The sequence below is a fragment of the Rubellimicrobium mesophilum DSM 19309 genome, assembly GCF_000600335.2.
Lineage (GTDB): Bacteria > Pseudomonadota > Alphaproteobacteria > Rhodobacterales > Rhodobacteraceae > Rubellimicrobium > Rubellimicrobium mesophilum.
In genome coordinates, this window is sequence record NZ_KK088572.1 from 1 (window position 1) to 53,148 (window position 53,148).

Sequence of the window (53,148 nt, forward strand, 5' to 3'; positions counted from 1 at the left end):
GCCGCCGCGCGTCGAACACGCGCCCCCCACGCCGGCCGGGTTGGCCCCCGGCGGCGTGGGACCGGAGGCCGCTCCGCCCCGCCGTGCCAACCCGGCGGGCGGAGAACGCTCCGACTCGGGGTCCACGCCCCCTGTCCCTCCACGCCCGGACTCCGCCGGGCCAAGGGACAGGGGGTCTAGGCCCCCCGTTCCTTCGGTCCCCGATACCTTGGGGGAGCGAAGCGAGGGACGGACCCCTACTCCAGCCCCTCCTCCCCGAGGAGGTGCCGCCCCGCCCGGTCCTCGACCTCGATCACCCAGAGGTCCGGGTCGAAGCGCCGCTGCCGCTGCACGGCCTCGTCCACCTCGCGCTCCTCGCCCTCGGCCAGCACCATCCAGGTCCGCTGCCCCGTCATCGGGTCGAAGCTCCGCTGGAACGCCTTCGCGCTCCCATCGAGCGTCGCCACCTTCACCAGCACCGCCCCCGCCGTCTCGTCCCCCTTGCGGACGACGAAGGCCGGGATCGCCAGCGCCTGCAGCCGCGCGAGATAGGCCGCGACCCAGATCCCCGCCTTCAGCCTCAGCTCCGGCATCCGTCAGGCCCCGTCGCGGTCGCCCCAAAGGGGCGCGGGCTCAAGCCCCGTCACGGTCGCCCCAAAGGGGCGCGGGCGGTCACGCCCCGTCACGGTAATCGAGCCCCATCTCGCCGTAGCGCTCCGGGTCCTCCAGCCAGTTCTCCTTGACCTTCACGGTCAGGAACAGGTGCACCTTGCGCCCCATGAACTCCTCGAGCTCCGCCCGCGCCGCCTGGCCCACGGCCTTGATCGTCTCGCCGCCCTTGCCCAGCACGATCCCCCGGTGCCCCTCGCGCGCGACGTAGATGATCTGGTCCACCCGCGCCGAGCCGTCCTTGCGCTCCTCCCAGGCCTCCGTCTCCACGGTCAACTCGTAGGGCAGCTCCTGATGCAGCCGCAGGGTCAGCTTCTCGCGGGTCATCTCCGCCGCGATCATCCGCATCGGCAGGTCGGCGAGCTGGTCCTCCGGATAGAGCCACGGCCCCTCCGGCATCCTCTCGCCCAGCCACTCCTTCAGGTCCTTCGTCCCATGCCCCCGCTCGGCGGAGATCATGAAGGTCCGCTCGAACGGAAAGGCCTCGTTCATCTCCTTGGACAGCGCCAGCAGCGCCTCGGCCTTGACCCGGTCGATCTTGTTGATCGCCAGCGCCACCGGCCGCCCGCCCACCTTCTCGCGAAGCGAGTCGAGGATCGCCTTCACCCCCTCGGTCATCCCCCGATGCGCCTCGATCAGCAGCACCACGAGGTCCGCGTCCGCCGCGCCCCCCCAGGCCGCCGCCACCATCGCGCGATCCAGCCGGCGTCGAGGCCGGAACAGCCCCGGCGTATCGACGAAGACGATCTGGGAGCTGCCCTCCATCGCCACGCCCCGGATGCGCGCCCGCGTCGTCTGCACCTTGTGCGTCACGATGGACACCTTGGCGCCCACCATCCGGTTCAGCAGCGTCGACTTCCCCGCGTTCGGCTCCCCGATCAGCGCCACGAAGCCCGCGCGCGTCGGCCCCTCCCGGGTCTCGGTCTCGTCCGTCATTCCAGTCTCCCCAACAGGGCCGCCGCCGCCGCGTGCTCGGCCGCGCGCTTGGTCGCCCCTTCGGCCCTCTCGGCCTCGCCCGTCGAAAGCCGCGCCTCGATGACGAAGCGCGGCTGGTGGTCGGGCCCTTCCCGTCCGATCAAGACATAGTCGGGCGGCGTCAAGCCCCGCGCCTGCGCCCATTCCTGCAGCGCGCTCTTGGCGTCCCGCGCATCCTCCGGCGCCGCCGCGATCCGGTCCTGCCAAAGGCCCAGGATCACCGCCCGCGCCGCCTCCAGCCCGCCGTCCAGATACACCGCCGCGATCACCGCCTCCATGGCGTCCGCCAGCAGCGCCTCCTTCTTGCGCCCGCCGCCGATCATCTCGGACCGCCCGAGCTTCAGCCCCGCGCCGAGGTCCACCGAGCGCGCCACCTCCGCGCAGGTCTCCCGCCGCACGAGCGCGTTGAAGCGCGGCGCGATCCGCCCCTCGTCGGCCCCGGGATCGGCCTCCAGCAGCGCCTCGGCCACCACCAGCCCCAGCACCCGGTCCCCCAGGAACTCGAGCCGCTGGTTGTCGGCCTCGCCGCCCCGCGATCCATGCGTCAGCGCCCGCACCAGCAGCGACGGGTCGCGGAACTCGTGCCCCAGCCGCCCGGACAGGTCCCGCAGCGTCCCCGACAGCTTCATCGCACGATCCCCCCGATCCGCCCCGGGCGCCAGCCGCGCGGGTCCCACCAGTGCCGTCCTTCCGCCGAGGCGACGACCATGTCCACCCGCCCGATCACCTGCCCCTCGCTCACGAAGCCCGTCCCGCCCACGGCGGGCGAGAGCCGGCTGTCCCGCGCCGCGTCGCGGTGGTCGCCCAGCACGTAGAACCGGCCACGGGGCACCTCGACCTCCAAGCCCGCGTCGAGCGGACGCGTCCCGGCGTCCAGAACAGCATATGTCGTGCCCTCCGGCAGAGTCTCAAGGAAACGGTGCGTCAGGCAGTCGGCGCCGAGCCCCACGGGCCCGTTGCCGCAGACCGGCATCACCCCCGCCGGCCCCTGCGGCCCGAAGACCTCGGCGAAGAGCCCGTCCTCGGCCAGCGCCGCCCTCGCCCCGTCGATCACCGGCACCCCGCCTTCGACCGCCACCCTCTCGCCCCCGAGCGCCACGACCCGCGCGACCCGGGGCGCGGCCTCGCCCTCGACGCGGAACGCGATCACGTCGCCCCGCCCCACCGTCACCGGCGCCCGCCGCACCAGCACGCGGTCCCCCGGCACCAGCGCGGGCTTCATCCCCTGCTCCGCGACCTCGGCGGTCGTCCAGATCAGGCTCCCGGCCAGCACCAGCGCCGCCACCCCGGCGACGCCCAGCCCCAGGAGCCGCCAGCCGCTGTCGGTCCGCCGCCGCCGCTGCGAGCTCGGCGTGACCAGAAGCGCCAGCAGCAGGGCCCACCGGAGCCAGGGCACCAGCAGCGCCCAGGCCCACCAGCCCGGCCGCCCGCTGTCGTTGAGCCGCCTCAGCGCGTGCCCCGTTCCCGGCACCAGCAGCGCCGCGAGCGGGATCGCCGCCAGCGCCTCGTGCCACCGGCTCCACCCCTCGACCCAGACGGGCCCGAGCCGGCCCACGACCCACAGGGCGCCCATGACGAGCAGGAGCGCCGCGAAGCCCACCGGCGTCGTGCGCCCCGTGGGATCGAGCCCCCGTCCGAGGAAACCCGTGGGCGAGAAGGGTTCGGCCATCGGCCGGCGCGCCATGGAGCCGCCCCTAGCGCCGCGAGCCGGCGCTCAGCGGCGTCCGGGCCCGCGCGCCCCTCATGCCAGGAGAATCGTGCACGTCGGAGGAAAGGGTCAGTCGATCGCCTTCAGGAAGCGGTCCGGCCGCCAGGTCCAGAAGGCCAGCATCGACCGCCCCGCCGAGGAGAACATGACCCGGTCCGCCCGCCCCACGAGGTTCTCGAAGGGGACGAAGCCCACGCCCTGCGGCTGCGGGAACCGCGAATCGGTCGAGTTGTCGCGGTTGTCGCCCATGAAGAAGAAGTAGCCGTCGGGCACCGTGTAGACCCCGGTGTCATCCTGCCGGAGCATCCCGATGTCGAGGATGTCATGCTCCACCCCGTTGGGCAGGGTCTCGACGTAGCGGTCCGAGACGCAGTCGCCGCCCTCCACCGGCCGCTCGCCCTTGCAGGAGGGTGGCAGGCCCTGCGGTCCCTGCGGCGCATAGACCTCGTGGAACTCGCCCGCGGGCTCGACCTGCACCGGCTCGTCGTTGATGTAGAGCAGGCCGTCCTTCATCTGGATGCGGTCGCCCGGCAGGCCGATCAGCCGCTTGATGAAGTCGGTGCCCGTCACCGGATGGCGGAAGACCACGACGTCGCCCCGCTCGGGCATGGAGCCCAGGATGCGGGTGTTGTCGCCGTCGAGGAAGCCGCAGAGGTCCTGCGCGTCGATGCCGGTGAAGGGGATCGAGGGGCAGGAGGCGTAGGAATAGCCGTAGGCCATCTTGTTGACGAACAGGAAGTCGCCGATCAGCAGCGTGTCCTTCATGGAGCCCGAGGGGATCCAGAACGGCTGGAAGAAGATCGTGCGGAAGGCGCCCGCGATCAGCAGCGCCCAGACCACGGTCTTGACCGTCTCCCAGACGCCCGCGGCGAAGCCCTGGTTGGTCTGCTCCGCCTCGCGGCGGTCCCGTCCGAATGCCATCCACCGCCCCCGCCTCTGCGCGACCGCCTTTGCGCGACGGGGCCTACCTGACGCCCCGGGCCCCTCAAGTCAACCCGCGCCGCCCCGCCGTCCCATCACCATGGCGCCAGCGGCGACGCCTATCATCAGGAGGCCTCCGGCCAGGAAGGGCGCGCCCACCGACAGCCATTCCGCCAGCCAGGCCCCCAGGAACGGCGCCACCAGCAGCGCCGAGAGGCTCGCCGCCTCGACCAGCGCGGCCACCCGGCCCATCATCCCCGGGGGCGTGGCCTCCTGCACCATGGCGCGCAGCGGCACCCGCCCGACCGAGCTCAGGAAGCCCACGGCCCCGGACAGCGCCAGGAACGGCAGGAGGGCCGCCTCCGCGCCCCGCATCTCCTGCAGCCCCAGCGCCGCGATCAGCAGCCCCGACCCCACCCCGGTCGCCGCGACGATCCCCAGCGGCCCCGCCCTGAGCCCCAGGAGACCGAGGCTCCCCAGCAGCCCGCCGCCCCCTACGAAGGCGAGGCAGAGCCCGAAGGCCTCCTCCCCCAGGCCCAGCTCGCGCACCAGCGGGGCGATCTGCGTGTCGTAGACGAAGATCGCGAAGGTCGAGGCCACGATCAGCCCGATCGCCCCCCGCAGCACCCGCGACCGCGCCACCAGCCCAAGGCCCTCGCGAAGCTCCGCCCAGACCGCCCCCGCCCCGGTCCCCGGCCGCGGCGCGAGCGGCGGCAGCGTCAGCGCGATCGCCGCCGCGAGCCCCGACATCGCCGCGTTCACCGCGAACACGCCGCGCGGGTCCAACGCCAGCAGCGCCGCCGCCCCCAGCGCCGGGGCCGCCACCTTGGTCGCCTGGTTCACCGCCTGGCTCAGCCCGTTCGCCGCGATCAGCCGCTCCGGCGGCACAAGCGCCGGCAGCGCCGCCTGCTTGGCGGGCGAGAAGAACGAATCCGCCACCGCCCGCAGCGCCACCACCGCGACGAGCCACGGCCAGGACGGCACGGCGATCAGCAGGAGCGTCGCCCCCGCCCGACCGAGGTTCGACAGCACCATGGTCCGCCGCAGCGGCCAGCAGTCCACGTGGACCCCGGCCAGCAGGCCCAGCGTCATCGGCGGCACCGCCACCGCCACCGCCGCCCAGGCGAAGGCGACCGACGGCGCCCTCCACTCGAAGGCCATCAGCGCGCCGACCGCCACCATGTCCAGCCAGTCCGCGAGGTCCGCCGGCGCCTGCACCGCGAGGAGCCGTCCCAGGCCCGAGGGCCGCCTAGGCAATCGGCCGCGCCTCGATCACCACGAAGGCCTGCGCCCAGGGATGGTCGTCGGTCAGCGTGACGTGCAGGATCGCCTCGTGCCCCGGCGGCGTCATCTGCCGCAGCCGGTCCGCCGCCCAGCCGGTGACGCGCATCACGGGCTGCCCGGAGGGCAGGTTCGAGACGCCCATGTCCCTCCAGGCGATGCCCATCCGCAGCCCCGTCCCCAGCGCCTTGGAGCAGGCCTCCTTGGCCGCCCAGCGCTTGGCCAGCGTCGCCGCCTCGTGCGGGCGCGACCGGGCCTTGCGCAGCTCCACCTCGGTGAAGACGCGGTCGCGGAAGCGGTCGCCGAAACGCTGGAGCGTCCCCTCGATCCGCTCGATGTTGCACAGGTCCGTGCCGATGCCGAGGATCACCGGGGACCCTCGGGGCGGCGGCGCGGATCAGGCGGCGTAGGGGATGGCATCGGGCTCCTGCGGCAGCGGCTCGGATGCGCTTACCGCATCGGCCTCCGCGCCGCGAGAGGGATGTCGCGGAAAGGGCAGGTCCGCCAGCTCGAGGCGCGTCATGCCGGCAAAGGCCGGATGATCGATCAGGTCGGGCTCGAAGCCCTCGTCGGGATCGGCGAGCAGGCTGGCGAGGCGAGAAAGGAGAGAGCGCAGCATCGTGGTCCTCCGTTTCCAGTGACCCGACAATGCTCCGCTTCGGACCTAACCTCTGTCCCCCAGGGAACAGTCACCGACGATGCCCAAGAGGCCCCGGCGGGGCCGCCTCCGCGCTCGCCGGGGCGGCCCGGAAGGTCAGGCCGCCGGACGGACGGCCTTGCCCTGCATCTCGGCGACCTCCGGCCTCGGCAGCGGCAGGTCCGCCAGCTCCCGCGGCGACATCCGCCGCAGCGCCGGATGGTCGAGCGGCTCGGCGGCCGGCGCCTCGGCAGGTCCGAGGCGCCGGCGCAAGGCGTCGGTCATGAAATGCAGCACGGGAATGAGGTGGGTCATATCGCCTCCGTGTAACGGCAGTGTTTCAATGACCCGATCATGCGCCTCCCCGCGCCGCGCCGCATTGCCGGATCGGTGGACGGGGGTATAGCCTCGCTATATGCCCAACCCGCTGAACCGCGTGCCGCTCCAGTCCCTCCGCGCCGTGGAGGCGGTCGCCCGCCTCGGCACGCTGCGCGCCGCCGCCGAGGACCTGGGCGTGACCCCCGGCGCCGTGAGCCAGCAGGTCATCCGGGCCGAGCAGGTCCTGGGTCGCGCCCTCTTCGACCGCCAGCCGAGCGGCATGGTCCCCTCCGGCCCCTCCGCCGAGGTCCTGGCGCTCCTCCGGCGCGGCTTCGCGGACCTCACGGCCGCCGTCGCCCGCGCGGCCCCGCAGGGCGAGGACTGCCTCACCGTCTCGGTCGCGCCGATCCTCGCCTCGCGCTGGCTGATCTGGCGGCTTCCGAAGTTCCGCGCCGCCCATCCGGCGATCCGGGTCCGCATCGACGCCGACCTCGCCCTCACCGATCCAGGGGCGGAGATCGACCTCTGCGTCCGCGTCGGACGCGGCCACTGGCCCGGCGTCCGGGCCGAACGCCTCGCCCCCCAGGTCATCTTCCCCGTCTGCGCGCCCGACATGGCGGTGCGCCTGCGGGACCACGCCGACCTCGCCCGCGTCCCGATCATCCGCGAGACCCGTGCCAACTTCGGCTGGGAGGACTGGCTCGGCCCCGAGGGGCGGCTCGACGTCGTGCCGGGCGACGGCCCGCTCTTCTCGGACGCGCAGCTCTGCCTCGACGCCGCCATCTCGGGCGAGGGCGTGTTCCTGACCTTCGAGTCGCTGGCCGCCGACCCCCTCGCGATGGGCCGCCTGGCCGAGCCCTTCAAGGGCCGCCACGCGACGCCCAACGCCTACTGGATCGTCACGCCCGCCGACGGATCGGTCCGCCGCCCGGTCCGCGCCTTCATCGACTGGCTCCGGGCCGAGTTCGCGGGCGCGGGCCTCGGCGCCACCCGTCCGCCCGGCTGACCTCAGGCGGCGCGGCGCAGCGGGACCAGGGTCTCGATATAGCCCGGCCGGGGCGCCTCGGCCGGCGCGCGGCCGGACAGCTCCCGCAGCGCGGCGACGTCGATGGGGGGAAGCGGAACCTCCTCGGGAGGCGGGTCGAGGCGGAGGCGCATGGAATGGCGCAGCAACGCGCCCAGGACAGGATCGGAATACATGTCGGCACCTGAAAAGCGGGTGGTCTGAATGGTCCCACCCTACTCCTCGCGCGCCGGCCGCTCACGTCGGGTATTCCCGACCCTATGGGGCCTCGCCCTCGTCCGGCGCGGCCTCGTCCCCCTCCAGCGCCGCGACGAGGGAGTCGTCCCGGACCCCGAAGGTCAGGCTCAGCGTCAGCTCCTCCAGCTCGGTCGACTCGGGCACGAAGCGCAGCGCCGGCACCCGCGCCGTCAGCGTCGCGGCCTCCGGGTCCTCCTCGACCTCCGCCGCGCCCACGTCGAGCGAGGCGAAGCCCAAGCCGCCCTCGGTGACGATGCGGCAATGGCGCGGCGGCGCCGCCAGGGTCTCGGCGGGCGGGACCTCCTCCGCCGGCGCCTCCTCCACCGGCGGCAGCGTCAGCACGAGGAGCTTCACCCCCTCCTCCCCCGCGCCGTGCAGGAGCGCGAGCCGGATCGCGCCCTCGCCGAGCGGGCGGCTCGTCTCCTCCCAGGGCTCCACGAGGTCCGTCACCGCCGGCACGCCGTCGCAGTCGGCGACCTGCTGCGCCCAGGCCGGCGCGGCGAGAACAAGCAGGCTAAGCGTCCCCGTCCGCATAAAGGTCGATCGCCTCCTCCAGCACGCCGCCGACGGCGGTGAAGCCCGCCCCGGCCTTCTGGAAGTCAGATAGGCGCAGCCCGCCGAACTGGAAGTACTTGGGGTGCACCGCCTCCTGCCGCGCGGCGAAGACCACGCGCCCGATCCCCGCCCAGCGCATCGCCGCGAGGCACATCTCGCAGGGCTGCAGCGTCGTCACCAGCGTCGCCCCGGCCAGGTCCACCCGGCCCAGCGCCTCGCAGGCCGCCGCGATGGCGACGATCTCGGCATGGCGGCTCGGGTCGCGGGCCTCGCCCACCTCGTTCGCCCGCATCGCGATCACCCGGTCGCCCGACATCACCGCCGCGACGAAGGCGGCCTTGCCGTCATCCGCCAGAGCCCAGGCCCGCCGGACCGCCTCGCGCAGCGCCTCCCGTTCGGCCTCGGTGGCCGAAGGAGCGTCGGGCGGGGGGCCGAGCGGGTCGGGCATGGGTGCCTCCGGGGAGTCCGCCGGCCCAACGGCCCGTCGCCCGGCCCCGTTCCGTCAGATCCCCTCGCGGGCGGCGTCCATCCGCCGGCGCATCTCGGCGATGGCGGGCGCGAGGCCCTGCATGATCGCCTCGCCGATCAGGAAATGGCCGATGTTCAGCTCCCGCATCTCGGGGATCGCCGCGATGGGCGCCACCGTCTCGTAGGTGAGCCCATGCCCCCCATGGACCTCCAGGCCGAGGCCATGGGCCTGAGCCGCCGCCGCCCGGATGCGCCCAAGCTCCGCGTCCCGCTCCGCCTCGTGCCCCTCGTGGTGGGCGTCGCAGTAGGCGCCGGTGTGGATCTCGATCACCGCCGCGCCGACCCGCGCCGCCGCCTCCACCTGCCGGGGGTCCGCCCCGATGAACAGCGACACCCGCGCGCCCATCTCACGCAGCGGCGCGATGAAGCCCGCGATCCGCTCCTCCGCGCCCGCGACGTCGAGGCCCCCCTCGGTCGTCCGCTCCTCCCGCCGCTCCGGCACGACGCAGATCGCGTGGGGGCGGTGGCGCAGCGCGATGGCCTGCATCTCCCCAGTGGCGGCCATCTCGAAGTTCAGGGGCTTGGTCAGCGACCCCATCAGCCGCTCGATGTCGCGGTCGCCGATGTGGCGCCGGTCCTCGCGCAGGTGGGCGGTGATGCCGTCGGCGCCCGCGGCCTCGGCGATCAGCGCCGCGCGCACCGGGTCGGGGAAGGCCGTCCCCCGCGCGTTCCGCACCGTCGCCACATGGTCGATGTTGACCCCGAGCCTCAGCCGCTCCGCCATGCCGCTCCCTCCCTGTCCGGTCCGCCCAGCCTAGCGCCCCATCGGCCCGGCGCCAGGGGTCTTGCGGAGCTGCGAGAGCTTCTCCTCCAGCGCCTTCCGGCGCCCCGCCTGGTAGGCCCGCGCGAGCTGCACCGTGACCCAGTAGCAGGCGACCGCGATCAGGACCCCGGGACCGACCCCGCCCACGAAGTAGGGCACGAAGACCTCGCGGAAGAACACCCGCAGCCCCGCCCAGTCCATCGTCTCCGAGGTGAAGATGGCCCAGAAGTTGTGCCAGAGGTCCCAGCCCGCCTCGCTGAAGTAGCGGCCCAGGTCCTTGACCAGGTGCGCGTCGAGCTCCTTGCCCAGGATCCAGTAGCCCAGCGCCATGGCCATGGCGCTGATCGGCACCAGCGTGACGAAGTTGTTGATGAAGGTGCCGATCAGCGAGGCGATGAGGTTGCCCCGGATCAGCTTGGCGATCACCAGCCCGCCGATGAAATGGAGCCCGTAGAGTGGCGTGAAGCTGATGAAGACCCCCGCCGCCATGCCGCGCCCGATCTTCTCGGGGCTGTCGGGCAGGCGGCGGAGCCGGTGCTTGATGTAGTTCAGCGCCCGCATCCAGCCGCCGCGCGGATAGACCGCCTCGGCCGCCGCGCGCCACGGGGTCCGCCGATCCCGCCGCCGGAAGACCATCAGCGCCGGGGCGGCGTCAGGGTCGCCCGCGTCGGGTCCCGGAAGCGGGCCACCGCCGAGACGTTGGTCTCGGCCTCGAGCGCGGTCATGACGCGGTGCAGGTGCTCGACGTTGCGCAGGTCCACGTCGATCAGGAGGCGGTAGTAGTCGGGCTTGCGGTCGGTGAACTGGAGGTCCGAGATGTTCGCCCCCTGCTCCCCGATCAGGGTGCAGACGCGGCCCAGCACGCCCGGCCCGTTGGAGATGGTCAGCTCCAGCGTCACCGTGTTGACGGGCCGGTGGTTGCCCTCCTGCCAATGGAGGTCCACCCAGCGGTCCGACTGGTCCTCGTAGTCGGCGAGCGCCGGGCAGTCGATGGCGTGGACCACCACCCCCTGCCCCCGGTGGGTGATCCCCACGATCCGCTCGCCCGGCACCGGCTGGCAGCAGAGCGCGCGGCGGAAGGCCTGGTCGGGGCTCAGGCCCACGACGGCGCGCTTCTCGTCCACCTCCTCGCCGGGGCGGCGGGCGAGGTCGGGGTAGAGGATGTTCACCACCTGCCGCGCGGTGATCTCGGCGCTGCCGAGCCGCGCCAGCAGATCCTCCTCGTCGTCGAGGCCCAGCGCCTTGGCGGCGGTGCGCAGCGCCTTGTCGGTTGCCTTCTTGCCGACGTTCTCGAAGGCCACGCGGGCGAGCTCGGCCCCGAGCTTGATGAACCGCTCCCGGTCCTCCTCGCGCAGGGCCCGCCGGATCGCGCTCTTGGCCCGCCCCGTCACGGCGATGCCGATCCAGCTCGCCTGCGGGGTCTGGCCCTCGGCGGTGATGATCTCGACCATCTGCCCGTTCTTGAGCCGCGAGTAGAGCGGCACCCGCACCCCATCGACCTTGGCGCCCACGCAGGCATGGCCGATCCGCGTGTGGATCGCATAGGCGAAGTCGATGGGCGTGGCCCCCCTCGGCAAGGGGATCACGTGCCCCTTGGGCGTGAAGCAGAAGACCTGGTCCTGGTACATCTCCAGCTTCACGGCCTCGAGGAACTCCCCGTGGTCGTGGCCCTCGTCCAGGCGCTCGGTCATCTGGGCGATCCAGCGGACCGGATCGACCGCGAAGCGGTTCTCGCTGCGGATGCCGTCCTTGTAGGACCAGTGGGCGGCGACGCCCGACTCCGCGACCTCGTGCATCTCCTGGGTGCGGATCTGCACCTCGACCTGCTTGCCGTCCCGGCCCGAGACGGTGGTGTGGATGCTCCGGTAGCCGTTCGACTTGGGCTGGCTGATGTAGTCCTTGAACCGCCCCGGCACCGCGCGCCAGCGCTGGTGGATCAGCCCCAGGATGCGGTAGCAGTCGGCCTCGGTCTCGCAGATGATGCGGAAGCCGTAGATATCCGACAGCCGCGAGAAGGCCTGGTCCTTGGTCTGCAGCTTGCGCCAGATCGAATAGGGCTTCTTGGCCCGCCCCGTGACCGTGGCCTTGACCCACTCCCGCTCCAGGAGGTCGCGGATGTCCTCCACGATCTTCTTGATGACGGTGTCGGTCTCGTCCTGCAGCGTGATGAAGCGGCGGATGACGGAGGCCCGCGCCTCGGGCATCAGCACGCGGAAGCTCAGGTCCTCGAGCTCCTCGCGCATCCACTGCATCCCCATGCGCCCGGCCAGCGGCGCATAGATGTCCATCGTCTCCCGGGCCTTCTGGGCCTGCTTCTCCGGGGACATGGACTTGATCGTCCGCATGTTGTGCAGCCGGTCGGCGAGCTTGACCAGCGTCACGCGCAGGTCGCGGCTCGTCGCCATGAAGAGCTTGCGGAAGTTCTCGGCCTGGCGCGTCTCGTCCGACCGGATCTGCATCTTGGTCAGGTTGGTGACGCCCTCGACCAGCTCGGCGATCTCGGGGCCGAACTCGCGCTCGATCTGCGCGTGGGAGGCCTTGGTGTCCTCCAGGGTGTCATGGAGCAGCGCCGTGACGATGGTGGCGTCGTCCATCTGCTGCTCGGCCAGCAGGCGCGCCACCGCGACGGGATGGGTGAAGTAGGGCTCCCCGCTCTTGCGGAGCTGCCCGTCGTGCATCCTCTCGCCAAAGGCCCAGGCCTTGCGGATCAGCGTCTCGTTCGAGCGGGGGTTGTAGCCCTTGACGAGCGCGACCAGGTCGTCGGGCGTGACGGCTGCGCCTGCGCCCGTGGCCAATGCGATGGCTTGGTCCTGCATCCCGTCCCCCCTGGCGGACCGGGGTCCGCCGGATCAGCGCTGGCCCTGCGCCTCCATGAGGGCGCGGAGCATCCGCTCCTCGTCCATGTCGTTCTGCACCGGGCGGTCCATCTCGGCGCCCATGAGCAGCGCCATGGCGTCCTCCTCGGGCTCGTCCACCTCGATCTGGGTCTGGTTGGCGGCGATCATGCGCTCGCGCAGGTCCTCGGCCTGCTGGGTCTCGTCGGCGATCTCGCGCAGGGCCACGACGGGGTTCTTGTCGTTGTCGCGCTGCACGGTCAGCGGCGAGCCCGAGGCGAGCTCCCGCGCGCGGTGGGCGGCGAGCATGACGAGCTCGAAGCGGTTGGGAACCTTGTCGACGCAGTCTTCGACGGTCACGCGGGCCATGGGACACTCCCGGAAATAGCGGTGGGGCCGGGCGCGCGGATTCGTCCGGCGGTCCGGCCTCGGAAGCCTTCCAGCTAATGCCTCGGGTTCCGCTTGACAAGCCGCAATCCGCCCCTAGCCCGCTGACAAGGGCGCGATCCCCTCCCGCGCCTCGGGCGGCAGCGCCTCCAGCATCTCCCGCACGCTCCTCCCGATCAAGGGATGACGCCAGTCCGGGGCGACCTCGGCCAGCGGCATCAGCACGAAGCCCCGGTCCTGCATCCGGGGATGCGGCAGGATCAGCCGGTCGGGCGCCTCCCGCCCCTGCCGCTCCGAATCGAGCCCGCGCCAGGCCTCCTGCGTGGCCGCGTCCGGCCGCACCGCATCCCCCCAGGCCAGGAGGTCGAGGTCAAGCACCCGCGGGCCCCACCTCGCCTCCCGCGTGCGACCGAACGTCGCCTCGATGCCGTGCAGGCGGTCCAGCAGCGCCTCGGGCGGGAGCGTCGTCTCGATGGCGGCGGCGGCGTTCACATAGTCGGGCCCGCCCGGTGGCCAGGACGGGCTTTTCCAGAGCAGGCTTGAGGTTAGCCCCTGTCCCAGCCCGCTCAGGAGCTCCAGCGCGGCGGCCACCGTCTCGGCCGGAGTCCCCCGGGGCGAGGCGAGGTTGGACCCCAGCGCCACGAGGGCAACGGTCGCGTCTCCCATATCGTCCTCCACTTGCACGGCTTGCAGGCTCGCTTATGTTGTCGGCATTACCCCCGCTGCCACAGGCCATCGGGCCAGATGGCCGTTCACGAAAGGCATTTCATGTTCTACCGCGACGATCGCCTCGCACTCTTCATCGACGGCTCCAACCTTTACGCCGCCGCCAAGGCCCTGGGCTTCGACATCGACTACAAGCTCCTCCGGGCCGAGTTCATGCGCCGGGGCAAGCTCGTCCGCGCCTTCTACTACACCGCCCTTCTGGAAAACGACGAATACTCCCCCATCCGCCCGCTGGTCGACTGGCTGAACTACAACGGCTTCACCATGCGGACCAAGCCCGCCAAGGAGTACACGGACTCCCTCGGCCGCCGGAAGGTCAAGGGCAACATGGACGTGGAGCTCTGCGTCGACGCCATGGAGCTCGCCCCCCACGTGGACCATGTGGTGCTCTTCTCCGGCGACGGCGACTTCAAGCCGCTGGTCGAGGCGCTGCAGCGCAAGGGCGTGCGCGTCTCGGTCTGCTCGACCATCCGCAGCCAGCCGCCCATGATCTCCGACGACCTGCGCCGGCAGGCCGACAACTTCATCGACCTCGAGGACCTGCGCGACGTGGTCGGCCGCCCCCCGCGCGAGCCGCGCCCCGAGGGGAGCCGCCCCTGGCCGCGCGAGCAGCAGACGGCCGCCGAATCCCCGGCCTCGATCCCCGCCGAGGAATGACCCGTCCGCCCCTGACGCTGCACCTCGCGGCCCCGCGCGGATTCTGCGCCGGGGTGGACCGCGCCATCCGCATCGTGGAGCTGGCCCTGGAGAAATGGGGCGCCCCCGTCTACGTCCGCCACGAGATCGTCCACAACCGCACCGTGGTGGACAGCCTGCGCGCCAAGGGCGCCGTCTTCGTCGAGGAGGTCCACGAGGCCCCCGCCGACCGCCCCATTGTCTTCTCCGCCCACGGCGTCGCCAGGTCGGTCCCCGCCGAGGCCGCCGCGCGGAACATGATCCAGGTGGACGCCACCTGCCCGCTGGTGACCAAGGTCCACATCGAGGCCGCCCGCCACCACGAGAACGGCCTCCAGCTCGTGATGATCGGCCACGCCGGCCACCCCGAGACCGTCGGCACCATGGGCCAGCTCCCTCCCGGCGAGGTGCTGCTGGTGGAGGACGTGGAGGACGTGGCCAGCCTCCAGGTCCGCGACCCCGACCGCCTCGCCTTCGTGACGCAGACCACGCTCTCGGTGGACGACACCGCCGGCATCATCGCGGCGCTGCGCGACCGCTTCCCCTCCATCCTCGGCCCGGGGCGCGAGGACATCTGCTACGCCACGACGAACCGCCAGATGGCGGTCAAGGCCATGGCCCCCTCCTGCGAGGCGATCCTCGTCGTCGGCGCGCCCAACTCCTCGAACTCCCGCCGCCTCGTGGAGGTCGCGCGCAAGGCCGGCTGCCCGCACGCCCAGCTCATCGAGACCGCCGCCCAGATCGACTGGCGCGCGCTGGAGGGCGCCCGCTCCCTCGGCCTCACCGCCGGCGCCTCCGCCCCCGAGGAGCTGGTGAACGAGGTCATCGACGCCCTCCGCGCCCGCTGGGACGTCACCGTCCTCCCCGTGGTCGCCGCCGAGGAGGACGTGGAGTTCAAGGTCCCCCGCATCCTGCGCGAGCCCGCCTGACGCCGCGCGATGTGGCCCCCGCGCCACGGTCCGACCCCCTCCCACGGCCCGCTTGACCCAGGTCAAGGTCCGCCCGCGCGACCCGTGCGCGACTGGGGCATCAGCCACGGGGGACCCGAGATGAACCACAGCCACCGCAAGGTCCTGCACAGCCTCTTCGCCCACCCGATCCCGACGAACCTCCACCTCCACGAGGTCGAGAGCGTCCTGCGCGAGCTCGGGGCCGAGATCGGGCATTCGGGCCACGGCCGCTTCACCGCGACGCTCGCGGGCCATCACGTCAGCCTCCACGGCGGCGACCACGGCCTGACCCGGGACGAGGTCGCGCAGGTCCGCAAGGCGCTCGAGGCCGCCGGCATCGCCCCCGCCGACTTCCCGGCCTGACGGCTGGTTGCGCCCCCGACCGGGGCGGGCTAGGCCACGGGCCTCCGACTCGCGAGGTTCCCGCCATGCCCGCCCTCTTCGCCTACACCGACGGCGCCTGCTCCGGGAATCCGGGGCCCGGCGGCTGGGGCGCCCTCCTCCTCGCGCGCGAGGGTGACGCGGTCGTCAAGGAGCGCGAGCTCTCGGGCGGCGAGCCCATGACGACCAACAACCGCATGGAGCTCCTCGCCGCCATCAACGCGCTCGAGTCGCTCGACCGCCCCTCGGCGATCACGGTCGTCACCGACTCGGCCTACGTGAAGGGCGGGATCACCGAATGGCTCGCCAACTGGAAGCGGCGCGGCTGGCGCACCTCCACGAACGAGCCCGTCAAGAACGAGGATCTCTGGCGCCGCCTGGAGGAAGCCGCCTCGCGCCACAAGGTCACCTGGCGCTGGATCAAGGGCCACGCCGGCCACGAGGAGAACGAGCGCGCCGACGCCCTCGCCCGCGCCGGCATGGCGCCGTTCAAGCCGAAGAAGGCCGCGCGGCCCGCCGCCGCGTCCTAGCCGTCCGGTCCCGCCACCAAGCGACAGACCCATCGGAGAAGAGGTCCGGCCTGGAACACCATTCGGTTCAGACGAGCCGGACGCGCCCCGCCCAGTCCAACCCCCGCCGGCGCGGTTCCCGCCGCCTCGACGCCGCATCCGCAACAATATCCTTGGTGCCGTTAACGGCCCCTTAACCTGTCCCTGTCATGGTGGAGCCGTCCCGAGTCGCCAGCTCGCGGGGTAGGGGAAGCTGCGTCCTCCGCCCGGACGTGCCCCCAGAACACCCTAGCCCAGCCGTGCCCCCGGGTCCCACCCCCGCAGCGCCTCCGCCGCCGGCATCGCCCTAGCCCCCGCCCGCTGCACCTCCAGCACCTCGACCGCCCCCTCGCCACAGGCGACGGTCAGCCCCGAGAGCACCTGCCCCGGCTCCCCCGAGCCCTCCGCCAGCCGCGACCGCAGCAGCTTCACCCGCTCGCCCCCGGCCTCGCACCACGCCCCCGGAAACGGCGAGAGCCCCCGGATCAGCCGATCCACCTCCGCCGCCGGCCGCGTCCAGTCCACCCGCGCCTCGGCCTTGTCGATCTTCCTGGCATAGGTCACGCCGTCCTCGGCCTGCACCTCCGGCACCAGCCTTGGCAGCCGCCCCAGCGCCTCCACGATCAGCCGCGCCCCAAGGTCACTCAACCGGTCATGCAGGTCCCCGGTCGTGTCCGTCCCGCCGATCGCCATCGCCTCGCGCAACAGCACCGGCCCGGTGTCGAGCCCCGCCTCCATCCGCATGATGCAGACGCCCGTCTCCGCGTCCCCCGCCATCACCGCCCGATGGATCGGCGCCGCCCCCCGCCAGCGCGGCAACAGCGAGGCGTGGATGTTGAGGCACCCATGCGTCGGCGCATCCAGCACCGCCTGCGGCAGGATCAGCCCATAGGCCACCACCACCGCCACCTCGACGCCCAAGCCCGCGAACTCCGCCTGCGCCTCGGGCGTCCGCAGCGAGGTCGGATGCCGCACCGGAATCCCCCGCGCCTCCGCCTCGGCCTGCACCGGCGAGGGCCTCTCCTTCTGACCCCGCCCGGCCGGTCGCGGCGGCTGGCAATAGACGCAGGCGACCTCGTGCCCGGCCCCGATCAGCGCCCGCAAGGGCGCTACCGAGAACTCCGGCGTCCCCATGAAGGCGATCCTCACGCCTTCCGCGCCTTCCGCAGCAGCATGTCCCGCTTCACTCGGCTCAGCCGGTCGAAGTACATCCGGCCCGCCAGATGATCGATCTGGTGCTGCACGCTCGTCGCCCAGAGCCCCACGAAGTCCCGCTCCTCGACCTCGCCCGACTCGTTCAGGAACCTCACCGTCACCGCCCGGGGCCGCGAGATCACCGCCGACACCCCCGGCAGGCAGGGCGAGGCCTCCTCGTGCTCCCGCATCTGCACGCTCGCATGGAGCACCTCCGGGTTCGCCATCCTGACCGCCTGCCCCCGCGCCTCGGACGCATCGACCACGGCCAACGCCAGCCCCACCCCGATCTGCGGCGCGGCGAGACCCACCCCCGGCATCGCCTCCATGACCTCGACCATTCCGTCCCAGACGCCACGCACCTCGTCGGTGATCCCGTCCACGAGGTCCGCTGGGCGCCGTAGCACCGGATTCGGCCAGAGCAGGACGGGCCGCGTCACGCCCCCGTCTCCGGAGCGGGCTCCTCCCGGTCGATGCACAGGATCCCATCGAGGTGGTCCAACTCATGCTGCACGCAGGTCGCGGCGAAGCCCTCGAAGGTGTCCTCCTGCCACTCGCCCCCAAGGTCCTGCCAGCGCAGCGCCACCTCGGCCGGGCGGCTCACCCGCGACACCCGCTCGGGGATCGACAGGCACCCCTCCTCGCGCGTGACCATGTCGTGCGAGGTCCCGATGACCTCCGGGTTCACGAAGACCTGCGGATCAGGCTCCCCGTCCTTCCAGGCCACGTCCATGACGAAGAGCCGCACCGGCAGCCCCACCTGCGGCGCGGCGAGGCCCCGCCCGGGGGCGTCGTACATCGTCTCCAGCATATCGCGTGCGAGGTCCCGCAGCCCTTCGTCGAACGCCTCGACCGGCGCCGCCACCTCGCGCAGCACCGGATCGGGGATATGGACGATGGGCCGGATCAAAGCTGCGCGGCCTCGTGGCCCTTGGGATGCGGCTTCTCGCGCGCGAGGTCGCGCTTCAGCTTCTCCATCTTGCGGGTGATGACCCCGCGCTTGATGGTCCCCAGATAGTCGATGAACAGCTTGCCGTTCAGGTGGTCGATCTCGTGCTGCACGCAGACCGCCCAAAGCCCCTCGAACCGCTCCCGCTGGGCCTTCCCCTCAAGGTCGATCCAGGTCACCTCGACCGCCTTGGGCCGGACCACCTCGGCGAAGTGGTCCGGGATCGACAGGCACCCCTCCTCGTAGGGCCCGGTCTCCTCGGACCGCCAGGCGATCTCGGGGTTCGCCAGCGCGAGGGGTCGGCGCGGCTCATCGTCCCGCGAGCAGTCCATGACGATCAGGCGGCTCATCACCCCCACCTGCGGCGCGGCGAGGCCGATGCCCGGCGCCTCGTACATGGTCTCCAGCATGTCCTCGGCCAGCCGGCGGAGGCTTTCGTCGAAGGCGGTCACGGGCTTGGCCACGGCCTTGAGGCGCGGGTCGGGATGAAGGAGGATCGGTCGGATGCTCATGCCCCCGATGTAGGCGAGAGGCCGCATCCGCGCAACCGCACCCCTTGCGGGCGCGTTCCGAGGGTGGCACCCCCTCGGGGCCGCCCCAAGGGAGTAGACCTCATGAACCTCCGCACCGTCCCCGCCGCCCCCGACTTCGACGAGCCCATCGACCGCCGGGGCACGCATTGCGTGAAGTGGGACATGATGGAGAGGCTCTACGGCGTGGCCCCCTCGGACGGCCTCGCCATGTGGGTCGCGGACATGGAGTTCCGCCCGCCCCACTCCGTCCAGCACGCGGTGGAGCGCATGGCCGCCCACGGCGTCTACGGCTACTTCGGCGACGACCGGCCCTACCTCGCCGCGATCCGCTGGTGGATGCGCGAACGGCACGGCTGGGAGGTGGACCCCTCCTGGGTCTCCACCACCCATGGCCTCGTCAACGCCGTGGGCCTCGCGGTGGACGCCTGGACCAGGCCCGGCGACGCCGTGGTCCTCTTCACGCCCGTCTACCACGCCTTCGCGCGCGTGATCCGCGCGGCGGGCCGCACGGTGACCGAATGCCCCCTGACGCAGCAGGACGGCCGCTACGTCATGGACTTCTCGGCCTACGACGCCCTCCTGACGGGCCGCGAGCGTATGGTGATCCTCTGCTCGCCCCACAACCCCGGCGGCCGGGTCTGGTCGCGCGAGGAGCTGAGCCAAGTCGCCGACTTCGCCCGCCGCCACGACCTCGTCCTCGTCTCCGACGAGATCCACCACGACCTCGTCATGCCCGGCCACCGGCACACGCCCATGGCGCTGATCCCCGGCACCCTGGACCGGCTGGTGATGATGACCGCCACCACCAAGACCTTCAACATCGCGGGCTGCCACACCGGCAACGTCATCATCCCGGACGAACGGCTCCGCGCCGCCTTCGCCCAGCGCATCGCCGCCCTCGGCCTCTCGCCCAACAGCTTCGGGATGCACATGGTCCCCGCCGCCTACTCGCCCGAGGGGGCCTCCTGGCTGGATGCCCTTCTTCCCTACCTCGACGGCAACCGCCGCCTCTTCGATGAGGGCGTGAACGCCATCCCCGGCCTCCGCTCCATGCCGCTGGAGGCCACCTACCTCGCCTGGGTGGACTTCGGCGCCCTCGGCATGGGCCCCGAGGAGATCGCCCGCCGCCTCGCGAGCGACGCCCGCATCGCCGTCAACACCGGCCCGAGCTTCGGCCTGGGGGGCGAGGGCTTCATGCGCTTCAACATCGCCGCCCCCCGCGCGCAGGTGGCCGAGGCGGTCGAGCGCCTCCAGCGCGCCTTCCGGGACGTGCAATGACCGAGCGGGCCCTGGGCCTCGGCGGCGTCTTCTGGCGGTCCGAGACCCCCGACCGCCTGGCGGAGTGGTATCGGACCCGCCTCGGCATCGAGGGGCCGGGTTCCGACACCTGGCGGCAGGAGGCCGGCCCCACGGCCTTCGCGCCGTTCAAGGGCGACACGACCTACTTCGCCAGCGCCCGCCAGCAGGTGATGTTCAACTTCCGCGTCCGCGACCTCGACGCCATGGTCGCGCAGCTCCGCGCCCTGGGCGAGGACGTGACCGCCGACGCCGAGCCCAGCCCCTTCGGCCGCTTCGCCCGCCTCCACGACCCCGAGGGCAACGCGGTGGAGCTCTGGGAGCCGGGGCCGGAGGGCTGATGCCCGGCCTCCTCGCCATCCTCGCCGTCCTGGGCGCGCTCTGGCACCTGATCGCGCCCCCTCCCCCGCCGCCTCTCGACGGCCCCGTGGACCGCATCCTCGTGGACAAGTCCGACCGGCGGCTCTCCCTCATCCAGGACGGGCGCGTGGTGCGGGTCTACGCCGTGTCGCTCGGCTTCGCCCCCGAGGGCGACAAGGCGAGGCAGGGCGACGGCCGCACCCCCGAGGGCACCTTCCGCATCGACCGCCGCAACGACGCGAGCCGCTTCCACCTCTCGGTCGGCATCGACTACCCCCAGCCCGACGACCGGGAGAGGGCGGCCGAAGGCGGCTACTCCCCCGGCGGCGACATCTTCATCCACGGCCAGCCCGAAGGCATCGAGGGGCGCACCCGCCTCCTGGCCGACTGGACGGACGGCTGCATCGCCGTCACCAACGCCAACATGGACGAGATCTGGCGGGTGACGCCGCTGGGCACCGAGGTCGAGATCGTCCCCTGACCGCAGCGCCACCCCCGTAGGGCGGGCTTCAGCCCGCCACGTTCCATCGGCCGCCTGAGCCCTGCCGGCCGAAACTGCAGGGTGTGCTTCAGCGCACCGGGTCTCGCACGCCGCCGTGAAATGGTGCGCTGAAGCGCACCCTACAGGGCACCCCGTCCGAACCCTACCACCGGGCAGAGCCCTCGCGCCCCATCCCATCGGGACGAACCGGCGCGACCGGACGCCGCCCTCCGTCACGACTTTTCTCCCGGCCGTTAACGGTTTCTCAACCTTTCTCTGCCATGGTGACCCCGTCCCCGGGTCGCCGCCCGGCGGGGTAGGGGAAGCTGCGTCCTCCGCGATCCGGCCGGATGCCTCCCTAGAAGCTCCGTGGGATCAGCGCGGCCGGGCTCGACTCGGGCTGCTCGAAGTCCACCGCCGGACGGTCGGTCACCGGCATCCGGATCTTGAACTCGTAGGTCCGCTCGCCGCCCTCCTCCGCGCCCGTGGCGACGATCAGGCACGAGGCCAGGTGCCGAGGCCCATCGAAGAGGTCCACGTAGCCATGCAGCGGCGGGGTATCGGTCACGGCCAGCGTGAAGCCGTCCTCCCAGAGCCGCAGCACCTTGTGGACGGCCCCCCGGTCATGGATGCACAAACGGTTCGAGCGTTTGAGAGCGCGGCGCGAGCAGCCTCCAGCCCCTGGCGCACGGCTTCCGGCAGAAACTCGGTCATGGACACGGGACCCCCTTCCCCGAATCCAGCTTGAACGAAGCCAGCGGGAAATCAAGTTGCCGGTTCAGCAACATCCTGTCTCGCCGGCCCGTCCGCCACGGTCATGCCACGCCCCCCTTCACGCGCGGGCGCAGCACATGGGGCTTCGCGGGATCATAGAGCGCGCTGTCCGGGAACTCCGCCGACTCCCCCAGCGCGCGGCCCACCAGGATCAGCGCCGTCCGCGTCACCTTGGCCTCCCGCACCTTGGCGTGGATGTCCGCCAGCGTCCCGCGCAGGATCGCCTGGTCCGGCCAGCCCACGCGGATGCAGACCGCCACCGGGCAGTCCTCACCGTAGAGGGGCGAGAGCCGCCGCACGATGTCCCGCAGCGCCCGCACCCCCAGGTGGATCGCCAGCGTCGCCCCGGTCGCCGCGAAGTTCTCCAGCGTCTCGCCCTCGGGCATCGCCGTGCTCTGCATGGCGACGCGCGTCAGCACGATGCTCTGCGCCACCCGGGGCACCGTCAGCTCCTGCCCCAGCGCCGCCGCCGCCGCCGCGTAAGCCGGCACCCCCGGCGTGATGTCGAAGGGGATGCCGTCGCGCTTCAGGAGCCGGATCTGCTCCGCCGTCGCCCCATAGAGCGACGGGTCCCCTGAATGCACCCGCGCCACGTCCTTCCCCTGCGCGTGCGCCTCGACGATCAGCGCGTGCGTCTCCTCCAGCGTCATCGTCGCCGTGTCCCGCACCAGCGCCCCCTCCGGCGCCCCGGCGACCACCGCCTCCGGGACCAGGCTCCCGGCATACAGACAGACCGGGCAGGCCGCGATCAGCCGCTGCGCCTTGAGCGTCAGCAGCTCCGGGTCCCCCGGCCCCGCCCCGATGAAATGCACCGTCATGCCATCACCTTCCGCGCGTAGCCCCGGGGCGTATAGAGCCTCGGCCCCTCGCCCCGCTCCACGATCCGGCTCTGCGAGGAGCCGATCAGCACCACCGTCAGCATGTCCACCTCGTCCACCCGCAGGTCGGCGAGCCGCCGATACCGGATCGCCTCCTCCGGCCGCCCGAGGTTCGACGCCAGCAGCACCGGCGTATCCTCGGGCCGGTGCTTCAAGAGGATGTCCCGCGCCTCGGCCAGCAGCGTCCGCCGCGTCCGCGACACCGGGTTATAGAGCGCCATCACGAAGTCGCCCTCCGCCGCCGCCCTGAGCCGCCTTAGAATATCCTCGCGCGGGGTCAGCAGGTCCGACAGCGACACCGCGCAGAAGTCGTGCCCCAATGGCGCCCCCGCCCGCGCCGCCGCCGCCTGCAGCGCCGAGATGCCGGGCGTCACCACGACCTCCGCCCGCCGCGCGGCATCCGACACCCCGTTCTCGCGCCGGTCCAGAAGCTCGAACACCAGCGCCGCCATCGCATAGATGCCCGCGTCGCCCGAGCAGACCAGCGCCACGTTCCGCCCCTCGCCCGCCCGCTCGAGCGCGTAGCGGCAGCGGTCCTCCTCGCCCCCGAGCGGGAAGTCCACGCGCGCCTTGCCGGCCGCCAGCGGCCCCAGCAGGTCGATGTAGAGCCCGTAGCCCACCAGCTCCTCCGCCTCCGCGACCAGCCGCGAGGCCTCCGGAGTCCGCCACCCCGCCTGCCCCGGCCCGATCCCGACGACCGACAGCTTCCCCCTCGGCCGTCCGGCGAGCACCGTCACCGGACTAGCGGCCACTGCTAGGGCGCAGGTGGCGTTCCGCGACTTCCGCTTGGCCGTCAGCAGCCGCCCGCCCTCCCCCGCCAGCGCCAGCGCCGCGCCCTCGGAGACGCCATGGCACCCCACCTCGGAGAAGACGATCTCGGACGGCGTCGCCAGCCGTGGCGCCTCGAGCTCCAGTTGCTCCGCCCGGAACAGCCGCAGCGGCGCGCCCATGTCCCGCGCCAGCTCCAGGATCGCCCCCTCGTCGGCCTTGAGGTCCAGCGTCCCGACCGCCGCGACCGCCTCGGGCGCGATGCCCGCCTCCTCCAGCGCCTCGCGCACCAGCTCCGCCAGTTCCTCCGCCGGGCACCCGCGCGAGGCACCGACGCCCAGCACCACCTTGCGGGGCGCGAAGTGCAGGTCTGCCCCCGGCGTCGGCGCGACCGAGCAGGCGATCTCCAGATCGCCCTCCGGCAGCGCGCTCAGCCACCCGGCCTCCCCCGCCGCCTCGCCGGTGAGCCTGACGCCCTGCCCCGCAAGCAGCGCCGCCATCGCCGCGCCCGCCGTTTCCGGCACCGCGAGCCGCCACCCCTCCGGCGGCTCGTCCAGCGCGATCCCGAGCGCCACATCCCCCGCCGTCGTCACCGCCGCCGGCACCCCCAGCGCCTCGCCGATCCGCCGCGCGAGCGCGTTCGCCCCCCGGTGCCCCCCCAGCAGAGGCACCACCGCCGAGCCGTCCTCGGCCACCGCGACCACCGCCGGCTCTGCCCGCTTGTCCGACAGCAGCGGGGCCACCGCCCGGATCAGGATGCCCGCCGCGCAGACGCCCACCACCGGCACCCCGGCCGCGAACAGCGTCCGCACGTGCTCCAGCGTGTCCTCGAACGCCACGTCCGCGCCGTCCACGCGCGTCGCGCGGCCATGCAGCGGCACCCCAAGGGCATCGGCCACCCGGCGGGCCACGGGAGAGGAGGTCAGGGCGACCACCACGGGGGTCAGAGCCATGGGTCGGTGTCCTTCGCGATCAGAAGAAGTGAGAAATACGGCGCCTCCTCCGGCGCCTCCGAGAGCGGCACGACGGCCTCGCCGTCCAGCGTCGCCCGAACGACGAGCGTCGCGCGGTCCGTGAGACCCAGCGAGTCCACCAGCGCCCGCACCCGCCCGAAATGCCGCCCGAGCTTCATCACCGCGACCGTCTCGTGCGCCGCGATCCCGGCCCGCAGCGCCTCGTCCGGCAGCGTCCCCGGCAGCACCGCGATTCGCCCCTCGCGGGCGCCCAGCGGCAGCCGCGCCAGCGCCGCCGCCGCCGAGACCGAGGTCACGCCCGGCACGACCTCGACCGCGAAGCGATCCGCCAGCCGCGCCTGCAGATACATGAACGACCCGTAGAACATCGGGTCCCCCTCGCAGAGGCAGACCACGTCCCGCCCAGCGCTCAGGTGCCCGGCGATCCGTTCGGCCCCCTCGTCATAGGCCCTCTGCGCCGGCTCCCGGGCGGGCGTCATCGGCACGTCGATGGCGATCTCCTCCACGCCTGCGCCGACATGCGCCGCCGCGATCCCCCGCGCCATCGACGGCGCCCCCGCGAGCGTCGGATAGGCCAGCACCCGCGCCGCCTCGATCGCCCGCGCCGCGCGCAGCGTCAGCAGGTCCGGCGCCCCCGGCCCCACGCCTACGCCGATGAGCCGCCCCGCTACCATGGCTTCGACAGGCTCCACTGCATGACCTCCATCGAGGGCCGCCAGCCGGTCAGCCGCCCCACCGGCTCCGCCCGCGACACCGCGATCCGCACGAGGTCCCCCCCATGCGCCCGGTGCAGCGCCATCATCACCGCCTCGCCCTCCAGCGTCACCGCGTTCGCCACGAGCCGCCCGCCCGGCCTCAGCCGCCCCCAGGCGACCTCGAACGCCGCCTCGGACAGCCCGCCCCCCAGGAACACCGCGTCCGGCTCCGGCAGCCCGTCCAGCGCCCCCGGCGCCTCGCCCGCCACGATCTCCAGCTCCGGCACCCCCAGCGCCAGCGCGTTCGCCGCCGCCATCGCCCGCCGGTCCGCGCGCGTCTCCACGCCCACCGCCCGAGCCCCCCTCGCCGCCCGCATCCACTCGATCGCGACCGACCCCGACCCGAGCCCCACGTCCCACAGGAGCGCTCCCGGCAGCGGCATCAGCTTCGCCAGCGTCGCCGCCCGCACCTCGCGCTTGGTCATGGTCCCGTCCGACTGGAACACATCGTCCGGCAGCCCGGTCCTCGGCAGGACCGTGGCACCGGGGCCGGGAACGCACTCCACGGCCAGGGTGACGAAGGCCGGCGTCTCGCCGGCCCAGCCCTCCGCCGTCGCCCCGACGCGCCTCTCCTCCGACCCGCCCATATGCGAGAGCGCCACGATCCGGCTCGGCCCCCAGCCCCGCGCCGAAAGGAGCCGCGCGAGATCCCCCACCGTCCCGGACCCGTTCGCCAGCAGCAGGAGCCGCGCCCCGGGCGCCAGATGCGGGACCACCCGTTCGAGCGGGCGTCCATGGACCGACAGGCACTCGGTCTCCTCGACCCGCCACAGCATCCGCGCCGCCGCCAGGGTGAAGGCACCCGGATGGGGATGGATCACCGCCTCACCCGAAAAGGCCCGCGCCACCGTCACGCCGCCCGAGAACCAGGCGGGGTCCCCCGTCACCAGCACGACGACGCGGCGCCCCCTCAGTGCGCCCAGACGCTCCGCCATGGCGTTCCAGGGCGAGGGCCAGGCGATCCGCTCGGCGCCCCCCAGGGCCATGGCGAGGTGCCGCTCGCCCCCGACCACGACCTCGGCCGCCTCCACCAGCGCACGCGCCGCCGGGGGCAGCCCCCCGAGCCCGTCCTCCCCGATCCCCACGACATGAAGCCAGGGCGTCACGGCGCCGCCAGCGCGTTCACCGCCGCCGAGGCCATGGCCGACCCGCCGCGCCGCCCCTTGAGCGCCACGAAGGGCACCCCGCGCGGGTCCGCCGCGATCTCGGCCTTGGACTCCGCCGCCCCCACGAAGCCCACCGGGAAGGCTAGGATCAGCGCCGGCTTCGGCCAGCCCGCGTCCAGCTTCTCCAGCAGATGGAACAGCGCCGTCGGCGCGTTGCCGATGGCGACCACCGCCCCCTCGATCCGCCCTTCCCACAGCTCCGCCGCCGCCGCCGACCGCGTGGTCCCGAGGGCTCGCGCCAGTTCCGGCACGCCCTCGTGGTTCAGCGTCACGACGACCTCGTTGCCCGCCGACAGCCGCGACCGGATGATCCCCGCCGCAACCATCTCGCAGTCGCAGAGCACCGGCGCACCCGAGGCCAGGGCCTTCCGCCCCGCCTCCCCCGCGCCCGCCGAGAACGCCAGCCGGTCCGCGACCTCCACCATCCCGCAGGCGTGGATCACCCGGATGACCAGCGACCGCAGGTCGTCCGGAAAGCGGTCGAGCCGCGCCTCGCGCTCCACGGTGGCGAAGCTCTCGGCGTAGATCGCGGCGGGGTCCTTGAGATAGGGACGCATCGGATGCCTCGGCGCAAGCGGAGGCCGCGAAAGCCTCCGGCGGGAATATTTGGAGCCAGATAAAGGGCCTAGCGCGCCTTCAGCGTGGACAGCGCCGAGATCGGCCCCAGCGGGTGGTCCTCGTGCGGGTAGCGCGGATGCTCATGCCCGTGGTCGTGGCCGTGCCCATGGTGGTGATGATGCCCGCCCGGCCCATGCCAGTGGAGCTGCCCGTCGCCATGGTCGTGCAGGTGCCCGCCGCCCATGTGCGAGACGTGCCCCAAGGGCTCCGCCGCCGCGATCCCCAGCCGGCACAGCCCCGTGCAGAAGTCGTCGCAGAGCTTGCAGTCCGCCACGTTGGACCCGGGCGCGGACGCCCCCTGCCCCTCGACGTGGTGGTGATGGCTCTCCTGCGGGCTGCCCACCTCGGCCTCGAAGCCCAGGACCTGCGTGCGGTACTTGCACATCTGGCAGTTCGGGGGCGGCACCCCCTCGACCTGCTCCACAGCCCGCTCCGCGAAGGTCCGCAGCACCTCGGGATGCAGCCCAAGGTAGTCCGCCTTGACCCACTCGATCCCCGGCTGCGCGCTAGCGACCCGGTCGGTGAATCCGTAGATGCGGTCCACCAGCACGCCCGTGAACAGGAAGTAGGGGAACACCACGACCCGCCGGTAGCCCAGCCGCGCCACATGGGTCAGGCACGGCTCCACCAGCGGGAAGGTCACGCCCGAATAGCCGACCTCGCACCAGCCGAGCCCCAGCCCTTCCCAGAGCATCCGGGCGACCTTGGATACGTTGGCGTTGGCGTCCGGGTCCGAGGCCCCGCGCCCGATCACCACGAGGCAGGTCTCGTGCAGCGGCACCGGCCCGTTGGCCCGGTCCGCCCGCGCGATGGCCTCGCGCACGCGGTCGGCGGCGGCGGCGATCATCTTGGGGTCCACGCCCAGCTCGCGCCCGTAGGTCACGGGCACCCCGGACCGCGCGCCCCAGGTGGAGAGCACCGTCGGGATGTCGTTCTTGGCGTGCATCGCCGCGAACAGCATCCCCGGCACCGCGAGGATGCGCGTCGCGCCCTTGGCCTTCAGCGCCTCCAGCCCGTCGCGCAGGACGGGGTTCGCGAACTCCAGGTAGCCGTGCTCGACCAGCCAGTCCTCCGGCAGGTGCGCGGGCAGCCGGGCCGCCAGCTCCGCGAACTCCTCCACCGCCCCGGCATCGCGCGAGCCGTGGCCGCAGAGAAGGACCCCGATCCGCTCGCTCAAGCGCCGGCCCCGTCGTCCTTGGTCCGCTTGGGCTTCTCGTCCTTGGGCCGGGTCAGCTCGGTCCAGACCAGCCAGCCCGACCCCGCGATGGCGCCGAGCAGCGCCCAGGCCGCCACGTAGTGGTCGTGCCCGTCCAGCGCGCTCAGGTGCCCCGGATGGGCCAGGGCCGAGGTCGGCAGGAGAAGGAGGAGGGGAAGGATCTTGCGCATCGGTCTGGCTCCCGTGGCCGAGGTTGGGAGCGGGATGCCGGCCGCGCGAGGAGAACCCCCGTTCGACGATGCGCGCCGGGCATCCCCGGGACGGGTCGGTCCCCCTCGCACCACCTGTCCGGCCCCGCAGGGCTTCGTCTGGCGCCCCTCCTACCCTGCCCGGGGCCCCTTCGCCAAGAGTGGAAGCGGCACCCGACGCTCATGGGGCGACATGCCGCGCTCTCCCGGCCTCGCCCCTGTGCGCTCCTGCGCAGCCTTTGCGCCTTTCCTCGGCCTCCGCATCCTCTAGGTCCGTGCGGGCATTCCAAGGAGGCGCCCGATGGGTCAGCTCGAGAACGGAACCTGGGTGGCGAACGCGCCCCTCGCCCGCATCAAGGACGGCGCCTTCGACCGCCCGGCCTCGACCTTCCGCAACTGGGTCACGCCGGACGGGGCGCCGGGCCCCTCGGGCGAGGGCGGCTTCCCGGCGGAATCGGGCCGCTACCACCTCTACGTCAGCTACGCCTGCCCCTGGGCCCACCGGACCCTGGTCGTCCGCGCCCTCAAGGGGCTGGCGCCCCACATCGGCGTCTCGGTCGTCCACCCGGACATGCTCGAGGACGGCTGGACCTTCCGCACGGACTTCCCCGGCGCCACCGGCGACACTCTTCACGGCCTTCCCTTCCTCCGCGACATCTACCTGCGCAGCGCCCCCCCGGGCGACGACCAAGGTCACCGTCCCCGTCCTCTGGGACCGCGAGCGCGAGGTCATCGTCAGCAACGAATCCTCCGAGATCATCCGGATGCTGACCTCCGCCTGGGACGCGCTGGGGGCCGAGCCCCTGGACCTCTGGCCCGAAGCCCTGCGCGGCGACATCGAGGAGGTGAACGCCCGCGTCTACGACTGCGTCAACAACGGCGTCTACCGCGCGGGCTTCGCGCGCAGCCAGAGGGCCTACGAGGAGGCCGCCCACGCCCTCTTCGACACGCTCGACTGGCTGGAGGCGCGCCTGGCCCGCCAGCGCTGGCTCATGGGCGACCGCCTGACCGAGGCCGACATCCGCCTCTTCACCACGCTGATCCGCTTCGACACGGTCTACCACGGCCACTTCAAGTGCAACCGCCGCAAGCTCATCGAGTATCCCGCGCTCTGGGCCCACACGCGCGACCTCTACCAGACCCCTGGGGTCGCCGGGACCGTGCACCTCGACCATATCGCGCGGCACTACTACTACAGCCACGAGAGCATCAACCCGACGCGCATCGTCCCCATCGGCCCGCGCCTCGACCTCGGCGCGCCGCATGGGCGCGAAGGGCTGGGGTCGGGTTTCCCGGGCTTGAGGACAGCGGCCCGGGCGTGATCCCTGGGGCCGTCGCACCCCGGGAGACCGCCATGCTGCGCCACGCCCTTCTCACCCTCTTCCTCGCCACCGCGCCCGCGATGGCGCAGGACCTCGCCAGCCAGTACGCCGCCGCCGCCCGCGCCTTCACCCTGCCCGGCGCCCCGAGCCTCGGCCAGGCCGACCTCCTCGCGGACGCCGCCGTCATGGCGCTGCTGCCCGGCCTGCAGGGCGACTGGGCCCCCGCGGGCGTCCTCTTCACCGACCCCGCCGGCCTCGACCCGGCGATCCTGCGGCAGGCCTGCGAGCGCACGCCCTCGGCCCTCGTCCAGACCGCCCCCCGCAGCTTCGAGCTCCGCCGCACGAGCGGTCGGGACGGGCAGGCGGTCACCATGGCCATCCGTCACGACTGGATCATCGGCAACACCTTCGACCGCAGCGTCGACGAAAACGAGGCCATGGCCTACCTGGGCCTCGACGGGCTGGACGAGATCCGTCCCGGGATGCTGGCCCTGCCGGGTCTCCGGGGGCAGGTGTCGCTGTTCAACCCCTCGCCCGACATCCTGGTCCTCGTGGCCCCGGGCGGCCCGCCCGAGATCCTGGCCCGCTGCCCCGCCTGACCGGGGGCCCTTGCCCCTCGGGCCCGGATGCGCTTCAACCCCGGCCCATGCCCACCTGGATCACCGTCTGCGAGACCTGCAAGCGCCCGGATTGGCCCGGCCCCGCCGAGGGCGCCGAGCCGCCCGGCGCCCGCCTCGCCGCGCTGGTGGAGGCGGCCGCCCAGGGCACCTCCCTCCGCACCCGCCGCGTGTCCTGCCTGATGGGCTGCGATCACGGCTGCAACGTCGCCGTCCAGGCGTCCGGCAAGCTCTGCTACACGCTCGGCCGCTTCGAGCCCACGACCGAGGCGGCGGAGGCCATCGTCGCCTGGGCCGCGCTCCACGACGGGAGCGGCACGGGCCAGGTCCCCTACAAGCTCTGGCCCCAGCCCGTGAAGGGCCATTTCGTGACCCGCCATCCCCCGCTCCCGGAGGAGGCATGAGCATCGAGGCTCCGCTCGGGGCCCCCATCCCCCGCGACCACGGCGGCGGCCTCGACGCCGCGATGGCCCGCCACGGCGGCGCGCGCGGGGACTGGCTCGACCTCTCGACCGGCATCAACCCGGTCCCCTACCCGCTGCCGCCCATCCCGCCCCACGCCTGGACCGCGCTCCCCGACCGCGCCGCCACCGAGGCCCTCGTCGTCGCCGCCCGCACCTTCTGGCGAGTCCCCGACGCCGCCGAGGTCGTCCCCGCCCCCGGCCTTTCCGCCCTGATCGCGCGCCTGCCCCAGGCGCTCGGCGCGACCCGCATCCGCATCCCCGGCCCGACCTACAACGAATACGCCGCGAGCTTCTCGGCCGCCGGCATCCCTCTCACGGACGACTCCGACGCGCCCGCCGTCCTTGTCCATCCCAACAACCCCACCGGCCGCCTCTGGCCCGCCGAGGCGCTGCCAAGCCTCGCCGTCCTCGACGAGAGCTTCTGCGACGTGACGCCCGAGGCGACCCACGTCGCCCGCGCCGCCCATCCCGGCACCCTCGTCCTCAAGAGCTTCGGCAAGTTCTGGGGCCTCGCCGGCCTCCGCCTCGGCTTCGCCATCCTCGCCCCCGGCCCCATCGCCACCCGCCTCCACGACGCCCTCGGCCCCTGGCCCGTCTCCGGCCCCGCCTTGGCCATCGGCGCACGGGCCCTCTCCGACCCCGCCTGGGCCGAGGCCGCCCGGAGCCGCCTCGCCGCCGACGCCCACCGCCTCGACGCCCTCCTCACCGCCAGGGGCGCGAGCGTCGCCGGCGGCACCACTCTCTTCCGCCTCTACGAGGTGGACGACGCGCAAGCCTGGCACGACCGCCTCGCCCGCACCCACGTCCTCTCCCGCGTCTTCCCCTACTCCCGGACCTGGCTCCGCCTCGGCCTCCCGCACCCCGACCGCTGGGCGCACCTGGAGGCCGCGCTCTGAGCCTCGTCCTCGCCCTCCTCCTCGACGCGATCCTCGGCGAGCCCCGCGCCCTCTGGGACCGCTGGCCCCACCCCGCCGTCCTCATGGGCCGTGCCGTCGCCTGGGCCGACCGGACCTTCAACGACCGCACCCGCCTCAAGGGCGTCCTCGCCCTCGCGCTCCTCCTCCTCGGCGCCATCGCCCTGGGCCAAGTCCTCGCCGCCCTCCCCGGCCGCATCGCCGAGGTCCTCGTCGGCGCCATCCTCCTCGCCCAGCGCTCCCTGGTGGATCACGTCCAAGCCGTCGCCCGCGCCCTTCGCATCTCGCTGCCGGAAGGCCGCCACGCCGTCTCCATGATCGTCGGCCGCGACACCGCGACCCTGGACGAGCCCGCCGTCGCCCGCGCCGCCATCGAATCCGCCGCCGAGAACTTCTCCGACGGCCTCGTCGCCCCCGCCTTCTGGTTCGCCGTCGCGGGCCTGCCGGGCCTCCTCGCCTACAAGCTCACCAACACCGCCGACAGCATGATCGGCCACCGCACGCCCCGGCACGAGCAGTTCGGCTGGGCCGCCGCCCGCTTCGACGACCTCCTCAACCTGATCCCCGCGCGCCTCTCCGCGCTCCTCATCTGGCTCACCCGCCCGCGCGGCCACTGGCGCGACATCGTCGCCGACGCCCGCCTCCACCGCTCGCCCAACGCCGGCTGGCCCGAGGCCTCCATGGCCCGCGTCCTCGACGTGGCCCTCTCCGGCCCCCGCTCCTACCACGGCCAGATGCGCGACTTCCCCTGGGTGCACCCGCAGGGCCGCCGCACCATCGGCCCCCGCGAAATCGAGGCCTCCGTTCGCACCCTCTGGAGCGCCTGGGCGATCCTCCTGGCGCTGGCGGTGCTCTGGGCGGCGATCTAGGCCGCCGCCTTCAGCTCCTGCGCGGCCTCGGCCATGATCCGCAGCGACGCGAGCCGCGCCTCCAGATCAAAGATCATCCCCGCCAGGATGATCTCGTCCGGCCGATACTGCTCCACCACCTGCCCGAGCCGCCGCCGCACCGTCGCCGGACTCCCCACCGCCGCGAAGCCCAGCGCGTGGTTCACCCCCGCCATGGCCTCGCGCGGCACCGAGTCCAGCGGCCCCGGGGGCGGCAGCTTCCCCGCCTGCCCCGTCCGCAGCCGCGCGAAGGACAGCACCTGAGACGACCGGAGCCTCTCCGCCTCCTCGTCCGTCGCCGCCGCGACCGCGCCCATCGCGACCATCACCCGGGGCGCCTCCAGCCACCGCGACGGCCGGAACGTCGCCCGATACGCCTCCAGCGCCTCCTCAAGATGGCCCGGCGCGAAATGCGAGGCGAAGGCATAGGGCAGCCCCAGATAGGCCGCGAGCTGCGCCCCGTAGAGAGAGCTCCCCAGTATCCACACCGGCACCTCGGTCCCCACGCCCGGCACCGCCTTCACCGCCGCCTCCCCGCCTTCCTTCGACAGGTATCCGATCAACTCCACCACGTCCTGCGGGAAGCTGTCCTCCGACACCATGTGCCGCCGCAGCGCCCGCGCCGTCGCCATGTCCGTCCCCGGCGCGCGGCCGAGGCCGAGGTCGATCCGCCCCGGGAACAGCGTCGCCAGCGTCCCGAACTGCTCGGCCACCACCAGCGGCGCGTGGTTCGGCAGCATGATCCCGCCCGCCCCCACGCGGATCGTCGTCGTATGCGCCGCGACGTGCTGGATCGCCAGCGCCGTCGCCGCCGAGGCCACCCCCGGCATGTTGTGATGCTCCGCGAGCCAGAAGCGCTTGAACCCCAGCCGCTCCGCCTCCTGCGCGAGAGCCACGGACTCGCGGAACGCCCGCGCGGCGTCGCCGCCTTCCACGATGGGGCAGAGGTCGAGGACGGACAGGTCCATGAGCGGTCTCCCAGCTAACCGCTCCTTAGGTGGCGGCGCCCACCACCTTCGGCAACCCCGCGCCGCCTCAGCCCAGCCACCACCTCGGCGCATGGCCCGCCGCGACCACCCCCAGCGCGACCAGCGCCGACAGCACCGACCGCTCCTTCCGCAACCCGTAGCCCACCGCCGCCACCGCTCCGACCCCGGCCGCCAGATACCGCCACGCCTCCCCCGCCGGCAGCACCGCCACCGCGAGCCACGACGCCCCCAGCGCGTTCAGCATGAGCCACAGCGCGCTCCACCGCCCCAGGCTCACCTGGAAAGGCTCGGGCCAGTAGACCCGCCCGAAGCCGTGCGACGGCGACAGCAGGTCCGCCGCGAGGTGCACCGCCACGCCAAGCGACACCCCCGCCACCGCCGCCGGCCCCAGCTCCGGCAGGAACCACGACACCAGCAGCGGCAGCAGCACCGAATGCGTCAGGATCGAGCGGTGATGCAGCAGCCGGATCGCCCAGAGGTCCACGTCCGGCGCCGGCAGCGCGACGGCCACCGCCAGCACCAGCACGACCACCTCCCCCGGCGCCGAGAGCACGAGCCTCTGGACCACATCCAGCACCTCGCCGCTCACCCCGCCGCCCTCGGACCGGGGGACAGGTTCACCGCCTCGGCCTTGCGCCCGAGCCCTTGCCGCATCTCGCCTCCTGCGTGATTCGCCCCTCCGCACCGGCTCCCTTGCGGAAAACCGGGGCGCGGACCCCACATCTAGCGGTGTTGCGTCGCCCCAGCCACAACGTTCGTTGCTATCGGAATTCGTTAATCTCTCTCTGCGAATCTCTCCCCATCAGCCACCCGCCGCAGGAGAGAGCCATGCACGACCCGCACGCCGCCTGCCCGGCCCCGACGCAAAGGGGGCCGGGACAGCGCCCCGACCCCCTCACGACCATCGAGGACCCGACGTCACTCCGCCGCGATCTTCCGCGCCGGGTTGTTCGGATGCGTCGTCCAGTTGGCGTAGTCGCCCACGACCATCCCCGTGCGCGGATCGACGGCGCCCTTGGGCAGCTCCACCATCGTGATGCAGCTCTCCACCGGGCACACGTCCACGCAGAGGTTGCAGGCCACGCACTCCTCGTCCTTCACGCTGAACACGCGCCCCGGCCCCATGGCGATCGCCTGATGGCTGGTGTCCTCGCAAGCCGCGAAGCAGCGCCCGCACTTGATGCAGAGGTCCTGGTCGATATGCGCCTTGGTGACGTAGTTGAGGTTCAGGTACTGCCAGTCCGTGACGTTCGGAATCGCCCGTCCGACGAGCTCGTCCACGCTCGTGAACCCCTTCTCGTCCATGTAGGCCGAGAGCCCCGCCGCCATCTCCTGCACGATCTTGAAGCCGTAGGTCATGGCCGCCGTGCAGACCTGCACCGTCCCCGCGCCCAGCGCCAGGAACTCCGCCGCGTCGCGCCAGGTGGTCACGCCCCCGATGCCGCTGATGGGCAGCCCCCGCGTCTCGGCGCTCCGGGCGATCTCGGCCACCATGTTGAGAGCGATGGGCTTCACCGCCGGCCCGCAATAGCCGCCATGCGTGCCCTTGCCGTCGATCATCGGCTCGGGGCTGAAGCTGTCCAGGTCCACGCTGGTGATCGAGTTGATCGTGTTGATGAGGCTGACCGCATCGGCCCCGCCCCGCTTCGCCGCCTCGGCGGGCTTTCGGACGTCGGTGATGTTGGGCGTGAGCTTCACGATGCAGGGCATCCGCGAATACTGCTTCACCCAGCGCGTGACCATCTCGATGTATTCGGGCACCTGCCCGACGGCGGACCCCATGCCCCGCTCCGCCATCCCGTGCGGGCAGCCGAAGTTGAGCTCCACCCCGTCCGCGCCCGTGTCCTCGATGCGCGTCAGGATGTCCTTCCACGACTCCTCGTCGCAGGGGACCATGAGCGAGATGACCAGCGCCCGGTCCGGATAGTCGCGCTTGACCGACTTGATCTCGCGCAGGTTCACCTCGAGCGGCCGGTCGGTGATGAGCTCGATGTTGTTGATGCCCAGCACCCGGCGGTCGGCCCCGTAGACCACGCCGTAGCGCGGCCCGTTGACGTTGACGACCGGCGGCCCCTCGGACCCCAGCGTCTTCCAGACCACCCCGCCCCAGCCCGCCTCGAAGGCGCGGCGGACGTTGTATTCCTTGTCCGTGGGCGGCGCCGAGGCGAGCCAGAAGGGGTTCGGGCTCTTGATGCCGATGAAGTTGGTCGCAAGGTTCGCCATCGCTCAGGTCCTCCCCATCAGCGCCGCATGAATCGCCTCGGCCGCGTCGCGCCCCTGCGCGGCGGCCGTCACAGTCAGGTCCTGTCCGCCCGGCGAGCAGTCGCCGCCGATCCAGACCCCCGCCGGCAGGCTCCCCAGGTCGAGCTTTCCGCCCATAGCCGCGACCCCATCCGGCAGTGCCCCGAGCGTCTGCCCGATGGCCTTGAACACCATGTCGGCCTGCAGCCCGAAGCCGTCCTCGCGCAGCCGCAGGCCACCCTCGGGCGTGGCCTCGGTATAGGCGAAGGCGACCTCGCGCACGGCCCCGTTCCCGCGGAGCTCCACCGGAGCCGCCTCGTGGACGATCTTCACGCCCACGTGCTTCGCATGGTCCTGCTCGTAGTTCGAGGCGCTCATCTGCGCCTGGTCGCGGCGATAGACGATGGTGACGTTCTCCGCCCCCAGCGCCCTGGACTGCACCGCCGCGTCGATGGCCGTCATGCCGCCGCCGATCACCACCACGTTCCGCCCCATCGGCAGCACGCCCTTGTCCGGCGCCTGCCGCAGCGTCGCGATGAAGTCCACCGCGTCGTGCACCCCGCCCCGCTCCTCGCCCGGCACCCTGAGCCCGTTCACGCCCTGCAGCCCGATCCCGAGGAACACCGCGCCGAAATCCTGCCGCAACTGCTCCAGCGTCATGTCGCGCCCGAGCTCCACGCCCATCCGCAGTTCGATCCCGCCGATCCGCAGCAGCCAGTCCACCTCGCCCTGCGCGAAGTCGTTCGGCACCTTGTAGGCCGCGATCCCGTATTCGTTGAGCCCGCCCGGCTTGGGCCGCTTGTCGAACACCACGACGTCGTGCCCATGCATCGCCAGCCGGTGCGCGCAGGCCAGCCCCGCCGGCCCGGCGCCCACCACCGCGACGCGCTTCCCGGTCGAGGGCGCGCGGCTGTAGGGATGCGCGTTCCGTGCCATGCCGGCATCCGTCGCGTAGCGCTGGAGCCGCCCGATCTCCACGGGCTTGCCCTCCGCCGCCTCGCGCACGCAGGATCCCTCGCAAAGCTGCTCGGTCGGGCAGACCCGCGCGCAGGCGCCCCCGAAGATGTTCTGGTCCCAGATCGTCTTGGCCGCGACTTCGGGCTGTCCCGCCTGGATCTGCCGGATGAACAGGGGAATGTCGATCTCGGTCGGGCAGGCCGCGATGCAGGGCGCGTCGTAGCAGAAGTAGCAGCGGTCCGCCGCCACCCGCGCCTCGTGCGCGTCGAAGGGCAGTTGCGCGTCCGAGAAGTTGGCGGCGATCCGCTCCGGGTCGAGGCGGTGCGGGACGACGCCGGGCGTCTGCGGGCTGTTCATGCGGTCTCACCTCCCAAGGCGATGTTTTGCCGCAGCCTGCCACAGGCCCGAAATTTTACCAAACGGAAAAAAACGCCGTCAGCTCCCTGTCGCGAAGAGGTGAGCGATGCTGCCCGCGTAATAGGCGAGCAGGTCCTCCGCTCCCTCGGCCCGGCGCAGCCGCCCACCCTCCGCGACGATGGCGCCCCTCTCCAGAAGAAGCCCCAGCGCGTCCTCCACGATCTTGATGGGCCCGCGCCCCGGCATGTCGGCGCCCCGCGCCTCCAGGACATCGAGGTCGGCGCGGATCGCGTCCTCCAGCGCCGGGGGCGCCCAAGCCCGCCCGTCCAGCAGATGCCGCGCCACCAGCGGGACGGGGAGCGCCGGCATGGCCCGGGCGATCCGGTCCATCAGCTCGCGGCCGAGCGCCTCGGTCGGCTGGTCCGGCGCCCCGGCGAGGAACTCGCGCAGCGACAGCGGCGGCCCCAGCACCACCTTGGCCGTCCCGAGGCCCCGGAACCGCATCGTCACCCGCTCAGCAAGGTGGCGTCCGAGGCCCCCCAGCACCTCGCCCAGGGGGGGACGGAAGCGGCGCTCGCCCGTGACGCGGGCGCGGATCAGGAAGCGGTCCTCCAGCACCCGGTCGTAGTTCAGCGCCACCGGCACGAAGACGACGTCCCGCGTCCACTCCGGCGCCCCCTCCACGATGTAGCTCAGAAGCCCCAGCCTCGGCGCCCCGAGCCGCCCGTCGAGGCTCAGCCGCCCTTCCGGAAAGATCGCCTGCGTGACGCCCGCCGCCGTCGCCATCTGCACGTAGCGCTGCAGCACCCGCCGGTAGAGCGCCGAATGGTTCCGCCGCCGGATGAAGAAGGCCCCCATCATCCGGATCACGCCCGAGAGCGGCCAGACCCGCGCCCATTCCCCCACCGCGTAGCTCAGCGCCGCCGACGCGGACACGAGCCAGGTCACCAGCACGTAGTCCATGTTCGACCGGTGGTTCATCACGAAGACCACCGCCGCGTCGGGCGGCAGCCGGTCCAGCTCCGCCATGTCGATCTGCGGCAGCCTTATGCGGTAGAGCGACCGCGACAGCCACCGCGCCAATCGCGCGCCCCATCCGAAATAGAGCGTGGCGGAAAACGCCGGCACGATCTCCCGCGCGTAGTCCCGCGCCCTCTCGAAGGCGACGTTCTCGGGGATGCCCTCGGCACGGGCCTCCTCGGCGACGGCGCGGGTCACGGCGGGGTCGTAGATCAGCCGCTGGATCATGTCGTAGCGCCGCGCGAGCTTGAAGGGCTCGATCGGCCGCGCGAGGCGGGTGTTCAGCCGCGCGACCGCCCGCTCCATCCGCCGCCGGAAGAACCAGCGGACCGAGGGGAACAGGAAATGCGACGCGAAGGTCACCCCCGCGAAGAGCAGGATCAGGATCAGCAGCCAAAGCGGAATGGCGATGGTCCGGGTCATGGATCCGAGCCATGACAGGGAAGAGCGGCAGGAACAATCCCGGCCATGCGAGCCCCGAATGACGCGGGGCGAGCGGCAAGCGGAGAATGCGCGGAATTTCACCGAACCTCACTTTCGTGAGATTGAAATCCCCGTGGCAAACGCTATTAGGAGATATAATCGGTTGGGTGATAGCCGTGCCGTGTGCAATAAGAACCATCGAGGGATGAACGATGACCGAATACGAGAGCATGTCGCGGAAGGAGTTGATGACTCTCCGCGCGAATATCGACAAGGCAATCGCCGCAGTCGGGGATCGCGACCGCCGCAATGCCCTGAAGGCCGCCGAAGAGGCCGTACGTGAGCACGGGTTCACCCTGGCCGAGCTCACCCCCTTCGTCGCCCAGGTTCCCGGCCGGGGCCGTCGCCGGGGGGCCGCCGAAGGGGCCGCCAATGCCCCGCGCTACCGCAACCCCGAGAACCCCGAGCAGACCTGGTCCGGCCGTGGGCGTCGCCCTCGCTGGGTCCACGAGGCCGAGGCGGCGGGACGCTCGCTCGACGACCTCCGCATCGCCTGAGGCCGCAAGGGGCGCCTGCCGTCGCAGGCGCACCACCGGATCGTGGCAGGCGCGGGCCGGGACGATGTCGCCGGCCTGCGTCGCGCCGCGAACGGATTTACCCGCCGTCGTTCCCGACGGCGCCGCGCCGCACGCCAGGACCAGGAGCTTGGCGCGGCGACCCGTTCATTTGCGCCCGTGCTTCGCTCATGACCGGTGCCGTGGTTCCAGGATCGTTCGTCGCACCCGGGAAAACGCCGGTGCCGCGAACGTGACAACTTGCGATCCCTTCCTTGTCGCCCGGCTAATCAAGAGGACGGCAATCGCGATTGCCGGTCCGGGGCGGTGCCTCGTGGCCGCTCTTCGCTCCGGCTCCCAGGAAATCGCAATATTCGCGACGCTTATCGAAGGGGCGGATCTCAGGTCGCGTGAATAGCCCATCGCGACGCCGATCTCCCCGGGTGATTGCGCGAGATGCAGGACGAACCGGAACGGGCCCAGGGACTCCCGGAACGGTGATCGCATTCGGTTTCCCGACCGCCCCGAGGCCGGCGCGACCTCGGCTCGCGCGAATCCCTCCCCGCGCCGAATCGGGACCCGCCCGCCACGTTTGACTTCCCTCCCGCCCCGGGGCCACATGCGCCGGAGCAGTCCAAGGGGAATGAACGGCATGACCACCCATATCGGCGCGGCGCCCGGCGAGATCGCGGAGACGGTGCTCCTCCCCGGCGACCCCCTCCGCGCCCAGTGGGCGGCCGAGACCTTCCTCGACGGCGCCACCTGCGTGAACCGCGTGCGGGGGATGCTGGGCTTCACCGGCACCTGGCGGGGCCACCGCGTCACGATCCACGGCTCGGGCATGGGGATGCCGTCGCTGTCCATCTACGTGAACGAGCTCATCCGCGACTACGGGGCCCGGACCCTGATCCGCGTGGGCTCGGCCGGAGGCCTCCAGCCCCACACTGGCCTGCGCGACGTGATCCTCGCCCAGGCGGCCTCCTCCGTCTCCACCCCCTCCTCCGCCCTCCTGCGCGAGCTGAACCTGGCCCCCGTCGCCGACTGGGGCCTCCTCTCGGCCGCCCACCGCGCGGCGGAAGGCAGGGGCACGCGCAGCCATGTCGGCGTGATCCATTCCTCCGACACCTTCTACAGCGAGAGGGACGACCACACCGAGCAGCTCATCCGCCACGGCGTCCTCGGCATCGAGATGGAGGCGGCCGAGCTCTACCTGCTGGCCGCCCGCCACAAGGTCCGCGCCCTCGCGGTCCTCACGGTCAGCGACCATGTCGTCACCCACGAGGCGCTTCCCTCGGATCAGCGCGAGAGGAGCTTCGCCGACATGATCGAGATCGCCCTCGAGGCGGCCTTCGCGGCTCCCTGACGCGATCGGATCGACGCGGGTCGCGACGGCCGGAGCAAAGGTTGATCTTCATCAAACAGCCCTGTCCCTCGGGGGTCTAGTTCTCCCTCATCCTCAGGAGGACGCCCCCATGACCCTTTCCGAACGCCTCGACGCCTGGCGCGAGCGGCGCGAGCTCAGGCGCGAGTTCGCCCGCGTCACCTCGGACGAGATCGACGACTACGGCCTGAGCTACGGCGAGTTCCGCGCCTTGGCTCTCATGCCCACCGAGCAGTTGGCCCGCATGGACGAGATGGCGCGCATCAACGGCCTCGACCCCGCCCGGCTCGACCGCGACCGCGCGCTCCGCATCGCCGCCGCGCTCACCTGCACCCGTTGCCGCGAGCAGGGCCGCTGCCGCGAGGCCCTCGATGGCGGCGCCCTGGCCCCCGAGACCGGGTTCTGCCCGAACGTCGAGACCTACCGGATGCTCGCGGCCGAGTGAGCCCCGGGGCGGTCAATCCCCCTGGCGTGCGCGGAGCCGGCCCAGCACGTCCGGGTCGGCGATCCATCCCTCCGACAGGTCCAGCCCGGCGATCCTCTCCGGCTCTTCCTCCATGAGCCGGTGGGCCCAGGCCGCCTGCACCGCGCAGAGCAGTGCGTCGAGCGGGTCCCCCGTCGGATCGTCGGCGAGCCATCCCGGCGCCTCGACCCGCAGGCCGAAGCGCCGCTGGCCCTCCGCGCCCGTCAGGCATCCGAGCAACTCCCGCCGCGCGGCCGCCCGCTCGGGCGTCTGCCTGGCCTTCACGTCGCTCTTGTAGGGCACCCGCCCGATCAGCGCCCGCGCCGCGACGCCCGGATAGGCCTCCAGCGCCACCCGGCTCCGGTCGCCCTCCGCGAGCCCCGGGATATGCACCCCCGCCCGGCGCAGGCGGGGCACGGCCTCGAACTGCATCAGCGCCACCGGCACGCCGTAGAGCTTCTGCGGGCTCACGGCCCCCGTCCCGACCTCGTAGCCCCGGGCGTGCTCGCGGTCCCCTGGCGCGCGCCCGGCCTTGTAGCCCTCCAGCGCCGCCCGGAACCCGGCCCGCGTGAGACCTCCCAGGCGGTCCGCGAAGGCCGGCCAGTCGCGCGGCCAGCCGATGTTGTCGAGGAAGCGGCGCGACTGCGTGAAGGGCAGGTCGAAGCCCGCCACCCAGGGTCCGGGGGTCGCCAGGAACGCCTCGAAGCCCGGCAGCGAGGCGATCCCCTCCAGCCCCTCGAAGCTCAGACGGCCGCCGTCCAGCCGGCACTCCGCAACGCGGATGGGCTTCCTCCGGCTCGGTGCGCTGGTGAAGTCGATGCCGTGGACCCGCACCGCCGGGTCAGACGATCCGCTCCAGCATCAGCCGCCGGATATCCATGATCGCCTTGGCCGGGTTCAGCCCCTTGGGGCAGGTCTTGGCGCAGTTCATGATCGTGTGGCAGCGGTAGAGCTTGAACGGGTCCTCGAGGTCGTCGAGCCTCTCGCCCGTCGCCTCGTCGCGGCTGTCCACGATCCAGCGGTAGGCGTGCAGCAGCGCCGCCGGCCCCAGGTAGCGGTCGCCGTTCCACCAGTAGCTCGGGCAGGCGGTCGAGCAGCAGGCGCAGAGGATGCACTCGTAGAGCCCGTCGAGCTTGCGGCGGTCGTCGATCGACTGCCGCCACTCCTTCTCGGGCGGGCTGGTCTCGGTCTCCAGCCACGGCTTCACGCTCGCATGCTGGGCGAAGAAGTGCGACAGGTCCGGGATCAGGTCCCTGATGACCGGCATGTGCGGCAGCGGGTAGATGCGGACGTCGCCCTTCACCTCGTCGATGCCGGTGATGCAGGCCAGACCGTTCGCCCCGTCGATGTTCATCGAGCAGGAGCCGCAGATCCCCTCGCGGCAGGAGCGGCGGAAGGCCAGCGTCGGGTCGATCCGGTCCTTGATGTGGATGAGGGCGTCCAGGATCATCGGCCCGCAGTTGTCGAGGTCGACGAAGTAGGTGTCGACGCGCGGGTTCCCCCGTCCTCCGGGCTCCAGCGGTAGATGCGGAAGGTCTTGAGGTTGGTCGCCCCTTCGGGCTTGGGCCAGGTCTTGCCGACGCTCATGCGGCTGTTCTTGGGCAGGCGAAGCTGGACCATCTCTCGGGTTCCTCAAGGTCGCGGAGGGGGCCGGGCGGCGGTCCGCCCGGCGCCGGGGTGGGCTCTTACTGCTGGGCCAGGGTGGCCTTGATGCAGTCGATCGTCGCGGGCCGCGCCAGCACCGCGTTGACGACCGGCGCGATCTCGGCCGACGGCCCGGCGGCGGCGGCGAGCTGCGCCTTCTCCTCGGGCTGGGCCGAGGCGACGATGCAGGCGGTCACGACCTGCGCGTGGTAGCCCTGGACCTGCTCCTGGATCATGGGCAGCACCACGGCATTGGCGCGCGCGTCCTCCTCGGAGGTCTGGGCCAGGACGGGCGCGGCCAGCAGGCCGAGCGCCAGGGTCAGGATGGCTGTCTTCACGGGGTCTCTCCCTGTCACGAAAGGCGGGGCGGCCGGATCGGCAGCGCGCCGGTCTTCTGGATGACGCAGTCGTTGTAGACCTGCACGGGGTCGCGCCCCGCCAGGTAGTCGCCGGTGATCCCGATCGCGGTCCCGACGAAGGGGCCCTCGTCCGAGCTCGCGCCGATGGTGACCGAACCGGTCGGCCCCTGCGCGCCCCGGGCGCGCTGCTCGCACTGGAGCGCCGCGCGCTCGGGATCGACGGGAACGGGCTCGCAGGCGGCCAGCAGCGTGGCGCCGGCGGCCAGCGGCAGGAGGATTCGAAGCATCAGTAGACCCTCGCCTTGGGGGCGATCCGCTTCGGCTCGATGCCGCCCTCCTCGGGCGTGGTCAGCGGATCGATGTGGACGGGACGGTACGCCAGGCGCACCTCGGTCCCGTCAACATAGGCGAGCGTGTGCTTGCGCCAGTTCACATCGTCGCGCTCCGGGAAGTCCTCGTGGGCGTGGGCCCCCCGGCTCTCCTTCCTCGCCTCGGCCGAGACGATGGTGGCCAGCGCGCAGGGCATGAGGTTGGTGAGCTCCAGCGTCTCCACGAGGTCGGTGTTCCAGACGAGGCCCCGGTCGCTCACCCGCAGGTCGGCCAGCTTGCCGGCAACCTCGGTCATGCGCCGGACCCCCTGCGCGAGCGTATCGCTCGCCCGGAAGACGGCCGCGTCCTCCTGCATGGTCCGCTGCATCTCCTGCCGCAGCTCCGCCGTGGGGGTGCCGCCGCTCGCGTGGCGCAGGGCGTCGAAGCGCGACAGGGCGAAGTCCAGCGACTCCTTGGGGATGTCCGGGTTCGCCGTCCCGGGCGCCACCACCTCGGCGGCCCGGATCGCCGAGGCCCGCCCGAAGACCACGAGGTCGATGAGCGAGTTGGACCCGAGCCGGTTCGCCCCATGCACGGAGGCGCACCCCGCCTCGCCCACCGCCATCAGGCCCGGCGACACGCGGTCGGGGCTGCCGTCCGTCGGGTTCAGCACCTCGCCCCAGAAGTTCGTGGGGATGCCGCCCATGTTGTAGTGCACCGTCGGCAGGACCGGCACCGGCTCCTTGGTGAGGTCCACGCCGGCGAAGATTCGTGCCGACTCGGTGATCCCCGGCAGCCGCTCATGCAGGGTCTCGGGCGGCAGGTGGTTGAGGTGCAGGTGGATGTGGTCCTTGCGCTTGCCGACGCCCCGCCCCTCGCGGATCTCCAGCGTCATGCAGCGCGAGACCACGTCGCGCGAAGCGAGGTCCTTGTAGGTGGGCGCATAGCGCTCCATGAACCGCTCGCCCTCGGAGTTGGTCAGATACCCCCCCTCCCCGCGCGCGCCCTCGGTGATGAGGCAGCCCGAGCCGTAGATGCCCGTCGGGTGGAACTGCACGAACTCCATGTCCTGCAGCGGCAGCCCGGCGCGGGCCACCATGCCGTTGCCGTCGCCCGTGCAGGTGTGGGCCGAGGTCGCCGAGAAGTAGGCCCGTCCGTAGCCCCCCGTCGCCAGCACCACCATCTTCGCCGTGAAGACGTGCAGCGTGCCTTGCGCGAGGTCCCAGGCCACCACGCCCCGGCAGTCGCCCTCGGGCCCCATCAAGAGGTCGGTGGCGAAGTATTCGACGTAGAACTCGGCCTTCTGCTTCACGCTCTGGCCATAGAGCGTGTGCAGGATCGCGTGCCCCGTCCGGTCGGCGGCGGCGCAGGTGCGCTGCACGGGCGGCCCCTCGCCGAACTGGGTCGTATGCCCGCCGAAGGGCCGCTGGTAGATGCGCCCGTCCTCGGTGCGGCTGAACGGCACGCCGTAGTGCTCCAGCTCGTAGACCGCCTTGGGCGCCTCGCGGGCGAGGTATTCCATGGCGTCCATGTCGCCCAGCCAGTCCGACCCCTTGATGGTGTCGTACATGTGCCACTGCCAGCTATCGGGGCCCATGTTCCCGAGGCTCGCCGCGATCCCCCCTGCGCCGCCACGGTGTGCGAGCGGGTGGGGAAGACCTTGGTGATGCAGGCGGTCCTCAGGCCGCGCTCGACCATGCCCAGCGTCGCGCGCAGGCCCGCGCCCCCGGCGCCGACCACGACCACGTCGTAGGCATGGGTCTCGTAAGGATAGGCGGTCATGGCAGCGGGTCCGATTCAGATGGCGAGCCGCAGCACGGCCAGCAGGCCGAGCGCGAGGATGGCGTAGGTGACGCAGATCATGGCGACGATCATCACGCGCCGGGGCGTCCCGTGGGCATAGTCCTCCAGCACCACCTGGAAGCCGTTGCGGAAGTGGATCAGGCCCACGACGATGTAGAGCCCGAAGAGCACCGCCACCAAGGGGTTGTGCAGCGCCGCGACGACCTCCTCGTAGGGATGCCCGAGGATCGAGCCGAAGGTGAAGATGAAGAAGGGCGTCAGCACCGCGAGTGCGATGGAGCTGACGATCATGTGCCAGTGGTGATGGGTGCCGTCCCCGGAGGCCCCCCAGGTTCTCGGCGCGCTTGCGGGCGGTCGTGTAGGAGGCCATGGGATCACACCGTCCAGAGGATGAGCACGGTCAGCACCGTCAGCACGACGGAGAGCCCGACGATGACCTTGCCGAAGGTCTCGGCCACGTGGATCTCCATCATCCGGCCGGTGGACCAGACGAGGTGCCGGATGCCGGCCAGCATATGGTACCAGAGCGCCCAGAGGCTCCCGAACAGGACGAGGTCGCCGAACCAGCTCCGCAGCACGCCGTCGGCGGTGGCGAAGGCGTCCGGCCCGATCGAGGCGGCGACCAGCCACCAGACGAGCAGCGCCGCCCCCACGAGCAGCGCGCTGCCGGTGATCCGCGTCAGGATTGAGGTGACCGAGGTCCACTGGGGCCGGTAATACGGCCCGATCATGAAGGGAGAGAGCGGCCGGTTGCCGCGCGGGATGTCGGGCATTGTCCTGTCCCTGACCTTTGGCTCGAAGCTGACGCCCCTTTGCCCGGTTTTGAAGGCGCTGTCACGCGCCCGAAAGGTCGGAAACGTCCCGAATTCGCGACAACCGGCCGGAAAAGCAACGTTTGTGATCGCAGCTTTCGCGGCTGCGATCACAAGTCGTCAGCCCATCACCTTGGTCCCGAGCCCATGCCCCAGGCTGGCCTTCTTGCCCTTGGCCTCGCGCAACTCATCGACCGACCGCACGTCGAGCCGCGCCGCGCCCGCCCATTCCTTCGTCTTCACCTTCGGGTCCCTGAGCCGCTCCCGCGCCGCCGGGATGGCGTGGGCGTATTGCGGCAGCCACTTGGCCTGCGCCACCAGCATCTCGTCCACCATCTGCCAGACCTCCTCGGGGTTGAGGATCGCGCCCACCAGCGGGTCGTGCAGAACCGCCTGCTTGAGCAGGTCCACGTCCCCGGTGATCGCCGCCTCGACGCTCATGCGCTGGACGCTGACGCTCACGTTGCAGGTCGCCGCGCAGGCCAGCGGCAGGGTGATCCCCTCGACCATGTTGATCCCGAAGCGGTCCACGAAGCCGGGCGATTCGATGATGCAGTCCTCGGGCAGGTTCCGGATGATCCCGCCGTTCTTGACGTTGAAGTGCCCGCGATAGGTCCGCCCCGTCTCCAGCGCCTCCAGGATCCAGGACGCGTGCTCGTCCGTCCGCTTGTAGCCCGAGAGCGGCGCCTCGGCCTCCTTGAGGAACTGCGGGAAGTCCGTCTCGAACCAGTTCCGGTTCTCGGTCGTGTAGCGCAGGTAGCCGCCCGTCTCCCCATGAATCCAGTCGTTGAGGCTGATCCAGCGAGTGATCTCCTCCGGCCGCTTCCGGTACCAAGGCAGGTATTCCGACAGGTGCCCATTCGACTCGGTCGAGTAGAACCCGAACCGCTTCAGCACGTCGATGCGGACCTTCTCCTCCTCGCTGAACACCGGATGCCGCTCGAAGGCCGCGAGCAGCTCCTCCTTGCCGACTGTCCGCCCCTTGTGCCGGATGTCGACGTACCACGTCTGGTGGTTGATGCCCGAGCAGACGATGTCCACCTCCTCCATCGGCACCCGCAGCGCCGCCGCGATCTGCCGGTGGCCGTTCTGCACCCCGTGGCAGAGGCCCACCGTATTCACCTTCCCATGGTCGATGGCCGCCCAGGTCATCATCGCCATGGGGTTCGCGTAGTTCAGCAGCAAGGCCCCCGGCTCCGCCACCTCCCGGATGTCCTTGCAGAACTCCAGGATCGCCGGGATGCCCTCTGCCCGTAGAGGATGCCCCCCGCGCAGATCGTGTCGCCGACGCACTGGTCCACCCCGTATTTCAGCGGAATCCGGATATCGTCCGCGAAGGCCTCCAGCCCCCCGATCCGCACCACGTTCATGACGTAGCGCGCGCCCTCCAGCGCCTTCCGCCGGTCGGTCGTCGCCGTGACCTTGGCCGGGAGCCTGTTCACCTCGACGATGCGCCGGATGATCTGCGCGATCATGTCGAGGTTGTGCTCGTTGAGGTCGGTGAGCGCGAACTCCACCCCCTCGAACTCCGGAACCTTGAGGAGGTCCGAGACCAGCTTCTTCGTGAATCCGACGCTGCCCGCGCCGATGATCGCCACCTTGAACGTCATGCCACCGTTTCCTTGTGAAGGGACTCAAGCCAAGCGCGGTGCGGGAGGCATTTCTCGGCCGCCCGCGAGTATTCCGCCACCAGGCTCGCATGGGTTTCGCGCGCCCTCTGGCGCAGCTTCGGGTCGCGGGCCATCTCAGCCCGGGCGAGGTCTTGGCTGAGCAGCCCCAGCCCGTTCAGCACGGGCACGTAAAGCTGCTCCTGCACATGGGCGAGGCCGAGCGGGAAGGGCTCGAAGTCCTCGCGCGAGGGGAACTTGCGCGACCACTTCTCCAGCCGCTCCGTCACCACGGGCGGATGCGAGGCGGTCACGTCCCGCCAGTAGGCCGTGTCACGCCGCTCCGACACGTAATGCAGCCGCACGAAGTCCCGAAAGTCCTCCACTTGCCGAGCGGCGGTGGCGTTGTAGCGCTCCCCTGCCCCCAGCTGGTCCATCCACTCCGTCAGGCAGATGAGCTGCCCGATGGTCCCGTGGATCGAGGTCGCCTCCAGCGGCTCGAGGAAGGACGACGCAAGCCCCACCGCCACGACGTTCCCCACCCAGACGTCCCGGCTGCCGCCCCGGGTTGATGCGGATATCCCCGCGCGGCTCGATGGGATGCCCCAGCGCCCGCTCGATCTCGGCCTGCGCCTCCTCGATGGAGATGTAGGCGTCGCAGAAGACGTAGCCGCAGCCGAACCGGCCTTGCGTCGGGATCTTCCACATCCACCCATGCCCCTGCGCCCAGGCGCCGGTCACGGGGTCGATCTCCTCGCCGTCCTTGAGGTCCAGCCAGAACGGCAGCGCCCGGTTGTTGGGCAGCATCTCGGAGAAGCTCACCCACTCGAAGGGCAGCTCGCTTACCAGGCGCCGCCGGAACCCCGAGGCGTCGATGAAGAGGTCCCCATCCACCCGCTCGCCCGTATCGAGGTGCAGCGCCGCGACCCCGTCCCCGCCCGTCTCGACCCCCGTCACCTGCGCGTCGAGGTGCCGGATGCCCTTGGCCTTCTTCCGCAGCCACGCCCCGACCAGCGCCTGGTCGAAGTGGAAGGCGTAGTGGAACGGCCCCGCCGGCACCCGCTTCCCGTTCACCTCGGCGAAGGGCCCGCGCTTCTTCCAGATCAGGTGCTGGAAAAGGTGCGCCTCCTGCACCGGCTTCCCCGCCGCGACGGCGTAGCAGTCCAGCGGCACCCCGGCGCCACGAGATGCGGATCGTCGATCGGCCCGTCGTAGTGGTGGCCGAGCCGCCGCCAGTCCCGGTGCCGGATGCCGAACTTGATCGTGGCCCCGGTCTCCCGCAGGAACTCCTCCTCGTCGAGCCCGAAGCGCCGGAGCATCTGGCGGAAGACGGCCGTCGAGCCCTCCCCCACCCCGATGACCGGGATCTTCGAGGACTCGACCACCGTGACCGAGGTGCCGGGCGCCTTCCGCCCCGCCACCTCCGACAGCATCATCGCGGCGAGCCAGCCCGCCGTGCCGCCGCCCACGACGACGATGCGCTCGGGCCAGCCCCCGGCCATCACCCGGCCTTCCGACGGGGCTCGGGCCGCGCCCATTCCGGCGTGAACTCCCCATGCGCGAGCAGCAGCTCGTCCACCAGCGCCCAGATCTGGTCGAGGTCCAGCTCCGCCCCCGTATGCGGGTCGAGCATCGCCGCGTGATAGATGTGCTCGCGGTTCTCCTCCATCAGCGCCGCGACCGTCAGCTCCTGCACGTTGATGTTGGTCCGCTGGAGCGCGATGAGCTGCGGCGGGATGTCCTGCACCGTCGTCGGCTGGAGCCCGTTGTCGTCCACGAGGATCGGCACCTCGACCGCGCAGCCCTCGGGAAGCTGCGGAATGTAGCCCCGGTTCCGGATGTTCCCGTAGATCACCGAGGGCTCCCCGGTCACGACCGAGTTCACGATGGCCGAGGCATATTCATGCGACGGCTTCACCTCGATCCTCTCGGCGTCGCGGTAGTCCTGCGCCTGCCGGTCCCACCGCGCGATCTGCTCGACGCAGCGCTTGGGATATTCGTCCAGCGGAATCCCGAAGCGCTCGATCAGGTCGGGACGGTCGCGCTTGATGAACCAGGGCGTATATTCCGCGAAGTGCTCCGACGACTCGGTCACGAAGTAGCCGAGCCGCATCAGCATCTCGTAGCGCACCTTGTTCGGGCAGCGCGGGTTCCAGTGGCTGGGCTTCGGGAAGCGGCCCTCCATGTAGCCCTTCCGCAGCGCCGGATAGAGGTCCTTGTAGGACCCGTCCGGCTGCCGGTGCTCGAAGTTCAGGTAGAAGCTCATGTGGTTGATGCCGCCCGCGCGGTAGCGGATCTCCTCGATGGGAATGTCGAGGTCCCGCGCCAGCTCCTCCGCCGTGCCCTGCACCGAATGGCAGAGACCAACCTGCCGGATCTTCGGGAACTTCGCCCCGATGGCCCAGGTATTGATCGCCATCGGGTTCACGTACTGGAGCATGATGGCCTGCGGGCAGACCTCCATCATGTCCGCGCAGATGCTCCACAAGTGCGGCACCGTCCGCAGCCCCCGCATGATTCCGCCGATCCCCAGCGTGTCCGCGATGGTCTGGCGCAGGCCGAACTTCTTGGGCACGTCGAAGTCCGTCACCGTCGCCGGCTCGTAGCCCCCGATCTGGAAGCTCACGACGACGAAGTCCGCGCCATCGAGCGCCCGCCGCTGGTCCGAATAGGTCTCGACCCGGGCGTCGGCGTCCATGGACTTGGCGAGCTTGGAGACGACGACCTCCGACTCCTCCAGCCGCTTGGGGTTGATGTCCATCAGCCGGATCGTGGCGCCCTTCAGCGCCGGCCGGTGCAGGATGTCGCCCGCGATGTTCTTGGTGAAGACGGTGCTGCCCGCACCGATGAAGGTGATCGTGGTCATGAGCCTTGCCTTTTCCGTGAATCCTTAGGCCGCGATCTCGAACGCCGCGCGCACGAGCCGCCGGGTGTAGTCGGTCTTGGGGTCGACGAGGACCTGATCGACGGGCCCCTCCTCGACGATCTTGCCGTGCTGCATGACCATCACGCGGTGGCACAGCGCCCGCACGACCTTGAGGTCGTGCGAGATGAACAGGTAGCTCAGCCCCTTCTCCCTCTGGAGCGTCCTCAGCAACTCGATGATCTGGGCCTGCACCGACAGGTCCAGGGCGCTCGTGGGCTCGTCCAGCAGGATGAACTCGGGCTCCAGCGCGATGGCCCGCGCGATGGCGATCCGCTGCCGCTGCCCGCCCGAGAACTCGTGCGGGAAGCGGTGCGAGATCGTGTCCGGCAGCCCCGCATCCCGCAGCGCCTGCTGGACCCGCGCGAACCGCTCGGCCGAGGTCCGACCGATCCCGTTCACGATCAACCCCTCCTCGATCACCTGCCGCACGCTCATCCGCGGGTTCATCGAGGAGAACGGGTCCTGGAACACGATCTGCATCCGGCTCCGGTAGGGCCGCATCGCCTTGCGGTCCTTCGCCTCGATCCGGTCGCCGTCGAAGGTGATCCGCCCGCCGTCGTTGCGGATGAGCCGGATCAGCGCCTGTCCGAAGGTCGTCTTGCCCGACCCCGACTCCCCCACCAGCCCCAGCGTCTCCCCCCGCTTCAGGTCGAGGCTCAGCCCGTCCACCGCGACCAGCGGGTGATAGGTCCCCTTGAAGAACCCGCCCTTGCGCAGCGTGAACTGCACGCGCACGCCCTCGCCCTTCAGCACCGTCTCGGGCCGCACCTGCGCCGGGTCCGCCTGGCCCCGAGGCTCCGAGGCCAGCAGCCGCCTGGTGTAGGGGTGCTTCGGCGCCGAGAAGATCGCCTCGGTCGGCCCCTCCTCCCGCACCTCGCCGTGCTGCATGACGTGGACGAAATCCGCGAACTGCCGCACCACCGTCAGGTCGTGGGTGATGAGGATCACCCCCATCCCGTATTTCTTCTTCAGGTCGTCGATCAGGTGCAGGATCTGCGCCTGCACGGTCACGTCCAGCGCCGTCGTCGGCTCGTCGGCGATCAGCACGTCAGGCCGGTTGGCCAGCGCCATCGCGATCATCACCCGCTGCCGCTGCCCGCCCGAAAGCTGGTGCGGATACTGGTTCACACGCGCGGCCGGATCCGGGATCTGCACCTCCTCCAGAAGCTCCACGGCCCGCGCCCAGGCCTCCCGCCGCCCCAGCTTCTGGTGCAGCATCAGCCCCTCGGCGATCTGCGCGCCCACGGTGTAGACCGGGTTCAGCGACGACATCGGCTCCTGGAAGATCATGGCGATGCGGTTGCCCCGCAGGCGCCGCATCTCCCGCGAGGACAGATGCGCCATGTCCTTGCCCCCGTAGAGGATGCGCGTCCGCTCCGACACGCTCGCCCGCTTCGACAGCAGCCGCATCACCGCCCGCGCCGTCACGGACTTGCCCGACCCGCTCTCGCCCACCAGCGCGGTGGTCTTGCCGGGCCAGACGGCGAAGGACACGTCCCGCACGGCCTCGACCGTGCCGCCTTCCACCTTGAAGGAGACCGCGACGTTGCGGGCGTCGATCAGCGGCCCCTGGGGCTGGTTCATGGCGTTCATCGGCGGCCTCAATACGGGTCGATGGCGTCGCGCAGGCCATCGCCCAGCGCGTTGAAGGCGAAGACCGTCAGCAGCACGAAGCCCACGGGGCTCAGGATCCAGGGATAGGACCCGATCACGCTGAACGTCCCCGCGTCCTGCAGCATGAGCCCCCAGGAGATCAGCGGCGGCTTCACCGCGAAGCCCAGGAAGCCCAGGAAGCTCTCCAGCAGCACGATGGTCGGGATGCCCAGCGTGACCGAGACGATGATGTGGCTCATCACGTTGGGCAGGATGTGCCGCGTGATGATCCGCCCGTCCGAGGAGCCCACCGCCAGCGCCGCCCGCACGTAGTCCACCTGCCGCAGCGCCAGCGTCTTGGACCGCACCTCGCGACTTAGCTGCGCCCAGCCCAGCGCCACGATGACGACTACCACGAAGGTCAGGAACAGCCCCGACGGCGCCGTCACCGGGATCAGCGTGGCCAGCGTCAGGTAGAGAGGCAGTTGCGGGAACGCGAGCACGATCTCCACGAAGCGCTGGAACCAGGCGTCGAAGCGCCCCCCGATGTAGCCGCTCGTGATCCCCGCCAGCGTCCCGATGACGGTGATGAGAGCGATGGACGACAGCGCCAGCGCGAGGGAGATCCGGCTTCCCACCACCCCGCGCGAGAGGATGTCCCGCCCGAAGGAGTCGGTGCCCAGCAGGTGCAGCGGCGATCCGTCCGCCGCGCCGAACAGGTGCCGGTTCATCCGGATGCCCAGCCAGGAATACTCCCACCCCGGCGCGAAGAGCACGATCCGGCGCGGGTTCTCGTAGTCCGGCCCGACGATGGGCTGGAAGGTGACGGGGTCGAACTCGTCCCCCTCCACGATGGGGAAGGCGCGCGGCAGCAGGTGCCATCCCGCCTCCGGCCCCTCGCCCGGGACGTGCCACGACACCTTGTCCGGCGGCGCGAAACCCACGTTGCGCGCCTTGGGGTCCAAGGGGCTCACGAAGTCCGCGAAGATCGCCATGAGCAGCAGCAGCATCACGAGCCCCAGCCCCAGCATCCCGGGCACGGACCGCCGCAGCCGCCGCCACACCAGCGCCGAATAGCTCTGGCTGCGGGTCGAGACCGTGGAGCGGCGGCTGTCCGCCACCTCCTCGCCCAGCAGGTCCCCCGTCGCGGGCGCCTCGACCGCCGCCGTCCCCGGCCCTCCGGGCAGCAGCGTCGCGCGCGGGTCGCGGGGGCTCGCGGCGTCGTCGGCGCCGGCGCGGCGGGGCGGCAGGGGGGGGGCG

The 53,148-nt window shown here is 71.8% G+C and carries 60 protein-coding genes and 5 pseudogenes; 16 read left to right on the forward strand and 49 right to left on the reverse strand.

Annotated features, from left to right (window positions below; all coding sequences use genetic code 11):
• Nucleotides 1–236: 236 nt before the first annotated feature.
• From RUMESO_RS11550 to RUMESO_RS11590, 9 genes are all read right to left on the reverse strand, one after another.
• Nucleotides 237–572, reverse strand: a complete 336-nt coding sequence (locus tag RUMESO_RS11550) for a DUF1491 family protein (protein WP_037280338.1) — start codon at nucleotides 570–572, stop codon at nucleotides 237–239.
• A 79-nt stretch (nucleotides 573–651) separates the two neighbouring features.
• Nucleotides 652–1,584, reverse strand: coding sequence for a GTPase Era (gene era / locus RUMESO_RS11555; protein ID WP_037280339.1), 933 nt, complete (start codon nucleotides 1,582–1,584; stop codon nucleotides 652–654).
• Nucleotides 1,581–2,252: a ribonuclease III gene (gene rnc / locus RUMESO_RS11560; protein ID WP_037280430.1), complete on the reverse strand. Its 672-nt coding sequence runs from the start codon at nucleotides 2,250–2,252 to the stop codon at nucleotides 1,581–1,583. Before rnc ends, era begins: the two co-directional genes overlap by 4 nt.
• On the reverse strand, nucleotides 2,249–3,307 hold the full coding sequence (gene lepB / locus RUMESO_RS11565; protein ID WP_051521263.1) for a signal peptidase I: 1,059 nt from the start codon (nucleotides 3,305–3,307) through the stop codon (nucleotides 2,249–2,251). Before lepB (RUMESO_RS11565) ends, rnc begins: the two co-directional genes overlap by 4 nt.
• Nucleotides 3,308–3,400: 93 nt before the next feature.
• On the reverse strand, nucleotides 3,401–4,252 hold the full coding sequence (lepB, locus tag RUMESO_RS11570; protein WP_037280341.1) for a signal peptidase I: 852 nt from the start codon (nucleotides 4,250–4,252) through the stop codon (nucleotides 3,401–3,403).
• Nucleotides 4,253–4,321: 69 nt separating this feature from the next.
• Nucleotides 4,322–5,509, reverse strand: a complete 1,188-nt coding sequence (locus RUMESO_RS11575) for an MFS transporter (RefSeq protein WP_156362920.1) — start codon at nucleotides 5,507–5,509, stop codon at nucleotides 4,322–4,324.
• On the reverse strand, nucleotides 5,502–5,903 hold the full coding sequence (acpS, locus tag RUMESO_RS11580; RefSeq protein WP_037280344.1) for a holo-ACP synthase: 402 nt from the start codon (nucleotides 5,901–5,903) through the stop codon (nucleotides 5,502–5,504). The genes RUMESO_RS11575 and acpS overlap by 8 nt, the downstream gene beginning before the upstream one ends.
• A gap of 27 nt (nucleotides 5,904–5,930) precedes the next feature.
• Nucleotides 5,931–6,152, reverse strand: a complete 222-nt coding sequence (locus tag RUMESO_RS11585) for a hypothetical protein (protein ID WP_037280345.1) — start codon at nucleotides 6,150–6,152, stop codon at nucleotides 5,931–5,933.
• A gap of 135 nt (nucleotides 6,153–6,287) precedes the next feature.
• On the reverse strand, nucleotides 6,288–6,485 hold the full coding sequence (locus RUMESO_RS11590; RefSeq protein WP_037280347.1) for a hypothetical protein: 198 nt from the start codon (nucleotides 6,483–6,485) through the stop codon (nucleotides 6,288–6,290).
• 100 nt (nucleotides 6,486–6,585) lie between these two features.
• Between RUMESO_RS11590 and RUMESO_RS11595 the strand changes: the two genes are divergently transcribed.
• Nucleotides 6,586–7,494 (forward strand): LysR substrate-binding domain-containing protein, encoded by a 909-nt coding sequence (locus RUMESO_RS11595; RefSeq protein ID WP_037280348.1) that lies wholly within the window; start codon nucleotides 6,586–6,588, stop codon nucleotides 7,492–7,494.
• A 2-nt stretch (nucleotides 7,495–7,496) separates the two neighbouring features.
• On the opposite strand, the gene RUMESO_RS11600 is transcribed toward RUMESO_RS11595, so the two are convergent.
• From RUMESO_RS11600 to folK, 8 genes are all read right to left on the reverse strand, one after another.
• Nucleotides 7,497–7,688 carry a hypothetical protein gene (locus RUMESO_RS11600; protein WP_037280350.1) on the reverse strand — a complete coding sequence of 64 codons (192 nt, stop codon included), beginning with the start codon at nucleotides 7,686–7,688 and terminating at the stop codon, nucleotides 7,497–7,499.
• A gap of 82 nt (nucleotides 7,689–7,770) precedes the next feature.
• Nucleotides 7,771–8,283 (reverse strand): hypothetical protein, encoded by a 513-nt coding sequence (locus RUMESO_RS11605; RefSeq protein ID WP_037280351.1) that lies wholly within the window; start codon nucleotides 8,281–8,283, stop codon nucleotides 7,771–7,773.
• Nucleotides 8,264–8,752 carry a nucleoside deaminase gene (locus tag RUMESO_RS11610; RefSeq protein WP_051521264.1) on the reverse strand — a complete coding sequence of 163 codons (489 nt, stop codon included), beginning with the start codon at nucleotides 8,750–8,752 and terminating at the stop codon, nucleotides 8,264–8,266. The genes RUMESO_RS11605 and RUMESO_RS11610 overlap by 20 nt, the downstream gene beginning before the upstream one ends.
• A gap of 54 nt (nucleotides 8,753–8,806) precedes the next feature.
• Entirely contained in the window at nucleotides 8,807–9,556 is a 750-nt protein-coding gene (locus RUMESO_RS11615) for a pyridoxine 5'-phosphate synthase (RefSeq protein ID WP_037280352.1), read from the reverse strand.
• 30 nt (nucleotides 9,557–9,586) lie between these two features.
• Nucleotides 9,587–10,231, reverse strand: coding sequence for a DUF2062 domain-containing protein (locus RUMESO_RS11620; RefSeq protein WP_037280353.1), 645 nt, complete (start codon nucleotides 10,229–10,231; stop codon nucleotides 9,587–9,589).
• The gene (locus RUMESO_RS11625; protein ID WP_051521265.1) at nucleotides 10,231–12,411 is read right to left on the reverse strand and encodes a RelA/SpoT family protein; all 2,181 of its coding nucleotides are present in this window, start codon (nucleotides 12,409–12,411) and stop codon (nucleotides 10,231–10,233) included. Before RUMESO_RS11625 ends, RUMESO_RS11620 begins: the two co-directional genes overlap by 1 nt.
• 33 nt (nucleotides 12,412–12,444) lie before the next feature.
• Nucleotides 12,445–12,798, reverse strand: a complete 354-nt coding sequence (gene rpoZ / locus RUMESO_RS11630; RefSeq protein ID WP_037280355.1) for a DNA-directed RNA polymerase subunit omega — start codon at nucleotides 12,796–12,798, stop codon at nucleotides 12,445–12,447.
• Between the two features lie 114 nt (nucleotides 12,799–12,912).
• Nucleotides 12,913–13,482, reverse strand: coding sequence for a 2-amino-4-hydroxy-6-hydroxymethyldihydropteridine diphosphokinase (gene folK, locus RUMESO_RS11635; RefSeq protein WP_037280357.1), 570 nt, complete (start codon nucleotides 13,480–13,482; stop codon nucleotides 12,913–12,915).
• Nucleotides 13,483–13,584: 102 nt separating this feature from the next.
• Between folK and RUMESO_RS11640 the strand changes: the two genes are divergently transcribed.
• The 4 genes from RUMESO_RS11640 (at nucleotide 13,585) to rnhA (ending at nucleotide 16,078) form a co-directional block, all read left to right on the forward strand.
• Entirely contained in the window at nucleotides 13,585–14,199 is a 615-nt protein-coding gene (locus RUMESO_RS11640; protein ID WP_037280358.1) for a LabA-like NYN domain-containing protein, read from the forward strand.
• Nucleotides 14,196–15,146 (forward strand): 4-hydroxy-3-methylbut-2-enyl diphosphate reductase, encoded by a 951-nt coding sequence (gene ispH / locus RUMESO_RS11645; protein WP_037280360.1) that lies wholly within the window; start codon nucleotides 14,196–14,198, stop codon nucleotides 15,144–15,146. The genes RUMESO_RS11640 and ispH overlap by 4 nt, the downstream gene beginning before the upstream one ends.
• A gap of 84 nt (nucleotides 15,147–15,230) precedes the next feature.
• Complete coding sequence (locus RUMESO_RS11650) at nucleotides 15,231–15,530, forward strand: hypothetical protein (protein WP_211262874.1); 300 nt, start codon at nucleotides 15,231–15,233, stop codon at nucleotides 15,528–15,530.
• Nucleotides 15,531–15,595: 65 nt separating this feature from the next.
• Nucleotides 15,596–16,078 carry a ribonuclease HI gene (gene rnhA / locus RUMESO_RS11655; protein WP_037280364.1) on the forward strand — a complete coding sequence of 161 codons (483 nt, stop codon included), beginning with the start codon at nucleotides 15,596–15,598 and terminating at the stop codon, nucleotides 16,076–16,078.
• Nucleotides 16,079–16,345: 267 nt separating this feature from the next.
• On the opposite strand, the gene fmt is transcribed toward rnhA, so the two are convergent.
• From fmt to def (RUMESO_RS11675), 4 genes are read right to left on the reverse strand one after another with little or no spacing between them, the layout of a single operon-like run.
• A complete protein-coding gene (fmt, locus tag RUMESO_RS11660) occupies nucleotides 16,346–17,245 on the reverse strand; it encodes a methionyl-tRNA formyltransferase (protein WP_037280366.1) in 900 nt (299 codons plus the stop codon).
• A complete protein-coding gene (gene def, locus RUMESO_RS11665; protein WP_037280368.1) occupies nucleotides 17,242–17,730 on the reverse strand; it encodes a peptide deformylase in 489 nt (162 codons plus the stop codon). The genes fmt and def (RUMESO_RS11665) overlap by 4 nt, the downstream gene beginning before the upstream one ends.
• Complete coding sequence (gene def, locus RUMESO_RS11670; RefSeq protein WP_037280370.1) at nucleotides 17,727–18,200, reverse strand: peptide deformylase; 474 nt, start codon at nucleotides 18,198–18,200, stop codon at nucleotides 17,727–17,729. The genes def (RUMESO_RS11665) and def (RUMESO_RS11670) overlap by 4 nt, the downstream gene beginning before the upstream one ends.
• Nucleotides 18,197–18,751, reverse strand: coding sequence for a peptide deformylase (gene def / locus RUMESO_RS11675; RefSeq protein ID WP_051521269.1), 555 nt, complete (start codon nucleotides 18,749–18,751; stop codon nucleotides 18,197–18,199). The genes def (RUMESO_RS11670) and def (RUMESO_RS11675) overlap by 4 nt, the downstream gene beginning before the upstream one ends.
• Before the next feature lie 102 nt (nucleotides 18,752–18,853).
• Between def (RUMESO_RS11675) and RUMESO_RS11680 the strand changes: the two genes are divergently transcribed.
• From RUMESO_RS11680 to RUMESO_RS11690, 3 genes are read left to right on the forward strand one after another with little or no spacing between them, the layout of a single operon-like run.
• Nucleotides 18,854–20,050: a MalY/PatB family protein gene (locus tag RUMESO_RS11680; protein WP_037280372.1), complete on the forward strand. Its 1,197-nt coding sequence runs from the start codon at nucleotides 18,854–18,856 to the stop codon at nucleotides 20,048–20,050.
• Entirely contained in the window at nucleotides 20,047–20,409 is a 363-nt protein-coding gene (locus tag RUMESO_RS11685) for a VOC family protein (protein WP_037280374.1), read from the forward strand. The genes RUMESO_RS11680 and RUMESO_RS11685 overlap by 4 nt, the downstream gene beginning before the upstream one ends.
• Nucleotides 20,409–20,909 carry a L,D-transpeptidase family protein gene (locus RUMESO_RS11690; protein WP_037280376.1) on the forward strand — a complete coding sequence of 167 codons (501 nt, stop codon included), beginning with the start codon at nucleotides 20,409–20,411 and terminating at the stop codon, nucleotides 20,907–20,909. The genes RUMESO_RS11685 and RUMESO_RS11690 overlap by 1 nt, the downstream gene beginning before the upstream one ends.
• 358 nt (nucleotides 20,910–21,267) lie before the next feature.
• Here RUMESO_RS11690 and RUMESO_RS11695 read toward each other — a convergent pair whose 3' ends face one another.
• The 8 genes from RUMESO_RS11695 to RUMESO_RS11730 all read right to left on the reverse strand — a co-directional run bounded on the left by RUMESO_RS11695 (nucleotide 21,268) and on the right by RUMESO_RS11730 (nucleotide 28,228).
• Nucleotides 21,268–21,546: a hypothetical protein gene (locus tag RUMESO_RS11695; RefSeq protein WP_245639250.1), complete on the reverse strand. Its 279-nt coding sequence runs from the start codon at nucleotides 21,544–21,546 to the stop codon at nucleotides 21,268–21,270.
• A gap of 178 nt (nucleotides 21,547–21,724) precedes the next feature.
• The gene (gene cobM, locus RUMESO_RS11700; protein WP_037280378.1) at nucleotides 21,725–22,501 is read right to left on the reverse strand and encodes a precorrin-4 C(11)-methyltransferase; all 777 of its coding nucleotides are present in this window, start codon (nucleotides 22,499–22,501) and stop codon (nucleotides 21,725–21,727) included.
• Nucleotides 22,498–24,282, reverse strand: coding sequence for a precorrin-3B C(17)-methyltransferase (gene cobJ, locus RUMESO_RS11705; protein WP_037280380.1), 1,785 nt, complete (start codon nucleotides 24,280–24,282; stop codon nucleotides 22,498–22,500). The genes cobM and cobJ overlap by 4 nt, the downstream gene beginning before the upstream one ends.
• Entirely contained in the window at nucleotides 24,273–24,977 is a 705-nt protein-coding gene (gene cobI / locus RUMESO_RS11710) for a precorrin-2 C(20)-methyltransferase (protein ID WP_037280382.1), read from the reverse strand. Before cobI ends, cobJ begins: the two co-directional genes overlap by 10 nt.
• Nucleotides 24,971–26,164, reverse strand: a complete 1,194-nt coding sequence (locus RUMESO_RS11715) for a bifunctional cobalt-precorrin-7 (C(5))-methyltransferase/cobalt-precorrin-6B (C(15))-methyltransferase (RefSeq protein WP_037280384.1) — start codon at nucleotides 26,162–26,164, stop codon at nucleotides 24,971–24,973. Before RUMESO_RS11715 ends, cobI begins: the two co-directional genes overlap by 7 nt.
• Nucleotides 26,161–26,781: a precorrin-8X methylmutase gene (locus RUMESO_RS11720; protein ID WP_037280386.1), complete on the reverse strand. Its 621-nt coding sequence runs from the start codon at nucleotides 26,779–26,781 to the stop codon at nucleotides 26,161–26,163. Before RUMESO_RS11720 ends, RUMESO_RS11715 begins: the two co-directional genes overlap by 4 nt.
• A gap of 68 nt (nucleotides 26,782–26,849) precedes the next feature.
• Nucleotides 26,850–28,019 carry a sirohydrochlorin chelatase gene (locus RUMESO_RS11725; protein WP_037280388.1) on the reverse strand — a complete coding sequence of 390 codons (1,170 nt, stop codon included), beginning with the start codon at nucleotides 28,017–28,019 and terminating at the stop codon, nucleotides 26,850–26,852.
• Nucleotides 28,016–28,228, reverse strand: coding sequence for a DUF6732 family protein (locus RUMESO_RS11730; RefSeq protein WP_037280390.1), 213 nt, complete (start codon nucleotides 28,226–28,228; stop codon nucleotides 28,016–28,018). The genes RUMESO_RS11725 and RUMESO_RS11730 overlap by 4 nt, the downstream gene beginning before the upstream one ends.
• Before the next feature lie 319 nt (nucleotides 28,229–28,547).
• On the opposite strand from RUMESO_RS11730, the pseudogene RUMESO_RS11735 reads away from it, so the two are divergent.
• From RUMESO_RS11735 to cbiB, 5 genes and pseudogenes are all read left to right on the forward strand, one after another.
• Nucleotides 28,548–29,568: pseudogene (locus RUMESO_RS11735) on the forward strand (glutathione S-transferase family protein).
• A 32-nt stretch (nucleotides 29,569–29,600) separates the two neighbouring features.
• On the forward strand, nucleotides 29,601–30,167 hold the full coding sequence (locus RUMESO_RS11740; RefSeq protein ID WP_037280392.1) for a hypothetical protein: 567 nt from the start codon (nucleotides 29,601–29,603) through the stop codon (nucleotides 30,165–30,167).
• Nucleotides 30,168–30,214: 47 nt separating this feature from the next.
• Nucleotides 30,215–30,589, forward strand: coding sequence for a DUF1636 family protein (locus RUMESO_RS11745; protein WP_037280394.1), 375 nt, complete (start codon nucleotides 30,215–30,217; stop codon nucleotides 30,587–30,589).
• Complete coding sequence (locus tag RUMESO_RS11750; RefSeq protein WP_037280396.1) at nucleotides 30,586–31,545, forward strand: aminotransferase class I/II-fold pyridoxal phosphate-dependent enzyme; 960 nt, start codon at nucleotides 30,586–30,588, stop codon at nucleotides 31,543–31,545. Before RUMESO_RS11745 ends, RUMESO_RS11750 begins: the two co-directional genes overlap by 4 nt.
• A complete protein-coding gene (cbiB, locus tag RUMESO_RS11755; protein ID WP_037280398.1) occupies nucleotides 31,542–32,432 on the forward strand; it encodes an adenosylcobinamide-phosphate synthase CbiB in 891 nt (296 codons plus the stop codon). Before RUMESO_RS11750 ends, cbiB begins: the two co-directional genes overlap by 4 nt.
• Here cbiB and RUMESO_RS11760 read toward each other — a convergent pair.
• The 5 genes from RUMESO_RS11760 to RUMESO_RS11780 form a co-directional block, all read right to left on the reverse strand.
• Nucleotides 32,429–33,418 carry an LLM class flavin-dependent oxidoreductase gene (locus tag RUMESO_RS11760; protein ID WP_037280400.1) on the reverse strand — a complete coding sequence of 330 codons (990 nt, stop codon included), beginning with the start codon at nucleotides 33,416–33,418 and terminating at the stop codon, nucleotides 32,429–32,431. The two genes, cbiB and RUMESO_RS11760, sit on opposite strands and share 4 nt — an antisense overlap.
• A gap of 67 nt (nucleotides 33,419–33,485) precedes the next feature.
• A complete protein-coding gene (locus RUMESO_RS11765; protein WP_037280402.1) occupies nucleotides 33,486–34,028 on the reverse strand; it encodes a hypothetical protein in 543 nt (180 codons plus the stop codon).
• Nucleotides 34,029–34,357: 329 nt separating this feature from the next.
• A complete protein-coding gene (gene preA / locus RUMESO_RS11770) occupies nucleotides 34,358–35,662 on the reverse strand; it encodes an NAD-dependent dihydropyrimidine dehydrogenase subunit PreA (RefSeq protein ID WP_037280404.1) in 1,305 nt (434 codons plus the stop codon).
• Nucleotides 35,663–35,665: 3 nt separating this feature from the next.
• Nucleotides 35,666–36,994 (reverse strand): NAD(P)-dependent oxidoreductase, encoded by a 1,329-nt coding sequence (locus tag RUMESO_RS11775; protein ID WP_037280406.1) that lies wholly within the window; start codon nucleotides 36,992–36,994, stop codon nucleotides 35,666–35,668.
• Nucleotides 36,995–37,072: 78 nt separating this feature from the next.
• Entirely contained in the window at nucleotides 37,073–38,437 is a 1,365-nt protein-coding gene (locus tag RUMESO_RS11780; protein WP_037280408.1) for a 1-acyl-sn-glycerol-3-phosphate acyltransferase, read from the reverse strand.
• A gap of 212 nt (nucleotides 38,438–38,649) precedes the next feature.
• Here RUMESO_RS11780 and RUMESO_RS11785 point away from each other — a divergent pair, with 212 nt between their 5' ends.
• From RUMESO_RS11785 to RUMESO_RS11795, 3 genes are all read left to right on the forward strand, one after another.
• Nucleotides 38,650–38,994, forward strand: a complete 345-nt coding sequence (locus RUMESO_RS11785) for an H-NS histone family protein (RefSeq protein WP_037280410.1) — start codon at nucleotides 38,650–38,652, stop codon at nucleotides 38,992–38,994.
• A gap of 649 nt (nucleotides 38,995–39,643) precedes the next feature.
• Nucleotides 39,644–40,354 (forward strand): purine-nucleoside phosphorylase, encoded by a 711-nt coding sequence (gene deoD, locus RUMESO_RS11790; RefSeq protein WP_037280441.1) that lies wholly within the window; start codon nucleotides 39,644–39,646, stop codon nucleotides 40,352–40,354.
• 109 nt (nucleotides 40,355–40,463) lie between these two features.
• Nucleotides 40,464–40,817: a DUF6455 family protein gene (locus RUMESO_RS11795; RefSeq protein WP_037280413.1), complete on the forward strand. Its 354-nt coding sequence runs from the start codon at nucleotides 40,464–40,466 to the stop codon at nucleotides 40,815–40,817.
• 12 nt (nucleotides 40,818–40,829) lie between these two features.
• Here the strand turns inward: RUMESO_RS11795 and RUMESO_RS11800 are convergent, their stop codons facing one another.
• The 15 genes and pseudogenes from RUMESO_RS11800 to RUMESO_RS11865 form a co-directional block, all read right to left on the reverse strand.
• Complete coding sequence (locus RUMESO_RS11800; RefSeq protein WP_037280415.1) at nucleotides 40,830–41,669, reverse strand: DUF429 domain-containing protein; 840 nt, start codon at nucleotides 41,667–41,669, stop codon at nucleotides 40,830–40,832.
• A gap of 7 nt (nucleotides 41,670–41,676) precedes the next feature.
• Nucleotides 41,677–42,455: pseudogene (locus RUMESO_RS11805) on the reverse strand (succinate dehydrogenase iron-sulfur subunit).
• Nucleotides 42,456–42,520: 65 nt separating this feature from the next.
• The gene (locus tag RUMESO_RS11810; protein WP_037280417.1) at nucleotides 42,521–42,817 is read right to left on the reverse strand and encodes a hypothetical protein; all 297 of its coding nucleotides are present in this window, start codon (nucleotides 42,815–42,817) and stop codon (nucleotides 42,521–42,523) included.
• Nucleotides 42,818–42,831: 14 nt separating this feature from the next.
• A complete protein-coding gene (locus tag RUMESO_RS11815; protein ID WP_037280420.1) occupies nucleotides 42,832–43,125 on the reverse strand; it encodes a hypothetical protein in 294 nt (97 codons plus the stop codon).
• A pseudogene (gene sdhA, locus RUMESO_RS11820) lies at nucleotides 43,125–44,929 on the reverse strand (succinate dehydrogenase flavoprotein subunit). The gene RUMESO_RS11815 and the pseudogene sdhA overlap by 1 nt, the downstream one beginning before the upstream one ends.
• Nucleotides 44,930–44,944: 15 nt before the next feature.
• Nucleotides 44,945–45,241 (reverse strand): succinate dehydrogenase, hydrophobic membrane anchor protein, encoded by a 297-nt coding sequence (sdhD, locus tag RUMESO_RS11825; protein ID WP_342670767.1) that lies wholly within the window; start codon nucleotides 45,239–45,241, stop codon nucleotides 44,945–44,947.
• A gap of 83 nt (nucleotides 45,242–45,324) precedes the next feature.
• A complete protein-coding gene (gene sdhC, locus RUMESO_RS11830) occupies nucleotides 45,325–45,723 on the reverse strand; it encodes a succinate dehydrogenase, cytochrome b556 subunit (protein WP_037280422.1) in 399 nt (132 codons plus the stop codon).
• A 159-nt stretch (nucleotides 45,724–45,882) separates the two neighbouring features.
• Nucleotides 45,883–46,812, reverse strand: coding sequence for a family 4 glycosyl hydrolase (locus RUMESO_RS11835; RefSeq protein ID WP_425414902.1), 930 nt, complete (start codon nucleotides 46,810–46,812; stop codon nucleotides 45,883–45,885).
• A gap of 69 nt (nucleotides 46,813–46,881) precedes the next feature.
• Nucleotides 46,882–47,372, reverse strand: a pseudogene (locus tag RUMESO_RS26405) (family 4 glycosyl hydrolase); the annotation flags it as partial.
• The gene (locus tag RUMESO_RS27180) at nucleotides 47,369–47,911 is read right to left on the reverse strand and encodes a tryptophan 7-halogenase (RefSeq protein WP_281177560.1); all 543 of its coding nucleotides are present in this window, start codon (nucleotides 47,909–47,911) and stop codon (nucleotides 47,369–47,371) included. The pseudogene RUMESO_RS26405 and the gene RUMESO_RS27180, both read right to left, overlap by 4 nt.
• Before the next feature lie 25 nt (nucleotides 47,912–47,936).
• A pseudogene (locus RUMESO_RS24245) lies at nucleotides 47,937–48,542 on the reverse strand (tryptophan 7-halogenase); the annotation flags it as partial.
• Nucleotides 48,473–48,871, reverse strand: coding sequence for a tryptophan 7-halogenase (locus RUMESO_RS27815; protein WP_169791167.1), 399 nt, complete (start codon nucleotides 48,869–48,871; stop codon nucleotides 48,473–48,475). The gene RUMESO_RS27815 and the pseudogene RUMESO_RS24245, both read right to left, overlap by 70 nt.
• Complete coding sequence (gene melA, locus RUMESO_RS11855; RefSeq protein WP_037280426.1) at nucleotides 48,871–50,235, reverse strand: alpha-glucosidase/alpha-galactosidase; 1,365 nt, start codon at nucleotides 50,233–50,235, stop codon at nucleotides 48,871–48,873. The genes RUMESO_RS27815 and melA overlap by 1 nt, the downstream gene beginning before the upstream one ends.
• Before the next feature lie 24 nt (nucleotides 50,236–50,259).
• Nucleotides 50,260–51,888: an ABC transporter ATP-binding protein gene (locus tag RUMESO_RS11860; RefSeq protein WP_051521268.1), complete on the reverse strand. Its 1,629-nt coding sequence runs from the start codon at nucleotides 51,886–51,888 to the stop codon at nucleotides 50,260–50,262.
• An 8-nt stretch (nucleotides 51,889–51,896) separates the two neighbouring features.
• Nucleotides 51,897–53,148, reverse strand: a 1,252-nt coding sequence (locus tag RUMESO_RS11865) for an ABC transporter permease (protein ID WP_342670768.1), incomplete at its 5' end; no start/stop codon positions are given.

What these genes read in the sequence shown, in the direction of transcription:
- RUMESO_RS11860 (WP_051521268.1), bottom strand. Translation starts at nt 51,888, where the DNA reads ATGAACGCCATGAACCAGCCCCAGGGGCCGCTGATCGACGCCCGCAAC.
- RUMESO_RS11775 (WP_037280406.1), bottom strand. Translation starts at nt 36,994, where the DNA reads ATGAACAGCCCGCAGACGCCCGGCGTCGTCCCGCACCGCCTCGACCCG.
- sdhC (WP_037280422.1), bottom strand. Translation starts at nt 45,723, where the DNA reads ATGCCCGACATCCCGCGCGGCAACCGGCCGCTCTCTCCCTTCATGATC.
- cobJ (WP_037280380.1), bottom strand. Translation starts at nt 24,282, where the DNA reads ATGGCTCTGACCCCCGTGGTGGTCGCCCTGACCTCCTCTCCCGTGGCC.
- RUMESO_RS11605 (WP_037280351.1), bottom strand. Translation starts at nt 8,283, where the DNA reads ATGCGGACGGGGACGCTTAGCCTGCTTGTTCTCGCCGCGCCGGCCTGG.
- RUMESO_RS11750 (WP_037280396.1), top strand. Translation starts at nt 30,586, where the DNA reads ATGAGCATCGAGGCTCCGCTCGGGGCCCCCATCCCCCGCGACCACGGC.
- RUMESO_RS11740 (WP_037280392.1), top strand. Translation starts at nt 29,601, where the DNA reads ATGCTGCGCCACGCCCTTCTCACCCTCTTCCTCGCCACCGCGCCCGCG.
- RUMESO_RS11620 (WP_037280353.1), bottom strand. Translation starts at nt 10,231, where the DNA reads ATGGTCTTCCGGCGGCGGGATCGGCGGACCCCGTGGCGCGCGGCGGCC.
- lepB (WP_051521263.1), bottom strand. Translation starts at nt 3,307, where the DNA reads ATGGCGCGCCGGCCGATGGCCGAACCCTTCTCGCCCACGGGTTTCCTC.
- RUMESO_RS11585 (WP_037280345.1), bottom strand. Translation starts at nt 6,152, where the DNA reads ATGCTGCGCTCTCTCCTTTCTCGCCTCGCCAGCCTGCTCGCCGATCCC.
- RUMESO_RS11720 (WP_037280386.1), bottom strand. Translation starts at nt 26,781, where the DNA reads ATGCGTCCCTATCTCAAGGACCCCGCCGCGATCTACGCCGAGAGCTTC.
- RUMESO_RS11625 (WP_051521265.1), bottom strand. Translation starts at nt 12,411, where the DNA reads ATGCAGGACCAAGCCATCGCATTGGCCACGGGCGCAGGCGCAGCCGTC.
- rnhA (WP_037280364.1), top strand. Translation starts at nt 15,596, where the DNA reads ATGCCCGCCCTCTTCGCCTACACCGACGGCGCCTGCTCCGGGAATCCG.
- RUMESO_RS11640 (WP_037280358.1), top strand. Translation starts at nt 13,585, where the DNA reads ATGTTCTACCGCGACGATCGCCTCGCACTCTTCATCGACGGCTCCAAC.
- melA (WP_037280426.1), bottom strand. Translation starts at nt 50,235, where the DNA reads ATGACCACGATCACCTTCATCGGTGCGGGCAGCACCGTCTTCACCAAG.
- preA (WP_037280404.1), bottom strand. Translation starts at nt 35,662, where the DNA reads ATGGCGAACCTTGCGACCAACTTCATCGGCATCAAGAGCCCGAACCCC.
- RUMESO_RS27815 (WP_169791167.1), bottom strand. Translation starts at nt 48,871, where the DNA reads ATGGCCGGGGGCTGGCCCGAGCGCATCGTCGTCGTGGGCGGCGGCACG.
- lepB (WP_037280341.1), bottom strand. Translation starts at nt 4,252, where the DNA reads ATGGCATTCGGACGGGACCGCCGCGAGGCGGAGCAGACCAACCAGGGC.
- RUMESO_RS11600 (WP_037280350.1), bottom strand. Translation starts at nt 7,688, where the DNA reads ATGTATTCCGATCCTGTCCTGGGCGCGTTGCTGCGCCATTCCATGCGC.
- RUMESO_RS11590 (WP_037280347.1), bottom strand. Translation starts at nt 6,485, where the DNA reads ATGACCCACCTCATTCCCGTGCTGCATTTCATGACCGACGCCTTGCGC.
- RUMESO_RS11595 (WP_037280348.1), top strand. Translation starts at nt 6,586, where the DNA reads ATGCCCAACCCGCTGAACCGCGTGCCGCTCCAGTCCCTCCGCGCCGTG.
- RUMESO_RS11745 (WP_037280394.1), top strand. Translation starts at nt 30,215, where the DNA reads ATGCCCACCTGGATCACCGTCTGCGAGACCTGCAAGCGCCCGGATTGG.
- RUMESO_RS11550 (WP_037280338.1), bottom strand. Translation starts at nt 572, where the DNA reads ATGCCGGAGCTGAGGCTGAAGGCGGGGATCTGGGTCGCGGCCTATCTC.
- RUMESO_RS11610 (WP_051521264.1), bottom strand. Translation starts at nt 8,752, where the DNA reads ATGCCCGACCCGCTCGGCCCCCCGCCCGACGCTCCTTCGGCCACCGAG.
- cobI (WP_037280382.1), bottom strand. Translation starts at nt 24,977, where the DNA reads ATGGTAGCGGGGCGGCTCATCGGCGTAGGCGTGGGGCCGGGGGCGCCG.
- deoD (WP_037280441.1), top strand. Translation starts at nt 39,644, where the DNA reads ATGACCACCCATATCGGCGCGGCGCCCGGCGAGATCGCGGAGACGGTG.
- RUMESO_RS11795 (WP_037280413.1), top strand. Translation starts at nt 40,464, where the DNA reads ATGACCCTTTCCGAACGCCTCGACGCCTGGCGCGAGCGGCGCGAGCTC.
- RUMESO_RS11785 (WP_037280410.1), top strand. Translation starts at nt 38,650, where the DNA reads ATGACCGAATACGAGAGCATGTCGCGGAAGGAGTTGATGACTCTCCGC.
- cobM (WP_037280378.1), bottom strand. Translation starts at nt 22,501, where the DNA reads ATGACGGTGCATTTCATCGGGGCGGGGCCGGGGGACCCGGAGCTGCTG.
- RUMESO_RS11780 (WP_037280408.1), bottom strand. Translation starts at nt 38,437, where the DNA reads ATGACCCGGACCATCGCCATTCCGCTTTGGCTGCTGATCCTGATCCTG.
- RUMESO_RS11730 (WP_037280390.1), bottom strand. Translation starts at nt 28,228, where the DNA reads ATGCGCAAGATCCTTCCCCTCCTCCTTCTCCTGCCGACCTCGGCCCTG.
- RUMESO_RS11835 (WP_425414902.1), bottom strand. Translation starts at nt 46,812, where the DNA reads ATGGAGGAGGTGGACATCGTCTGCTCGGGCATCAACCACCAGACGTGG.
- def (WP_051521269.1), bottom strand. Translation starts at nt 18,751, where the DNA reads ATGAGCATCCGACCGATCCTCCTTCATCCCGACCCGCGCCTCAAGGCC.
- RUMESO_RS11760 (WP_037280400.1), bottom strand. Translation starts at nt 33,418, where the DNA reads ATGGACCTGTCCGTCCTCGACCTCTGCCCCATCGTGGAAGGCGGCGAC.
- RUMESO_RS11680 (WP_037280372.1), top strand. Translation starts at nt 18,854, where the DNA reads ATGAACCTCCGCACCGTCCCCGCCGCCCCCGACTTCGACGAGCCCATC.
- RUMESO_RS11685 (WP_037280374.1), top strand. Translation starts at nt 20,047, where the DNA reads ATGACCGAGCGGGCCCTGGGCCTCGGCGGCGTCTTCTGGCGGTCCGAG.
- rpoZ (WP_037280355.1), bottom strand. Translation starts at nt 12,798, where the DNA reads ATGGCCCGCGTGACCGTCGAAGACTGCGTCGACAAGGTTCCCAACCGC.
- sdhD (WP_342670767.1), bottom strand. Translation starts at nt 45,241, where the DNA reads ATGATCGTCAGCTCCATCGCACTCGCGGTGCTGACGCCCTTCTTCATC.
- rnc (WP_037280430.1), bottom strand. Translation starts at nt 2,252, where the DNA reads ATGAAGCTGTCGGGGACGCTGCGGGACCTGTCCGGGCGGCTGGGGCAC.
- ispH (WP_037280360.1), top strand. Translation starts at nt 14,196, where the DNA reads ATGACCCGTCCGCCCCTGACGCTGCACCTCGCGGCCCCGCGCGGATTC.
- RUMESO_RS11815 (WP_037280420.1), bottom strand. Translation starts at nt 43,125, where the DNA reads ATGCTTCGAATCCTCCTGCCGCTGGCCGCCGGCGCCACGCTGCTGGCC.
- era (WP_037280339.1), bottom strand. Translation starts at nt 1,584, where the DNA reads ATGACGGACGAGACCGAGACCCGGGAGGGGCCGACGCGCGCGGGCTTC.
- RUMESO_RS11690 (WP_037280376.1), top strand. Translation starts at nt 20,409, where the DNA reads ATGCCCGGCCTCCTCGCCATCCTCGCCGTCCTGGGCGCGCTCTGGCAC.
- RUMESO_RS11615 (WP_037280352.1), bottom strand. Translation starts at nt 9,556, where the DNA reads ATGGCGGAGCGGCTGAGGCTCGGGGTCAACATCGACCATGTGGCGACG.
- folK (WP_037280357.1), bottom strand. Translation starts at nt 13,482, where the DNA reads ATGGGAGACGCGACCGTTGCCCTCGTGGCGCTGGGGTCCAACCTCGCC.